56 protein-coding genes (2 of these 56 running past the window's edge) are annotated in these 53,101 nt (G+C 69.8%); 27 read left to right on the plus strand and 29 right to left on the minus strand.

Going from position 1 to position 53,101, the window contains the following annotated elements; all coding sequences use genetic code 11:
- Positions 1-352 carry the end of an N-acetyl-gamma-glutamyl-phosphate reductase gene (gene argC / locus AC1RGU_RS24315; RefSeq protein ID WP_095950437.1) on the plus strand. It extends 572 nt beyond the left edge of the window, so 352 of the gene's 924 nt are visible here — the last part of the coding sequence; the start codon falls outside the window, past its left edge; its stop codon occupies positions 350-352.
- 60 nt (positions 353-412) lie between these two features.
- Here the strand turns inward: argC and scpC are convergent, their stop codons facing one another.
- The 3 genes from scpC to AC1RGU_RS24330 form a co-directional block, all read right to left on the minus strand.
- The gene (gene scpC / locus AC1RGU_RS24320; protein ID WP_492698444.1) at positions 413-1,912 is read right to left on the minus strand and encodes a succinyl-CoA:acetate CoA-transferase ScpC; all 1,500 of its coding nucleotides are present in this window, start codon (positions 1,910-1,912) and stop codon (positions 413-415) included.
- A gap of 68 nt (positions 1,913-1,980) precedes the next feature.
- Positions 1,981-2,931: a bestrophin family protein gene (locus AC1RGU_RS24325; protein ID WP_492698446.1), complete on the minus strand. Its 951-nt coding sequence runs from the start codon at positions 2,929-2,931 to the stop codon at positions 1,981-1,983.
- A 133-nt stretch (positions 2,932-3,064) separates the two neighbouring features.
- Positions 3,065-3,787, minus strand: a complete 723-nt coding sequence (locus AC1RGU_RS24330) for a hypothetical protein (protein WP_492698447.1) — start codon at positions 3,785-3,787, stop codon at positions 3,065-3,067.
- A 114-nt stretch (positions 3,788-3,901) separates the two neighbouring features.
- On the opposite strand from AC1RGU_RS24330, the gene yiaA reads away from it, so the two are divergent.
- Positions 3,902-4,342, plus strand: a complete 441-nt coding sequence (gene yiaA, locus AC1RGU_RS24335) for an inner membrane protein YiaA (RefSeq protein ID WP_095747315.1) — start codon at positions 3,902-3,904, stop codon at positions 4,340-4,342.
- A 12-nt stretch (positions 4,343-4,354) separates the two neighbouring features.
- On the opposite strand, the gene AC1RGU_RS24340 is transcribed toward yiaA, so the two are convergent.
- From AC1RGU_RS24340 to recA, 3 genes are read right to left on the minus strand one after another with little or no spacing between them, the layout of a single operon-like run.
- Positions 4,355-4,798: an SRPBCC family protein gene (locus tag AC1RGU_RS24340; RefSeq protein ID WP_492682119.1), complete on the minus strand. Its 444-nt coding sequence runs from the start codon at positions 4,796-4,798 to the stop codon at positions 4,355-4,357.
- On the minus strand, positions 4,767-5,240 hold the full coding sequence (gene recX / locus AC1RGU_RS24345; protein WP_492698449.1) for a recombination regulator RecX: 474 nt from the start codon (positions 5,238-5,240) through the stop codon (positions 4,767-4,769). The genes AC1RGU_RS24340 and recX overlap by 32 nt, the downstream gene beginning before the upstream one ends.
- 59 nt (positions 5,241-5,299) lie before the next feature.
- Positions 5,300-6,409: a recombinase RecA gene (gene recA, locus AC1RGU_RS24350; protein WP_062482792.1), complete on the minus strand. Its 1,110-nt coding sequence runs from the start codon at positions 6,407-6,409 to the stop codon at positions 5,300-5,302.
- A 146-nt stretch (positions 6,410-6,555) separates the two neighbouring features.
- Between recA and AC1RGU_RS24355 the strand changes: the two genes are divergently transcribed.
- Both AC1RGU_RS24355 and AC1RGU_RS24360 read left to right on the plus strand, forming a co-directional pair.
- Positions 6,556-7,041 (plus strand): MarR family winged helix-turn-helix transcriptional regulator, encoded by a 486-nt coding sequence (locus tag AC1RGU_RS24355; RefSeq protein WP_062482795.1) that lies wholly within the window; start codon positions 6,556-6,558, stop codon positions 7,039-7,041.
- A gap of 62 nt (positions 7,042-7,103) precedes the next feature.
- Entirely contained in the window at positions 7,104-7,778 is a 675-nt protein-coding gene (locus tag AC1RGU_RS24360) for a response regulator transcription factor (RefSeq protein ID WP_056575150.1), read from the plus strand.
- A gap of 26 nt (positions 7,779-7,804) precedes the next feature.
- Here the strand turns inward: AC1RGU_RS24360 and AC1RGU_RS24365 are convergent, their stop codons facing one another.
- Entirely contained in the window at positions 7,805-8,770 is a 966-nt protein-coding gene (locus tag AC1RGU_RS24365) for a hypothetical protein (protein ID WP_492698451.1), read from the minus strand.
- A gap of 143 nt (positions 8,771-8,913) precedes the next feature.
- Here AC1RGU_RS24365 and AC1RGU_RS24370 point away from each other — a divergent pair, with 143 nt between their 5' ends.
- The gene (locus AC1RGU_RS24370) at positions 8,914-10,356 is read left to right on the plus strand and encodes a sensor histidine kinase (protein ID WP_062480377.1); all 1,443 of its coding nucleotides are present in this window, start codon (positions 8,914-8,916) and stop codon (positions 10,354-10,356) included.
- Positions 10,353-11,078 (plus strand): HEAT repeat domain-containing protein, encoded by a 726-nt coding sequence (locus AC1RGU_RS24375; RefSeq protein ID WP_492698453.1) that lies wholly within the window; start codon positions 10,353-10,355, stop codon positions 11,076-11,078. The genes AC1RGU_RS24370 and AC1RGU_RS24375 overlap by 4 nt, the downstream gene beginning before the upstream one ends.
- Positions 11,079-11,084: 6 nt before the next feature.
- On the opposite strand, the gene AC1RGU_RS24380 is transcribed toward AC1RGU_RS24375, so the two are convergent.
- Genes AC1RGU_RS24380 through AC1RGU_RS24390 form a run of 3 tightly spaced genes read right to left on the minus strand, consistent with a single transcriptional unit; the run spans position 11,085 to position 12,840 of the window.
- The gene (locus AC1RGU_RS24380) at positions 11,085-11,285 is read right to left on the minus strand and encodes a sporulation protein (protein ID WP_159274165.1); all 201 of its coding nucleotides are present in this window, start codon (positions 11,283-11,285) and stop codon (positions 11,085-11,087) included.
- 8 nt (positions 11,286-11,293) lie between these two features.
- Positions 11,294-12,109, minus strand: coding sequence for a biotin--[acetyl-CoA-carboxylase] ligase (locus AC1RGU_RS24385; RefSeq protein WP_492698455.1), 816 nt, complete (start codon positions 12,107-12,109; stop codon positions 11,294-11,296).
- Between the two features lie 2 nt (positions 12,110-12,111).
- On the minus strand, positions 12,112-12,840 hold the full coding sequence (locus AC1RGU_RS24390; RefSeq protein ID WP_370870000.1) for an SET domain-containing protein: 729 nt from the start codon (positions 12,838-12,840) through the stop codon (positions 12,112-12,114).
- 84 nt (positions 12,841-12,924) lie between these two features.
- Between AC1RGU_RS24390 and AC1RGU_RS24395 the strand changes: the two genes are divergently transcribed.
- Positions 12,925-15,894 (plus strand): DNA topoisomerase III, encoded by a 2,970-nt coding sequence (locus tag AC1RGU_RS24395; RefSeq protein WP_492698457.1) that lies wholly within the window; start codon positions 12,925-12,927, stop codon positions 15,892-15,894.
- A 6-nt stretch (positions 15,895-15,900) separates the two neighbouring features.
- Positions 15,901-16,878: a tripartite tricarboxylate transporter substrate binding protein gene (locus AC1RGU_RS24400; protein WP_492698459.1), complete on the plus strand. Its 978-nt coding sequence runs from the start codon at positions 15,901-15,903 to the stop codon at positions 16,876-16,878.
- A gap of 4 nt (positions 16,879-16,882) precedes the next feature.
- On the opposite strand, the gene AC1RGU_RS24405 is transcribed toward AC1RGU_RS24400, so the two are convergent.
- Positions 16,883-17,818, minus strand: coding sequence for a LysR substrate-binding domain-containing protein (locus AC1RGU_RS24405; protein WP_492698461.1), 936 nt, complete (start codon positions 17,816-17,818; stop codon positions 16,883-16,885).
- 109 nt (positions 17,819-17,927) lie between these two features.
- Here AC1RGU_RS24405 and AC1RGU_RS24410 point away from each other — a divergent pair, with 109 nt between their 5' ends.
- From AC1RGU_RS24410 to AC1RGU_RS24420, 3 genes are all read left to right on the plus strand, one after another.
- On the plus strand, positions 17,928-18,890 hold the full coding sequence (locus AC1RGU_RS24410) for a tripartite tricarboxylate transporter substrate binding protein BugE (protein WP_062480391.1): 963 nt from the start codon (positions 17,928-17,930) through the stop codon (positions 18,888-18,890).
- 12 nt (positions 18,891-18,902) lie between these two features.
- Positions 18,903-19,784 (plus strand): N-formylglutamate amidohydrolase, encoded by an 882-nt coding sequence (locus tag AC1RGU_RS24415; protein WP_492698463.1) that lies wholly within the window; start codon positions 18,903-18,905, stop codon positions 19,782-19,784.
- 95 nt (positions 19,785-19,879) lie between these two features.
- On the plus strand, positions 19,880-20,059 hold the full coding sequence (locus tag AC1RGU_RS24420; protein ID WP_062480395.1) for a hypothetical protein: 180 nt from the start codon (positions 19,880-19,882) through the stop codon (positions 20,057-20,059).
- A 9-nt stretch (positions 20,060-20,068) separates the two neighbouring features.
- Here AC1RGU_RS24420 and AC1RGU_RS24425 read toward each other — a convergent pair whose 3' ends face one another.
- Positions 20,069-20,701: a TetR/AcrR family transcriptional regulator gene (locus tag AC1RGU_RS24425; protein WP_492698465.1), complete on the minus strand. Its 633-nt coding sequence runs from the start codon at positions 20,699-20,701 to the stop codon at positions 20,069-20,071.
- Between the two features lie 72 nt (positions 20,702-20,773).
- Here AC1RGU_RS24425 and AC1RGU_RS24430 point away from each other — a divergent pair, with 72 nt between their 5' ends.
- Genes AC1RGU_RS24430 through AC1RGU_RS24440 form a run of 3 tightly spaced genes read left to right on the plus strand, consistent with a single transcriptional unit; the run spans position 20,774 to position 24,829 of the window.
- Positions 20,774-21,610, plus strand: a complete 837-nt coding sequence (locus AC1RGU_RS24430; protein WP_492698466.1) for a thioesterase family protein — start codon at positions 20,774-20,776, stop codon at positions 21,608-21,610.
- Between the two features lie 37 nt (positions 21,611-21,647).
- Entirely contained in the window at positions 21,648-23,288 is a 1,641-nt protein-coding gene (locus tag AC1RGU_RS24435; RefSeq protein WP_492698468.1) for an acyl-CoA dehydrogenase family protein, read from the plus strand.
- Positions 23,289-23,305: 17 nt separating this feature from the next.
- On the plus strand, positions 23,306-24,829 hold the full coding sequence (locus AC1RGU_RS24440; RefSeq protein WP_492698469.1) for a class I adenylate-forming enzyme family protein: 1,524 nt from the start codon (positions 23,306-23,308) through the stop codon (positions 24,827-24,829).
- Positions 24,830-24,854: 25 nt separating this feature from the next.
- Here the strand turns inward: AC1RGU_RS24440 and AC1RGU_RS24445 are convergent, their stop codons facing one another.
- Entirely contained in the window at positions 24,855-25,742 is an 888-nt protein-coding gene (locus tag AC1RGU_RS24445; RefSeq protein ID WP_492698471.1) for a gamma-glutamyl-gamma-aminobutyrate hydrolase family protein, read from the minus strand.
- 105 nt (positions 25,743-25,847) lie between these two features.
- On the opposite strand from AC1RGU_RS24445, the gene AC1RGU_RS24450 reads away from it, so the two are divergent.
- Complete coding sequence (locus AC1RGU_RS24450; RefSeq protein ID WP_492698472.1) at positions 25,848-26,900, plus strand: sugar phosphate isomerase/epimerase family protein; 1,053 nt, start codon at positions 25,848-25,850, stop codon at positions 26,898-26,900.
- Here AC1RGU_RS24450 and AC1RGU_RS24455 read toward each other — a convergent pair.
- On the minus strand, positions 26,897-28,195 hold the full coding sequence (locus AC1RGU_RS24455) for an aspartate aminotransferase family protein (RefSeq protein ID WP_492698474.1): 1,299 nt from the start codon (positions 28,193-28,195) through the stop codon (positions 26,897-26,899). The two genes, AC1RGU_RS24450 and AC1RGU_RS24455, sit on opposite strands and share 4 nt — an antisense overlap.
- Before the next feature lie 119 nt (positions 28,196-28,314).
- Between AC1RGU_RS24455 and AC1RGU_RS24460 the strand changes: the two genes are divergently transcribed.
- Positions 28,315-28,791: an Lrp/AsnC family transcriptional regulator gene (locus AC1RGU_RS24460; protein ID WP_159274176.1), complete on the plus strand. Its 477-nt coding sequence runs from the start codon at positions 28,315-28,317 to the stop codon at positions 28,789-28,791.
- Between the two features lie 9 nt (positions 28,792-28,800).
- Here the strand turns inward: AC1RGU_RS24460 and pdxR are convergent, their stop codons facing one another.
- Positions 28,801-30,267 carry a MocR-like pyridoxine biosynthesis transcription factor PdxR gene (gene pdxR / locus AC1RGU_RS24465; protein ID WP_492698476.1) on the minus strand — a complete coding sequence of 489 codons (1,467 nt, stop codon included), beginning with the start codon at positions 30,265-30,267 and terminating at the stop codon, positions 28,801-28,803.
- Between the two features lie 87 nt (positions 30,268-30,354).
- Here pdxR and AC1RGU_RS24470 point away from each other — a divergent pair, with 87 nt between their 5' ends.
- From AC1RGU_RS24470 to AC1RGU_RS24490, 5 genes are all read left to right on the plus strand, one after another.
- Positions 30,355-31,605: an MFS transporter gene (locus AC1RGU_RS24470; RefSeq protein WP_492698478.1), complete on the plus strand. Its 1,251-nt coding sequence runs from the start codon at positions 30,355-30,357 to the stop codon at positions 31,603-31,605.
- Positions 31,606-32,158: 553 nt separating this feature from the next.
- Positions 32,159-32,428 carry a translation initiation factor IF-1 gene (gene infA, locus AC1RGU_RS24475; protein ID WP_062482563.1) on the plus strand — a complete coding sequence of 90 codons (270 nt, stop codon included), beginning with the start codon at positions 32,159-32,161 and terminating at the stop codon, positions 32,426-32,428.
- A gap of 124 nt (positions 32,429-32,552) precedes the next feature.
- The gene (dbpA, locus tag AC1RGU_RS24480; RefSeq protein ID WP_139706904.1) at positions 32,553-33,995 is read left to right on the plus strand and encodes an ATP-dependent RNA helicase DbpA; all 1,443 of its coding nucleotides are present in this window, start codon (positions 32,553-32,555) and stop codon (positions 33,993-33,995) included.
- A 94-nt stretch (positions 33,996-34,089) separates the two neighbouring features.
- On the plus strand, positions 34,090-34,260 hold the full coding sequence (locus AC1RGU_RS24485) for a hypothetical protein (protein ID WP_167395080.1): 171 nt from the start codon (positions 34,090-34,092) through the stop codon (positions 34,258-34,260).
- Positions 34,261-34,351: 91 nt separating this feature from the next.
- Complete coding sequence (locus AC1RGU_RS24490) at positions 34,352-34,675, plus strand: hypothetical protein (protein WP_492698480.1); 324 nt, start codon at positions 34,352-34,354, stop codon at positions 34,673-34,675.
- A 13-nt stretch (positions 34,676-34,688) separates the two neighbouring features.
- Here the strand turns inward: AC1RGU_RS24490 and AC1RGU_RS24495 are convergent, their stop codons facing one another.
- Positions 34,689-35,576 (minus strand): LysR family transcriptional regulator, encoded by an 888-nt coding sequence (locus AC1RGU_RS24495; RefSeq protein ID WP_487847674.1) that lies wholly within the window; start codon positions 35,574-35,576, stop codon positions 34,689-34,691.
- A gap of 89 nt (positions 35,577-35,665) precedes the next feature.
- Between AC1RGU_RS24495 and AC1RGU_RS24500 the strand changes: the two genes are divergently transcribed.
- Positions 35,666-36,556, plus strand: a complete 891-nt coding sequence (locus AC1RGU_RS24500) for an EamA family transporter (protein WP_492698482.1) — start codon at positions 35,666-35,668, stop codon at positions 36,554-36,556.
- A gap of 4 nt (positions 36,557-36,560) precedes the next feature.
- On the opposite strand, the gene AC1RGU_RS24505 is transcribed toward AC1RGU_RS24500, so the two are convergent.
- From AC1RGU_RS24505 to AC1RGU_RS24555, 11 genes are all read right to left on the minus strand, one after another.
- Entirely contained in the window at positions 36,561-37,487 is a 927-nt protein-coding gene (locus tag AC1RGU_RS24505) for a fatty acid desaturase family protein (protein WP_492698484.1), read from the minus strand.
- A gap of 79 nt (positions 37,488-37,566) precedes the next feature.
- Positions 37,567-38,283, minus strand: a complete 717-nt coding sequence (locus AC1RGU_RS24510) for a GntR family transcriptional regulator (RefSeq protein ID WP_435533337.1) — start codon at positions 38,281-38,283, stop codon at positions 37,567-37,569.
- The gene (locus AC1RGU_RS24515) at positions 38,280-39,554 is read right to left on the minus strand and encodes an FAD-dependent oxidoreductase (RefSeq protein ID WP_492698486.1); all 1,275 of its coding nucleotides are present in this window, start codon (positions 39,552-39,554) and stop codon (positions 38,280-38,282) included. The genes AC1RGU_RS24510 and AC1RGU_RS24515 overlap by 4 nt, the downstream gene beginning before the upstream one ends.
- Positions 39,551-39,799 (minus strand): (2Fe-2S)-binding protein, encoded by a 249-nt coding sequence (locus tag AC1RGU_RS24520; protein WP_492698488.1) that lies wholly within the window; start codon positions 39,797-39,799, stop codon positions 39,551-39,553. Before AC1RGU_RS24520 ends, AC1RGU_RS24515 begins: the two co-directional genes overlap by 4 nt.
- Positions 39,796-40,899, minus strand: a complete 1,104-nt coding sequence (locus AC1RGU_RS24525; protein WP_492698490.1) for an NAD(P)/FAD-dependent oxidoreductase — start codon at positions 40,897-40,899, stop codon at positions 39,796-39,798. The genes AC1RGU_RS24520 and AC1RGU_RS24525 overlap by 4 nt, the downstream gene beginning before the upstream one ends.
- Before the next feature lie 11 nt (positions 40,900-40,910).
- On the minus strand, positions 40,911-41,846 hold the full coding sequence (locus tag AC1RGU_RS24530) for a 4-hydroxyproline epimerase (protein ID WP_492698492.1): 936 nt from the start codon (positions 41,844-41,846) through the stop codon (positions 40,911-40,913).
- Between the two features lie 15 nt (positions 41,847-41,861).
- Positions 41,862-43,004, minus strand: a complete 1,143-nt coding sequence (locus AC1RGU_RS24535; protein ID WP_492698494.1) for a branched-chain amino acid ABC transporter substrate-binding protein — start codon at positions 43,002-43,004, stop codon at positions 41,862-41,864.
- A 447-nt stretch (positions 43,005-43,451) separates the two neighbouring features.
- The gene (locus AC1RGU_RS24540; protein ID WP_492698496.1) at positions 43,452-44,426 is read right to left on the minus strand and encodes a tripartite tricarboxylate transporter substrate-binding protein; all 975 of its coding nucleotides are present in this window, start codon (positions 44,424-44,426) and stop codon (positions 43,452-43,454) included.
- A 39-nt stretch (positions 44,427-44,465) separates the two neighbouring features.
- Entirely contained in the window at positions 44,466-45,671 is a 1,206-nt protein-coding gene (locus AC1RGU_RS24545) for a M20 aminoacylase family protein (protein ID WP_492698498.1), read from the minus strand.
- A 96-nt stretch (positions 45,672-45,767) separates the two neighbouring features.
- On the minus strand, positions 45,768-46,622 hold the full coding sequence (locus tag AC1RGU_RS24550; RefSeq protein ID WP_492698500.1) for a pirin family protein: 855 nt from the start codon (positions 46,620-46,622) through the stop codon (positions 45,768-45,770).
- Entirely contained in the window at positions 46,619-47,203 is a 585-nt protein-coding gene (locus AC1RGU_RS24555) for an NADPH-dependent FMN reductase (protein WP_492698502.1), read from the minus strand. Before AC1RGU_RS24555 ends, AC1RGU_RS24550 begins: the two co-directional genes overlap by 4 nt.
- Positions 47,204-47,342: 139 nt before the next feature.
- On the opposite strand from AC1RGU_RS24555, the gene AC1RGU_RS24560 reads away from it, so the two are divergent.
- Genes AC1RGU_RS24560 through AC1RGU_RS24570 form a run of 3 tightly spaced genes read left to right on the plus strand, consistent with a single transcriptional unit; the run spans position 47,343 to position 49,641 of the window.
- Complete coding sequence (locus tag AC1RGU_RS24560; protein WP_492698504.1) at positions 47,343-48,272, plus strand: LysR family transcriptional regulator; 930 nt, start codon at positions 47,343-47,345, stop codon at positions 48,270-48,272.
- 38 nt (positions 48,273-48,310) lie between these two features.
- On the plus strand, positions 48,311-48,787 hold the full coding sequence (locus AC1RGU_RS24565) for an FKBP-type peptidyl-prolyl cis-trans isomerase (protein WP_062473516.1): 477 nt from the start codon (positions 48,311-48,313) through the stop codon (positions 48,785-48,787).
- Positions 48,788-48,801: 14 nt separating this feature from the next.
- Positions 48,802-49,641, plus strand: coding sequence for a DUF6216 family protein (locus tag AC1RGU_RS24570; RefSeq protein ID WP_492698506.1), 840 nt, complete (start codon positions 48,802-48,804; stop codon positions 49,639-49,641).
- Here the strand turns inward: AC1RGU_RS24570 and AC1RGU_RS24575 are convergent.
- Positions 49,638-51,212 carry a CYTH and CHAD domain-containing protein gene (locus AC1RGU_RS24575; protein ID WP_492698508.1) on the minus strand — a complete coding sequence of 525 codons (1,575 nt, stop codon included), beginning with the start codon at positions 51,210-51,212 and terminating at the stop codon, positions 49,638-49,640. The two genes, AC1RGU_RS24570 and AC1RGU_RS24575, sit on opposite strands and share 4 nt — an antisense overlap.
- 165 nt (positions 51,213-51,377) lie before the next feature.
- On the opposite strand from AC1RGU_RS24575, the gene AC1RGU_RS24580 reads away from it, so the two are divergent.
- Positions 51,378-51,794, plus strand: coding sequence for a VOC family protein (locus tag AC1RGU_RS24580; RefSeq protein WP_095747343.1), 417 nt, complete (start codon positions 51,378-51,380; stop codon positions 51,792-51,794).
- A gap of 148 nt (positions 51,795-51,942) precedes the next feature.
- Positions 51,943-53,016: a pirin family protein gene (locus AC1RGU_RS24585; protein ID WP_492698509.1), complete on the plus strand. Its 1,074-nt coding sequence runs from the start codon at positions 51,943-51,945 to the stop codon at positions 53,014-53,016.
- A gap of 24 nt (positions 53,017-53,040) precedes the next feature.
- Here the strand turns inward: AC1RGU_RS24585 and AC1RGU_RS24590 are convergent, their stop codons facing one another.
- Positions 53,041-53,101, minus strand: partial view of a YciI family protein gene (locus AC1RGU_RS24590; RefSeq protein WP_062473524.1) — the end only. It continues 230 nt past the right edge of the window; 61 of the gene's 291 nt are visible here — the last part of the coding sequence; its start codon lies beyond the right edge, outside the window; the stop codon is at positions 53,041-53,043.

Raw genomic sequence — 53,101 nt, forward strand, 5'->3', positions numbered from 1 at the left:
CCGCCGCCCGGTCTTCATTCCGTCGGTGGGCAACTTCAAGCAGGGCATGCTGGTCCAGCTGCCGCTGCACCTCGACCTGCTGCCCGGCAAGCCGAAGGCCGGCGACCTGCAGGACGCCCTGGCCGCGCACTATGCCAAGAGCAACACGCCCGAGCAGTTCGTGAAGGTGCTGCCGCCGACCGACGACGGCAAGCTCGACGCGCTGGCGCTCAACGACACCAACCAGCTGGAGATCCGCGTGTTCCCGAACGAGGACCACCGCCACGCCGTGGTGATCGCGCGCCTGGACAACCTGGGCAAGGGCGCCAGCGGCGCCGCGGTGCAGAACCTCAAGCTGATGCTGGCGCTCTGAGCCACTTCCAGCGCTGACAAGAAAAGAAAGGCCGGCCCGCAAGGACCGGCCTTTCTGCTTTCAGTCGACCCGCATCGTGCCCGTGTCGCGGTAGCGCACGTGCCACGAAAAGGCCTCTTCGAGCCGGTGCGGCGTGTGGCCGCCGCAGGTCGCCACGGCGCGCGTGTAGTAATCCTGCAGCATCGCGCGGTACGGCTCGGCCGCGCAGTTGGCGATGATCGCCGCCGCCCGTTCGCGCGGCGCCAGCCCGCGCAGGTCGGCCAGGCCCACCTCGGTGACCAGGATGTCGACGTCCTGCGGCGCATGGTCCACGTGCGACACCATCGGCACGATGCTCGACACCGCGCCCTGCTTGGCGACCGACTTGGTCGCGAAGATCGACAGGTAGGCGTTGCGCGCGAAGTCGCCCGAGCCACCGATGCCGTTCATCATGTGCGTGCCCAGCACGTGGGTCGAGTTGACGTTGCCGTAGATGTCGGCCTCCAGCGCCGTGTTCAGCGCGATGATGCCCAGGCGCCGGATGATCTCCGGGTGGTTGCTCACCTCCTGCGGTCGCAGCACCAGCCGGTCCTTGTAGCGCGCCAGGTCGCCGAACACCTGCCGCGCCTTCGCGGGCGACAGCGTGATCGACGAGCCCGAGGCGAAGTCCAGCTTGCCGGCGTCGAAGAGGTCGAAGGTCGAGTCCTGCAGCACCTCCGAGTACATCGTGAGGTGCTCGAACGGCCCCGCGCCCAGCCCCGACATCACTGCGTTGGCGACCGTGCCGATGCCCGCCTGCAGCGGCAGCAGCCGCTCGGTCAGCCGACCCTGCGCCACCTCGCGCTCGAAGAAGGCCACCAGGTGCGCCGCGATGGCCGCGGTCTCGGCGTCGGCCGGCAGCACGGTGGAGGTGCTGTCGGCCTTGTCGGTGATGACGATGCCCAGGATCTTCTCGGGCGGGATCTCGATGGCGCTGGTGCCGATGCGGTCGTGCGGCGCCACCAGCGGCATCGGCTCGCGCTGCGGGCGGTGCTTGGGAATGAAGATGTCGTGCAGGCCTTCGAGCGCGGTCGATTGCGAGGTGTTGATCTCGACGATCACCTTGTCGGCCAGGATCGCGAAGCTCGCGCTGTTGCCGATCGAGGTGCTCGGCACGAGCGCGCCGGTCTCGGTGATGGCCACGGCTTCGATGATCGCGATGTCGATCGGCGGGATCTGCCGCGTGCGCAGCATCTCGACCGTTTCCGACAGGTGGTGGTCGATGAACATCACCTCGCCGCGGTTGATCGCCTGGCGCAGCACGGTGTCGACCTGGAACGGCATGCGCCGGCTGATGGCGCCGGCCTCGGTCAGCTGGCGGTCCACGTCGCCGCCGAGCGAGGCGCCGGTCATCAGCGTGATCTTCATCGGCGCGCGGCGCGCGCGGGCCGCGAGCGCCAGCGGCACGGCCTTGGCATCGCCGGCGCGCGTGAACCCGCTCATGCCGACCACCATGCCGTCGCGGATCCATTCGGCGGCGGCCTCGGCGGTGGTGATCCTGCTGCGCAGGGCGGGCAGGCGGATGCGGTCTTCGTGCGGCATGGGGGACAAAACGTCTTTCTTTCGTCAGGCAGGGAAAAGAAAAGCCGGCACCGCGCGCGCGGCGGGTGTCAGCGCAGGAAGTAGTCGACCGGCACCAGCGGCGCCGGCGCCGGGGCGCCCACCGACTGGCACAGGTCGATCTCGAGCGTGCGGCACAGGGCCTCGAGCGGCAGGTCGTTGGACTCGGTGCCGAAGGGCTCCTCGATCTCGTCGCCGAGCGCGTCCAGGCCGAAGAAGGTGTAGGCCACGATCAGCACCACCACCGGCGTCATGAATCCGACCGAGTCCACCAGCCCGAAGGGCAGCAGGTAGCAGTAGAGGTACGCCGTGCGGTGCAGCAGCAGCGTGTACGAAAAGGGAATGGGCGTGCTGAGGATGCGCTCGCACGACGCAGCCGCCGCGCTCAGCGCCGACAGCGTGCCATCAACGCCCGCCGCCAATGCCGGGTCGATGCGCCGCGCGCACAGCGCTTCGCGCAGGTCGGCGCCCATGTGCATCAGCAGCGCATGCGGCCGGTTGGCGACCTGCGTCAGGCCCTGCCATTCCGCTTCGCGCAGGAAGGGCCGGGTGTCGGCGGCGGCATCGGTGCCGCGCAGCTGGTGGCGCAGCGCATGGGCGAAGGCTGCGGCGCGCAAGGTCATGCGCACGCGCAGGTCGTCCAGGCGGCGGACAGTGTCGGCGCCGGCGTTCACCGGCGCGTCGCCGTCGATGAGGCTCTGGCACTGGCGCGCCAGGTTGCGCGAACGCAGGATCACCTCGCCCCAGAGCTTGCGCGCTTCCCAGAAGCGGTCGTAGGCCGCGGTGTTGCGAAAGCCCAGGAAGATCGCCAGCGGCAGGCCGAGCAGCGCGAAGGGCACGGTGCCGAGCGGGATCTTGATGGAACCGAAGCGCCCGTGCAGCACCGTGACGACGATGGCCACGATCACGTTGAGCGTGAGCGCCGCGGCGATGCGCGGCAGGACGGAGCCCCGCCAGGACAGAAACAGCTTGAGCCCGGACGGGCGTTTCCGGACGATCATGAAAGCAGGGGGCAGGGGAGACAGGCAGGCATGGAGGCCGCGCACGCCGCAAGGCCCGCGCGGGCGCTGATTGTCGCCGAGGCGTCAGCGCGAGGGCGGCTGCACGCCTCAAGACCAACGAAGACGGTCGGGCTCAGCGCACGAGCCACAACCCCACGCCCAGTAACACCGCCTGCGCGGCCAGCGCGATGTAGAAGAGCTTGCGCGAGGGCGTCGCCATCTCCTGCAGCACCTCGTGGATGCGGCGCGTGAGCAGGGCGCGCAGGGCAGGGTCTTCGCCCGTCGCCGGCGTCGTCGCCCCGTGCGCGGCACGCTCCTGCTGCCACTCGGCCAGCATGTCGCTCAGGGGCAGGCGGGCCAGCACGAAGCCGACCACGGCGCGCACGGCCCGGCCTTCGCCGAGCACCGGCGCGAGCTGCTGGCACAGGGCGTCGGGCGAGAGCCAGTCGGCCACGCGCTGCAGGCCGCCGTGGGTGCGCGGCATGGCTTCGATGCGGCCCGCGATCGCGTCGCCCAGCCGCTGCGACACGGCCTCGCCGCGCGCCGCGACCAGGTGCTGCATCGCGCGGGCGCGGCCCCGCTGCACGCCGAGCAGGAAGTACACGCCGACAAACAGCGACAGCAGCACCGCCACCAGCAACGGCGGCGACATGATCAGCGCCAGGATGGCGCCCGCGCCCCCAGCGCGCGCCGCCGGGTTGCCCGAGCCCTGCAGCTGGCTCAGGTAGTAGAAGAACACGCCACCGCCAAGGAACAGGCCGATCAGCGCGCCCTTGATGGCCGAGCCGGCGAAGGCGAAGCCGGCCTTGGCGCCGGTGCGAACGAGAGACTGAGGGCCAGCGGGTTGTGACGACATGAACGGTTCCTCCGGTTTTTTTGGAAAGCCGCCTCCTGGGAGGCCGGTCGCTGGCGATCATGCCACCGCCTTCCCGCACCATAATCGCGCCACACAACAACGAGGAGGATCGCCATGGGAACCGTCAGATTTCAGAAACCGACCGCTGCATTCGTCGCCGCCTCCTGGGCCGCGCTGATCATCGGTGCCATCGTGTACCTGCTCGGGCTGTGGAATGCCGCGATGCAGCTCAACGAGAAGGGCTACTACTTCACCATCCTCATGTACGGCCTGTTCTCCGCCGTGTCGCTGCAAAAGACAGTGCGCGACCGGCTCGAGGGCATCTCGGTCACCGGCATCTACTTCGGCCTGTGCTGGGTCTCGCTGCTGCTGTCGGTGGGCCTGCTGGCCGTGGGCCTGTTCAACGCCTCGCTGGCTGCGAGCGAGAAGGGCTTCTACGCCATGGCCTTCCTGCTGAGCCTGTTCGGCGCGGTGGCGGTGCAGAAGAACGTGCGCGACATCGCCGCGTACAAGGCCGAGAACCCGCTGGCCGACGACGTCACGGCCACTGAGTAAGCCAGGCCGGGCTCAGCCCGCCTCGAGCAGGCGGCGCAGGGCCTGCAGGTCGCGCGCGATCCAGTCGGCATCGCGTGCAAAGGCCGCATCGTCCATGTGCGGCTGGCGCAGCAGCGTGAACTGCAGCTCGCACACGCCGGGCGCCACGCCGATCACGCGAAACGGCAGGTAGACCTCGGGCACGCCTTCGGGCGCCACCCAGTGGTCGAGCACGCCCAGGTCGTTGGGCGGCGCAAAGCGCATGCGGGCCTCGCCGCTTTCGGGCGTGCGCACGATCCAGTGGTCGCCGTGCGGCACCAGCGCGCTCTTCGCGAGGCCGCTGGCCCAGTCGGGCAGCCGCTTCGGGTCGGAGGCGAGCGCATAGGCGTCGCGCCATTCGCAGTGCACGCGCTGCGTGATGACGCGGGACAGGGCCGCGTCGCCTTCATTCGCCGTTGGGGTCGTCGCTTGGGTCATCGAAGTCGCTCCTGAGCACCTTGGACACGACGGCGCCCGAGAAACCGCGCGCCATCAGGAATCGCATCTGTTTCGCGCGCTCCTTCGCATCGGCGGGTGGCGCGTCGAAGCGGCGGCGCCACAGGACCGTGGCGCGCTCGACTTCGGTCTCCTGCAAGCCGGCCACCGCCTGCGCGATGGCTTCGGGCGCGATGCCCTTGGCCTGCAGCTCCTGCTTCACGCGCAACGCGCCCGAGCGGGCAGCACGCTGGTGCAGCACCGAGGCGACGACGCGCGGCTCGCTGATGAAGTCCTTGGCGGCCAGCTCGTCGAGCGCCTTCGCCAGCGTGCCGGGCTCTTCCTCGTGCTTGGCCAGCTTGCGCTCCAGCTCCGCGCGCGAATGCTCGCGCTGGCTCAGGAGGCGCAGGGCGCGGCCTTTGAGGGAGGGGGCACTGAAGGCCATTCGGGGGTGGTGGGTCGCTCAGGCGGCCCACGCAACACGCGAAGGCCGCTTCGTCTCACTTACTCCGCCGCCTTGTCGGCCTTCGATGCCTTGGCGGGCTTCTCGGCCTTCTCGGGTTCGCTGCCGGCGTCGGCCGCGAGCAGCGGAATGCCCAGCGACTCGCGCACCTTGTTCTCGATCTCGCGCGACAGGTCGGGGTTCTCGCGCAGGAACTCGCGGGCGTTGTCGCGGCCCTGGCCGATCTTCTCGCCGTTGTAGGCGTACCAGGCGCCCGACTTGTCGATGATCTTGGCATTCACGCCCATGTCGATGATCTCGCCCTCGCGGCTGATGCCTTCGCCGAACAGGATGTCGAACTCGGCCGTCTTGAACGGCGGGCTGACCTTGTTCTTCACCACCTTCACCTTGGTTTCGTTGCCGATGGCTTCGTCGCCCTTCTTGATGGTGCCGATGCGGCGGATGTCCAGGCGCACCGAGGCGTAGAACTTCAGCGCATTGCCGCCGGTGGTGGTTTCGGGCGAGCCGAACATCACGCCGATCTTCATGCGGATCTGGTTGATGAAGATGACCATGCAGTTGGTCTTCTTGATCGTGGCCGTGAGCTTGCGCAGCGCCTGGCTCATCAGGCGGGCCTGCAGGCCGGGCAGCGAGTCGCCCATTTCGCCTTCGATTTCGGCCTTGGGCGTGAGCGCGGCGACCGAGTCGACCACGATCAGGTCGACGGCGCCCGAGCGCACCAGCGAATCGACGATTTCGAGCGCCTGCTCGCCGGTGTCGGGCTGGCTGATCAGCAGGTCGGACAGGTTCACGCCGAGCTTCTGGGCGTACTGCACGTCGAGCGCGTGCTCGGCGTCGACGAAGGCGCAGGTGCCGGCCTGCTTCTGCATGGAGGCGATCACCTGCAGCGTGAGCGTGGTCTTGCCCGAGGATTCCGGGCCGTAGATTTCAACGACGCGGCCGCGCGGCAGGCCGCCGACGCCCAGGGCGATGTCCAGGCCCAGCGAGCCGGTGGACACCACCTGGATGTCTTCGAGCGCCTCGCCTTCGCCCAGGCGCATGATCGTGCCCTTGCCGAACTGCTTTTCGATCTGGGCCAGCGCGGCCTGCAGGGCCTTGGCCTTTTCACTGTTGGCGACCGAGATGCTTGCGCCCTTGACGACTGCGTCCATGTGGAAATCTCCTTGAATATCAACGGTTTGTGTCGGGGTTCATCCATCTGCTTTTAACCACAGGCTGGATGCTTGAACAGTAGTGTAGGGGCTCGTGGCGTTTCGCAAACCCACTTTAAAGTCAGTTTGCCTTACCATCTGAAGCCATGGCCGACCCCGCCTTTCCCACCGATCCCGACGCCTGGCGCCAGACCCACCTGGGCCGCCTGCTGGGCCATGCGATGCGCCGCTTCGACGAGCGCGTGCTGGCGCTGATGGCGCACGACATCGACGTGCCGCTGGCGCTGTCGAACCTCGCGGCGCGCGCGCAGGTGAGCGCGGCGCACATTCACATCACGCGGCACCTGGCGCGCGAGGGCTCGCGCCTGACCGAGCTGGCCGAGCGCGCCGGCATGACCAAGCAGGCCATGGGCACGCTGGTCGACCAGTGCGAGGCCTGGGGGCTGGTCACGCGCGGGCCCGACCCGCTCGATGCGCGCGCGCGGCGCGTGCTGTTCACGGCCGACGGGCTGGCCTGGCTGGACGCCTTCCGCCGCGCCGTGACGCAGACCGAGCGCGAGTTCCGCGCCAGCGTGGGCGACGAGATCGCCACCGTGGTAACCATCGGACTCGAAGCCTATACAGCGGGCTAGACTCGCGTTGAGACAAATGTGAACTGCGCCGGCATGGCGCCTGAATCCGCCGGAGGTGGCTCATGCGAATACTGATTGCCGAAGACGACCAGGTGCTGGCCGATGCCCTGCTGCGCAGCCTGCGCACCTCGGGCGCGGCGGTCGATCACGTGGCCAACGGCTCGCAGGCCGACACCGCGCTCATGACCCACAGCGAGTTCGACCTGCTGATCCTCGACCTCGGGCTGCCCAGCCTGCACGGCATCGAGATCCTCAAGCGCCTGCGCGCGCGCGGCTCGCAGCTGCCGGTGCTGGTGCTCACGGCGGCCGACAGCGTGGAAGAGCGCGTGAAGGGCCTGGACCACGGCGCCGACGACTACATGGCCAAGCCCTTCAGCCTGCAGGAGCTCGAGGCGCGCGTGCGCGCCCTCACGCGGCGCGGCATGGGCGCCACCAGCAACGCGATCCGCCACGGCCCGCTGGTCTACGACCAGGCCGGCCGCGTGGCGACCATCGACGGCAAGATGATCGAGCTGTCGGCGCGCGAACTGGGCCTGCTCGAGGTGCTGCTGCAGCGCGCCGGCCGGCTGGTCAGCAAGGACCAGCTGGTGGACCGGCTGTGCGAATGGGGCGAAGAGGTGAGCATCAACGCCATCGAGGTCTACATCCACCGCCTGCGCAAGAAGATCGAGAAGGGACCGGTGCGCATCGCGACGGTGCGCGGGCTGGGCTACTGCCTCGAGAAGATTCCCGGTTGAGCGTGCCCTGCCCGCGCGAAATGCCGTCAGGGCTGCTTGCGCAGATTGACGAGCAGCGTGGCGCCGGTGTTCGAACGGATCAGGAACATGAGGCTGCGGAAGTAGCCGTTGCTGTCGTACACGCCCGCCGGCACCAGCCCGATGATGGCCGGCCCGGCATAGCTGCCGGTGGCGGCGGGGGTGAGCTTGCAGTCGTTGGTGCTGGCCGTGGCGGCATTCACGGCCTTCAGCGTGAGGCTGTACATGTTCTTGGCCGAGCCGGGCTGCGCCAGGGCGACAGTACCCGAGAGCGTGCACTGGCCGATCTGCACGCCGCTCGTGCTGCCAGTGAACACGCCCTGGCCGTCGACCTGCACCGTCACGCCCAGGCTCGGGCTGCTGTCGGTGTTGGACCACGTGCCGGTCATGCTCGCCTGCGACACCGCCAGCGCGTTCTCGATGGTGTAGGCCAGCGGGCCGATATCGGACGGCCTGCCATTGTCGTAGGCGTAGGTGCCATTCACCGACTTCTTCGGCGTGAAGGTGCCCGAGCCGGTCACCGGATACGCGTTGGGCGGGACATACAACTCGGTGTCCGGGTTGAACGACCAGTCGAGCCCCGTGACCTTCAGCGCCCCCCACATCGTGGTCCCGAGGAAGCTGCCTGCCAACGAACCGTTGGTGCCGACGAAGGCAATGCCTCGCACGCCGGCATAAATGCCTTCGCTGTCGTTGCCCACCGCGGCGGTGGAGCCGGGCTGCGGCGCACTCAGCGAGGGCGACGGCTCGGAGCCCGGCACAGCGGCGCGGTTCTCGGCCGGTGCGGGCGCGGGCGCCGGGGAAGGCGCGGGTGCGGGGGCGGGCGCAGGAACCGGTGCGATCGGCAGCATCGGCATGCCACCGCCGCCTCCACCACCTCCACCGCCGCATGCGGTGACGCCCACGCTGGCGGCCAACACGGTCGCGGCCATCCAGAGCGGCTTGGGGCAGCCGCCCACGGTCTTTTGCTTCATGATTTCTTCCCTGATGTTTTTGAATTGCAGAAACTGCACGTCAAGGCTACAACCAGTCACACCTTGTCAATGAAACGTCACACCTGCGAATCGCAGTACTAGTTCACGCTCGCCCGCGTTCTTTCGTCTTGCCAGGAACTCCCTTGAAGCTCTTCCAGCGCGCCCAGCGCTCCCTGTTCGGCGAGATCCTCGACTGGATGCTCACGCCGCTGCTGCTGCTCGTGCCGGTGAGCATCGGCGTGACCTGGCTGGTGGCGCAGGGCATCGCCAACGCGCCCTTCGACCGCGCACTGGAGCACAACGTGAAGGTGCTGGCCGAGCTGGTCACGGTGAAGCAGGGGCAGACGCACTTCGTGCTGTCGCAGTCGGCGCGCGAGATCCTGCGTGCCGACGACGCCGGCCACATCTACTACCAGCTGCTCGACGGCCACGGCACGCTGCTGCACGGCGAGCGCGACCTGCCGCAGCCCAACGTGGACGACCCGCCCGGCACCAACGTGGTCCTGCTGCACAACAGCACCGTGCACGGCCAGCCGGTGCGCGTGGCCTCGCTGTGGATTCCCAGCGGCAGCGAAGAGGTGCCGCCGTCGCTGCTGCAGCTGGCCGAGACGCGCGAGAAGCAGGCGGTGCTCGCCACCGAGATCATCAAGGGCGTGCTGCTGCCGCAGTTCGCGATCCTGCCGCTGGCGGTGCTGCTGATCTGGCTGGCGCTGGTGCGCGGCATCAAGCCGCTGTCGGTGGTCGAGGCGCGCATCCGCGAGCGCCGCCCGGGCGACCTGAGCCCGCTCGACGAGTCCTCGGTGCCGCTCGAGGTGGTGCCGCTGGTGTCGTCGGTGAACGAGCTGCTCGACAAGCTCAACGACTCCATCTTCACGCAGAAGCGCTTCCTGGCCGATGCCGCCCACCAGCTGAAGACCCCGCTCGCGGGCCTGCGCATGCAGGCCGACCTGGCGCAGCGCGAGGGCGCCAACGCCGACGAGCTCAAGCAGTCGCTCAAGCAGATCGGCCGCGCCAGCGTGCGCGCCACGCACACCGTGAACCAGCTGCTGTCGCTGGCGCGCGCCGAGGGCACCAGCGCCATGACGCACTGCCAGCCCTGCGACCTCGCGCGGCTGACCATCGAGGTGGTGCGCGAGGCCGTGCCGCGCGCGATCGAAAAGCGCATCGACCTCGGCTACGACGGCGTCCAGGCCGGCGCGCCCGGTGTGATGGTCGACGGCAACCCGACGCTGCTGAAAGAGCTGGTGCGCAACCTGGTCGACAACGCGCTCAACTACACGCCCTCGACGCCCGAGCGCCCCGGCGTGGTCACGGCCCGCGTGCTGGCCGACCCCTTCGGCCACGTGCAGCTGGTGCAGGTGGAAGACAACGGCCCCGGCATCGCCGAGGCCGACCGCGAGCTGGTGTTCGAGCCCTTCTACCGCGTGCTCGGCAACGAGGCCGACGGCTCCGGGCTGGGCCTGCCGATCGTGCGCGAGATCGCCAACCAGCACCGCGCGCGGGTCAAGCTCGAAGACGCGCACCCCGGCAAGCATCCGCCGGGCGCGCTTTTCACCGTGCGCTTCGAGGAGGCTCCGTCGGAATGAATCCGCTCGACACGCTGCGCCAACGCTTCCTGGAAATCCGCCTCGACACCGACGTGTCGGACATGTTCGACTTCGGCGCTGATCTGCTGGAACAGGATTCAGCCGAGGCGCTGGCCTTCCACTACACGCTGCTGCACGACACCGGCATGGACAGCGAGCTCTACGACTGGCTCTGCCGCAAGTTCGGCGAGCGCGGCGACGAAGCCGAAGACCACCTGCTCGCGCAGTTCGACCGCGAGCCCGACCCGGCCATGCAGGCCACGGTGCTGCAGCTGCTCGGCGGCTTCAAGTACCGCAAGGGCCGACGGCTGAAAGAGACGGCGGTCCTCGCGCGCGCCGCGCTCGCGTCGCCGCACGACGAGCTGCGCTGCAAGGGGCTGTGGGTGATCGGCTGGCTCGGCGGTACGACCGACATCGCCAAGGTCGTGCCGCTGCTCGCGCACGACGCCGTCGCCGCAAACCGCCGATGGGCCGCGAGCGCGCTGATGCAGATCGTGTTCAACCGCCGCAGCGCTGCGCCCCAGGCGCTCGAGCCCTTGCGCCAGGCGCTCGACACCGAGACCGATCCGGCCGTGCTGGGCGGCATCCTGGTCGCGGTGCAGGAAATCGCGGGCAAGAAGTTCGGCCTGAGCTCGAGTTCACACGAGCCGCCGTCCGAAGAAAAACTGCAGGCCGCGCTGGCCAAGGCGCGGCGCATGTTCGCGCGCGCGGCTGCCGCCTGATTCGGGTCAGGGCGCAGGCGTGCCCGAAGGCTTGGCTTCCTTGCGGATCTGCACCCACTCGGGGTGGATCTGCCGCGCCATGCGCTGCGGCTCGCGCTCGTCGAGCGCCGCGGGCGCGAGCCCGAAGCCGGCCAGGTCGCCGCGCGTCCACAGCCAGTAGCCCGCGTTGGCGGCGAGCAGGGCGATGAGGACCAGGCGCAGCTTCATGCCCTCGCTCAGAAAGACATGCCGCGCGGGCGCACGCTCACTTCGTCGCTCGAGATCAGTTGCAGGCCGGCGTCGGTGCGCACCTGCAGCTCGCCGCCCCAGGCCACGCCTTCGCACAGGCCCGCGGTGCCGTCGCTGAGCGTCACCTCGCGCCCGCGCAGCACGTCGCGCGCCGCAAAGCGTTCGGCAAAGGGCGCGAAGCCGTTCGCCTCGAAGGCGAGCACGCTGCGCACCAGCGGCTCGGCCAGCGACAGCAGCACCTCGGGCGCGGACGCGTCGGGCTGCCACTGGCGCAGCCAGGCCGGCGGCGTGCGCATGCCGTCGCCCTCGCGCGGGCCGATGTTGATGCCGATGCCGACCACGAGGTAGCGCGCGGCATCGGGCCGGGCGGTCTGCGGCATCGCCGTTTCGATGAGGATGCCGACCAGCTTGCGGTCGTTCACCCAGATGTCGTTGGGCCACTTGAGGCCGACCTGGTGCGCGCCCGTCGGGTCGAGGCTTTCGGCCACGCTCACGCCCACGGCGAGCGACAGGCCCGACCAGTCGGCCGGCGCCAGCGGCATGCCGAGCGAAAAGGTGAGGGAGGCGGGCGCCTCGGGCTGCTGCGCGCTCTGCCAGGGGCGGCCGAGACGACCGCGCCCGGCCGTCTGGCGCTCGGCCACGAGCAGCACGGGGTCGGTGCGGCCGGCGCGCGCGCGGCGCATCAGCTCGGTGTTGGTGGAATCGATTTCGGCCACGGCCTCGACCGCGAAGCCGGGCAGCAGCGGCGCGACCGTCGCGGCGATCCGGTCTTCGAACCAGGCGCTGGCCGGCGTCGTGCCCATCGTCAGTCTCCGGCGGCGGCCGGGGCGTCGCCCTTGGACTTCTTCTTGCCGTCGGCCTTTTTCTTGTCGGCCTTCTTGTCGGCTTTTTTCTTCTCGGCTTTCTTTTCAGCCTTCTTCGCTTCCTTGGCCTCGGCCTTCTTCTTCTCGGCTTTTTTCTTGGCCTTCTTCTTTTTCTTCTTGTCTTTTTCTTCGTCCTCGTCCTTGGGCGTCAGCAGCGTGCCGCGGCACATCTCGGAGCCGCACCAGCACGGGAACTCGGACAGCAGCTTCTCGGTGTACGGCTCGTCGATGATCAGGCCGTAGTCGTAGTTCAGTTCCTCACCGGCGGCGATGTTTCTCAGGGCCTTGATATAAACGCGCCCATCGACTTCGTCGGCCTCGCAGTTCGGCTCGCACGAGTGATTGATCCAGCGCGCGTCGTTGCCCTTCACGTTGCCGTCGATCACGCGGCCGTCGTCGATGTGGAAGTAGAAGGTGTGGTTCGGCTGGGTCGGGTCGTGCGGATGGCGGCGCAGCGCCTCTTTCCAGCTGATGACCTCGCCCTTGTATTCGATCAGCGTTTCACCTTCGGCCAGGTCCTGCAGGGCGAACACGCCGTTGCCATGGACGTCCGAGCGGCGCATCTGGATGCGCCGGCCACCCGAGCGCGTGGCGGCGGACCGGGCCTCGGGCTCGGTCACGGGGGCGGCTTCCTTGTCGCGGCCGGCGGAAAGTGGGGATTTGGAAGGCATCGCCGAAGTCTGTTAGGTTGAATATGCACACATGCGTGTGCGCGCGTGCGCACGCGGAAGCCGCAGAGTATAGAGAGCCCTCAGATGACAAAGACTTTGGTAATCGCAGAAAAGCCGTCGGTGGCCCAGGACATCGTCCGGGCCCTCACGCCGGTGGCCGGCAAGTTCGACAAACATGACGAGCATTTCGAGAACGACACCTACGTCGTGACCAGCGCCGTGGGCCACCTGGTCGAGATCCAGGCCCCGGAGGAATTCGACGTCAAGCGCGGCAAGTGGAGCTTCGCCAACCTGCCGGTGATCCCGCCGCACTTCGACCTCAAGCCGGTCGACAAGACCAAGACGCGCCTGAACGCCGTGGTCAAGCAGGCCAAGCGCAAGGACGTGACGCAGCTCATCAACGCCTGCGACGCGGGCCGCGAGGGCGAACTGATCTTCCGCCTCATCGAGCAGTACGCCGGCGGCAAGAGCCCGCTGGGCAAGCCGGTGAAGCGGCTGTGGCTGCAGTCGATGACGCCGCAGGCGATCCGCGACGGCTTCGACGCGCTGCGCACCGAAAAGCAGATGCAGGGCCTGGCCGACGCCGCGCGCTCGCGCTCCGAGGCCGACTGGCTGGTGGGCATCAACGGCACGCGCGCCATGACCGCATTCAATTCGCGCGACGGCGGCTTCTTCCTCACGACCGTGGGCCGCGTGCAGACGCCCACGCTGTCGGTGGTGGTGGAGCGCGAGGAGCAGATCCGCAAGTTCGTCTCGCGCGAGTACTGGGAAATCCACGGCAGCTTCGCGGCCGAGGCCGGCCAGTACCCCGGCAAGTGGTTCAACCCCGACTGGAAGAAAGCCAACGCGCCGCTGTTGGCCAACGGCGAGCCCGATGCCGAGCAGCGCGCCGACCGCGTGTGGAGCGAGCAGGAAGCCCGCGCCATCGCCGACGCCTCGCGCGGCAAGCCCGCCACCGTCACCGAAGAGAGCAAGCCCACCACGCAGGCCTCGCCCGCGCTGTTCGACCTGACCTCGCTGCAGCGCGAGGCCAACGGCCGCTTCGGCTTCAGCGCCAAGACCACGCTCGCGCTGGCCCAGAGCCTGTACGAACGCCACAAGGCGCTGACCTACCCGCGTACCGATTCGCGCGCGCTGCCGGAAGACTATCTGCCCGTCGTCAAGCAGACCATGGAGATGCTCGCCGGCAGCGGCATGAAGCACCTGGCGCCGTTCGCGCAGCAGGCGGTCGACGGCAACTACGTCAAGCCCAACAAGCGCATCTTCGACAACGCCAAGGTGTCGGATCACTTCGCCATCATTCCGACGCTGCAGGCCCCGAGCGGGCTGAGCGAGGCCGAGCAGAAGCTGTACGACTTCGTGGTGCGCCGCTTCCTGTCGGTGTTCTTCCCGAGTGCCGAGCACCAGGTGACCACGCGCATCAGCACGGTGGAGCAGGGCGGCAAGAAGTACCCGTTCCGCACCGACGGCAAGGTGCTGGTCAAGCCGGGCTGGCTCGCCATCTACGGCAAGGAAGCCCAGGACGACGAGAAGGAAGACGACAAGGACGGCAAGCGCCTCGTGCCGGTGAAGCCGGGCGAGATCGTGCAGAACGAGTCGGCCGACCTCAAGGGCCTGAAGACGCGCCCGCCCGCACGCTATTCGGAAGCCACGCTGCTGGGCGCCATGGAAGGCGCCGGCAAGACGATCGACGACGACGAGCTGCGCGAGGCCATGCAGGAAAAGGGCCTGGGCACGCCAGCCACGCGCGCAGCCACCATCGAAGGGCTGATCGCCGAGAAGTACATGCTGCGCGAAGGCCGCGAGCTCATCCCGACCGCCAAGGCCTTCCAGCTCATGACGCTGCTGCGCGGGCTGGGCGTGGAAGAACTCTCCAAGGCCGAGCTCACGGGCGAGTGGGAGTACAAGCTGGCGCAGATGGAGAAGGGCGCGCTGAGCCGCGACGCCTTCATGCGCGAGATCGCCGAGATGACGGAGCACATCGTCAAGAAAGCCAAGGAGTACGACCGCGACACCGTGCCCGGCGACTACGCCACGCTCGCCACGCCCTGCCCGAACTGCGGCGGCGTGGTGAAGGAGAACTACCGCCGCTACGGCTGCACCGGCAAGAGCGGCACGGGCGAGGACGCCTGCGGCTTCTCGTTCGGCAAGTCGCCGGCCGGGCGCACCTTCGAGGTGGCCGAGGCCGAGCAGCTGCTGGCCAACAAGCACATCGGCCCGCTCGAGGGCTTCCGCTCCAAGGCGGGCTGGCCCTTCACGGCCGAGATCATCCTCAAGTACGACGGGGAAGAAGCGAAGAACTGGAAGCTCGAGTTCGACTTCGGCGACGACAAGAACGAAGACAGCGGCGAGATCGTCGACTTCAGCCAGCAGGACACCGTGGGCCCGTGCCCGGTCTGCGGCGCGCCGGTGTTCGATCACGGCAGCAACTACGTCTGCGAGAAGTCGGTGCCGACGAACGAGCAGCCGACCCCCAGCTGCACCTTCAAGACCGGCAAGATCATCCTGCAGCAACCGGTGGAGCGCGACCAGATGGAGAAGCTGCTGGCCACCGGCAAGACCGACCTGCTCGACAAGTTCGTGTCGATGCGCACGCGCCGCGCCTTCAAGGCCTTCCTCACGTGGAACGCCGAAGAAGGCAAGGTGACCTTCGAATTCGCACCGCGCGAAGGCGGCAGCAAGTTCCCGCCGCGCAAGACCTTCGGCAAGCCGGCCGCGAAGACCGCGGCGGCCAAGAAGGTCGCGGCGAAGAAGACGCCCGCCGCCAAGAAGGCCCCGGCCGAGAAGAAGGCGGCCAAGCCGCGCAAGCCGGGCGCGGGCCTCAAGCCCAGCGACTCGCTGGCCGCGGTGATCGGCGCCGAACCGGTGGCGCGCACCGAGGTCATCAAGAAGCTGTGGGACTACATCAAGGCCAACGGCCTGCAGGACGCGACCAACAAGCGCGCGATCAACGCCGACGCCAAGCTCAAGCCGGTGTTCGGCAAGGACCAGGTGACGATGTTCGAACTCGCGGGCATCGTGGGCAAGCACCTCTCGGCGCCCGACGTGGCCTGACGACGCATGCAGCGCCGACACCTCGCCGCCCTGTGTGCCGCCGCGCTGCTGGGCGGCGCGGGCCTGGCCCAGGCCGCCGCGTGGCCTGACAAGCCCGTCAAGCTGGTCGTGCCCTTCCCACCCGGGCAGGCCACCGACATCTTTGCCCGCGCGCTCGCCGAACAGCTCGGCAAGCGGCTGGGCCAGCCCGTGATCGTCGACAACAAGGCGGGCGCGGGCAGCAACATCGGCACCGAGTTCGTGGTGCGCGCGCCGCCCGACGGCTACACGCTCGTGGTGGCGGGCAGCGCGATGGCGGTGAACCAGACGCTCTACGCCAAGCCGGGCTTCGACCCGCGCAAGGACGTCGTCGGCATCTCGCTGATCGCGAAGGTGCCGCTGGTGTTCCTGGCCACGCCCGAAAGCGGCATCCGCACGCTGGCCGAGCTCACGGCGCGCGCCAAGGCCGAGCCCGGCAAGCTGAGCTACGCGAGCGCCGGCATCGGCGGCACGCAGCACCTGTCGGGCGAGATGTACAAGTCGGCGGCGCATGTGTTCATCACGCACATTCCGTACCGGGGCAGCGGGCCGGCGCAGGCGGACTTCCTGGGCAACCAGGTGCCGCTGATGGTCGACTCGGTGACGGCCGCGCTGCCGCACATCAAGGCGGGCAAGGCGGTTGCGCTGGCGGTGACGTCGGCCACGCGCTCGTCGCAACTGCCCGACGTGCCCACCGTGCGCGAGAGCGGCGTCGCGGGCACCAAGAACTTCGAGGCCGTGGGCTGGCTCGGCCTGATGGCGCCGCGCGGCACGCCGTCCGAGGTCGTGGCGCGGCTGAACCACGAAGTGACCGACATCCTCAAGAGCGAGCAGATGGCGCGCTTCATCCGCGACCGGGGTTCCGAGCCGGCACCGACGAGCGGCGCCGAGTTCGACCGCTTCGTGGCGAGCGAGATCGGGCTCTGGGGTGCGGCGGTGAAGGCGTCGGGCGCCAAGCCCGAGTAACTTTTCAGGCCAACGCGGCTGGCGGCTGCGCCGTCGCTTCCCCGCTGCGGTCGACCTCGGCCAGCAGCCAGTGGCGGAAATGGTCCAGCGTGGCCAGCTGGCCCCGCCCTTCGGGGTAGCAGAACCAGTAGCCCTCGCTGCCCCGGTAGCCGCCGTTGGGCAGCGGCTCTTCCACCAGCCCCGACGTGATTTCGTCCTGCACCAGGCAGCGCGGCACCAGCGCCACGCCCATGCCGGCCATGACGGCGCGGATCATGGTCTGGAACTGGTCGAACTGCAGCCCGGCCAACGGGTCGAGCCCGCGCACGCCGTGCGCCTCGCTCCAGTGCAGCCACGACTGCGGCACGCTCACATGGCGCAGCAGGGTGCAGCGCGCCACGTCCTGCGGCGTGCGGATGGCGGCCTCGGCCTGCGCGGCGCGCGGGGCGATCAGCGCCACGTCCTGCCCCGCGAGGTAGTGCGAGCGCGCGCCGGGCCAGTGGCCGTCGCCGAACAAAATGGCGCAGTCGAGCTCGGGCCGCTCGAAGTCGTAGCCATGCACGAAGGGCACGAAATGCAGCGTGATCTGCGGGTGGCGCTGCTGGAAGTCGGGCAGGCGCGGAATCAGCCACTTGGCGCCGAAGGTGGGCAGGGTCGACAGGTGCAGCGCACCGCCGCCGTCGCCGCTGGTGATGAGCTCCAGCGTCGCCGCCTCCAGCTGCGCCAGCAGGGCGCGCACCGCCTTTTCGTAGCGCTCGCCGGCGGGCGTGAGCGCCAGGCGCTTGCGGCTGCGCTCGAACAGCGGCGCGCCGATCCAGCGCTCGAGCTCCTGCACCTGCTTGCTCACCGCGCCCTGCGTGAGGTGCAGCGCCTCGGCCGCGCGCGACACGCCGCCGAAGCGCACCACGGTGGAGAAGGCGCGCAGCAGGTTCAGGGGCGGGTTGAGGCGTCGCAGCGGCATGGGGGAGCCCATCAAGTCATTCCAGATTGGAATGATATCGGGTATATCCTTTGCTTCAGGTGAGCTGCAGCTTTGCACATTCACTCATCGTTCCATTGGAAGAACCCTCATGCAACGTCGTCATTTCCTCTCCACCCTGGCTGCCGTTTCTTTCGCCCCAGGAATATCCTTTGCCCAAGGCAAGCCGATCCGCCTGGTCGTGCCCTTCCCGCCCGGTGGCGCCACCGACATCACGGCCCGCGTGCTCTCCGAGCCCCTGGCCAAGATCCTCCAGCAGCCCGTGGTGATCGACAACCGCGCCGGCGCGGGCGGCTCGATCGGCATGGCCGAGCTGGCGCGCGCCACGCCCGACGGCCTGAGCTTCGGCGTGGCCACGCTGTCCACGCACGGCGTGAACCCGGCCGTGTACCAGAAGCTGCCCTACGACCCGATCAAGGGCTTTGCCGCCGTGACCGAGCTGGTGAAGGCGCCGGGCGTGATCGTCATCAACCCGGCCGTGCTGCCGGTGGGCAGCTTCGCGGAACTCGTGAAGTACCTGAAGGCCAACCCGGGCAAGGTGTCGTACGCCTCGCCGGGCAACGGCACCATCGGCCACATGTGGGGCGAGCTGTTCAAGAGCAGCACCGGAACCTCGATGGTGCACATCCCCTACCGCGGTGCGGGCCCGGCCATCAACGACGTGCTCGCGGGCCAGGTGCCGGTGTACTTCGACCAGGTGGCCTCGTCGCTGCCGCACGTGAAGGCCGGCAAGCTGAAGGCGCTGGCCGTGTCCTGGAGCGGCCGCCTCGACGTGCTGCCCGAAGTGCCGACGTATGGCGAGCTGGGCTACGCGGCCAGCAACGACCCCTCGTGGTTCGGCATGATCGCGCCCGCCGGCACGCCGCCCGAGCTGGTGCTGCGCATGCAGCAGGCCGTGGCCACGGCGCTGAAGGACCCCGCGGTGCGCGAGCGCCTGGCATTGCAGGGGCTGTACGCCTCGGGCACCACGCCGGCCGAGTTCACGAAGCAGATCGCGAGCGAGATCGAGAAGATGAAGAAGGTGGCCGCCTTCGCGCGCATCCGATTGGACTGACCGACACCGCCTATGCATCCAGTCCTGAAACTGATTCAAACCCGCGCCCAGGTGACGAGCGTCGCCGGGCACACCCCGCTGGTGCTGGACTCCCCGCACAGCGGCACCGTCTACCCCGAGGACTTCCGGCCCGTGTGCGAGCTCGCCACGCTGCGTCGGGCCGAGGACACCCACGTCGAGAAGCTCTACGCCTTCGCGAGCGACATGGGCGCCGCCTGGATCGAGGCGCACTTTCCGCGCAGCTACCTCGACGCCAACCGCGACATGACCGAGGTCGACACCACCATGCTCGACGGCCCGTGGACCGACCCGGTGTCCACCGACCCGCGCGTGCTGTCGAAAGTGCGCCTGGGCAAGGGCCTGATCTGGAAGCTCACCGACGAAGGCCTGCCGATCTACGACCGGCCGCTCACGGTGGCCGAGGTGCGCCAGCGCATCGACCAGTGCTGGCGCCCGTACCACGCGGCGGTGGCGCAGGCCATCGACGACGCGCATGCGCGGCACGGCTACAGCATCCACATCAACTGCCACTCGATGCCCGCCATCGCGGGCAGCCACGCCACCGACTTCCCGGGGCTGGCGCACGCCGACTTCGTGATCGGCGACCGCGACGGCAGCACGGCCGACCCGGCGCTGTCGCAGCGGCTGTGCGAACACCTGCGCGCACGCGGCTACAGCGTGGACTACAACCACCCGTACAAGGGCGTGGAGCTGGTGCGCCGGCACGGCGACCCGGCGGCGAACCGGCACAGCATCCAGGTCGAGATCAACCGCAAGCTCTACATGGACGAGGCCACGCTGGCGCTCGACGAGGCCGGCGCCACGCGGCTGCAGGCCGACCTGCGTTCGATGGTCGAGATGCTGCTGGCGACCGACCCGCGCGTGGCAGGCTGAACGACGCAGCCCCTGCAGGGGCTGGTGTCTTTGTTACAGGGCGGCCGGGGGCCCCGGCCTATAGTGGGACGTCCTTAGTTTTCTGGAGTCCTGCCGTGAAGTCGATCCTTGCCGCCCTCGCCGTCCTTGCGACCGGTCTGCTGGTCTCGGGCTGCGCCGGCACCGCGCCGTCGCCGTCTTCGTCCTCCTCCACGTCTTCATCGGGCAGCGGCGTGACGGTGTTCGGCACCATCGACGCCGGCGTCAGCGGCACGACGAACAAGTCGTCGCGCTGAGCGAGAGCCTCAGGCGACCGTCGCCAGGTAGCCCCGCAGCGCATCGCGCAACTGGCGTGACAGCGTCTGCAGGTCGGGCCGCCCGCCCGTGCCGATGTGGGTGTGCGCGACCAGGCCGTAGATGATGGTCTGGCACACGCGCGCCGCTTCCTTCTTCTGCGGGCCGTCGGCCTTCACATCGCCCGCCGCGTCCAGCACGCCCACCCATTCGGCCACGAAGCGGTCGTACATCTTGCGGTAGGCCTCGGGGCTGGAGAGGTGCCGCTCCAGCAGGTAGTGCGCGCCCCAGGCCACGGGCTGCGTGCGGTGCGCGTCGAGCTGCGCATCGATCACCGCGTCGACGATCTCGCGCCACGGCCGGCCTTCGTTCGCGGCCACGACCGCGCGCATGTCCAGCAGCAGCGCCTTGGAGCGCAGGTGCAGGCACACGCGCGCCAGGTCTTCCTTGTTCTCGAAGTACTCGTAGAAGCTGCCCAGGCCCGTGCCCGCCACGGCCACGATCTCGCGGATCGTGGTGGCGGCGTAGCCCTTCTCGACCAAAAGCCGAACAAAGGCTTCCTGCAGCGCCTGCGAGGTGTGGCGCGCGCGGGACTGGCGCGGCTTCCTCCTCGGGGCGACGGCGGGTGCGCGGGCGCCGGTCATGGCCGCCGAACCCGAACACCTCGCGGGCGGGTTGTTCCTAGAATTTTTGATCCCATCGAAAGGCATTCTGCAATGACCTCGCCCGACCGCGCCCCCGAGACAACGCCCCCCGCCGTCTACACCGGCGAGGGCGATGCGTGGCTGCCCGACGCGCTCTCGCGCGGCCCGTGGGACCCGCGCGCGCAGCATGGCGGCGCGCCCGCCGCGTTGCTCGCCCACATCGCCGAACGCGCCGCGCCCGGCCCCGGCTGGCAGCTGGCGCGGCTCACGCTGGAGCTGGTGAAGCCGGTGCCGGTGGCGCCGCTGGTCACGCGCACGCAGTCGCAGGCCTCGCGCGCCACGGTGCGCGTGGGCATCGACCTGCTCGCGGGCGACACGGTGGTGGCCCGTGCGCACGCGCTGCTGCTGAAGACCTCGCCGCTGACCTTGCCGGCGAACCTGCCCGCGGGCGACGCGCCGCGCGAGTTGCTGCCGCGGCCCGAAGACTGCACCGAGCGCCTGCGCATTCCCGGCCTGCCCGACGGCCTCTCGTTCCACCAGACCGCGGTCGAATCGCGCCTCGCGCAAGGCGACATCGCGCAGCCCGGCGCGGGCGCCGCGTGGTTCCGGCTGGCGGTGCCGCTGGTGCGCGGCGTGGCCACCTCGCCCGCGATGCGCGCGGCGGCGGCGGCCGACTTCGGCAACGGCCTGAGCTGGGTGCTGTCGCCCGCCGACTTCCTGTTCTCGAACGCCGACCTGAGCCTGAACCTGTTCCGCGTGCCCGAGGGCGAGTGGATCGGCCTGCGCGCCAGCACCGAGATGCACGCCGGCGGCGCGGGCCTCACCGTGTCCCACCTGTACGACACGCGTGGCCTCATCGGCCTCGCGACCCAGACGCTGGTGGTGCGCGAACGCGCCGCCGCCACCTGAACACGCCCCTCTTTCACCGCTTCACGGAGACAACGCCATGACCATTCCCGGCATCCACCCCGACAACCAGGTCCCCGAGCTCAAGGACTACAACGTCTACACCAGCGACCCCGCCCTGCGCGGCGCGGTGGGGCGCGGCGGCGCCGCCTGGCGCGACGACGAGCTGGTGCGCCAGGGCGCCGAGTACGGCGCCGAGGCCACGCTGCGCGCCGCCGAGGACGCCAACCGCCACGAGCCCGAGCTGCACACCCACTCGCGCACCGGCACGCGCATCGACAGCGTGCAGTTCCATCCCGCGTGGCACACCATGATGTCGATCGCGCGGCGCAACGGCATCGCCAACCTGCCGTTCTTCGACGAGCGACCCTCGGCCTGGGTGGGCTACGGCGCCTCGCTGTACATGCACAGCCAGATCGAGTCGGGCTCCACCTGCCCGACCACCATGACCAAGGCCTGCATCCCCGTGATGCGCCGCAACGCCGCGCTGTACGCCGACCTGCGCGACAAGCTCGCCGCCCACGTGCACGACCCACGCGACATCCCGCTCGAGGGCAAGACCTCGATGACCGTCGGCATGGGCATGACCGAGAAGCAGGGCGGCAGCGACGTGCGCACCAACACCACGCGCGCCGTGCCGGCCGGCAGCGGCCCGTGGGGCGAAGAGTTCCTCATCACCGGCCACAAGTGGTTCTTCTCGGCGCCGATGTGCGACGGCCACCTGGTGCTGGCCAAGACCGACGAGCACGGCTCCTCGTGCTTCTTCGTGCCGCGCTGGCGGCCCGACGGCAGCAAGAACGCGATCCACATCCAGCGCCTGAAGGACAAGGTCGGCAACCGCTCCAACTCCAGCAGCGAGGTCGAGTTCAAGGAGGCCTGGGGCGTGCTCGTGGGCGACGAGGGCCGCGGCATCCCGACCATCATCGAGATGGCCACCGTGACGCGCCTGGACTGCGCGCTCGCCAGCGCCGGCTTCATGCGCCAGGGCTTCGCGCAAGCGCTGCACTACACGCGCAACCGTTTTGCCTTCGGCAAGGCGCTGGTCGACCAGCCGGTGATGACCGAGCTGCTGGGCGACATGGCGCTCGAAACCGAGAGCGCCACGCTGCTGGCGATGGAGCTGGCCGCGCGCTTCGGCTCGCCCGCGCCGCTGGACACCGCCTGGCGCCGCCTGCTCACGCCCGCCGCCAAGTTCTGGAACTGCAAGCGCGCGGTGGCGCTCACCGGCGAGGCGATGGAGGTGTTCGGCGGCAACGGCTACGTGGAAGACGGCCCGATGGGCCGGCTGTTCCGCGAGGCGCCGGTCAACTCGATCTGGGAAGGCTCGGGCAACGTGATGTGCCTCGATGTGCTGCGCGCCGTGTCGCGCAACCCCGACGACGCGCACCTCGTGCTCGACCACCTGCAGGAAGTGACCGCCGGCGAAGCGCGCCTGCAGGCCGAGGTGCAGGCGCTGCGCCAGATGGTGCAGCTGGCGCCGCAGGACCTGGAACGCCAGGCGCGCCGCTTCACGCAGCGGCTGGTGCGCGCGGCGCAGGCCGGCCTGATGCTGCAGCACGCGAGCCCGCTCGCGGCGGCCGCGTTCGTGTCGAGCCGCTTCGATCCCGACTGGGGCCCCGTGACCGGCATCAGCGCCGGCACCAGCGACCCCGCGGCGCTGGTGCGCGCCGCCTGGCACTGAGCACGGAGCCGACCCGGATGGATTTCGTTTCCCTGCTGGACCAGCACGCCCGCACCCAGCCCACCCACGAATGCCTGCGCGCCGCAGGCCGCGCCTGGACCTACGCCGAGTTCGCCGACCTCTCGCGCCGCGCCGCCACCGTGCTGCGCGACCAGGGCGTGGGCCCTGGCGACAAGGTCGCGCTGCTGTGCTTCAACACGGTCGGCTTCGTCGCCGCGATGTTCGGCGCCTGGCGCCTCGGCGCGGCCGTGGTGCCGGTCAACCACAAGCTGCAGGCGCCGGAGATCGACTACGTGCTGGCGCACGCCGGCGTGCGCCTGTGCGTGGCCGACGGCACGCTCGCCACGCAGGTCGCCGCGCGCATCGCGCACCGCTGCGACTGGCTCGCGACCGACAGCGCCGCCGACGGCCTGCCGATGTTCGACGACATGACGGCGCAGGCCGCACCGCTGGGCGGTGACGACACAAGCGCCCCGGCGCCCGGCACCGACACGCTGGCCCAGGTGCTCTACACCTCGGGCACCACCGGCAAGCCCAAGGGCTGCCTGCACAGCCATCGCAACGTGTTCATGGCGGCGGTGTGCACGGCGGCGGGCATGTCGCTGTCGCGCAACGAGCGCACGCTGGTCGCGATGCCGGTGTGGCATTCGTCGCCGCTCAACAACTGGCTGCTGGGCACGCTGCTGATGGGCGGCACCGTGGTGCTGCTGCGCGAGTACGCGCCCAAGGCCTTTCTCGACACGCTGGCCGAAGAACGCATCACCTTCACCTTCGGCGCGCCCATCGCCTTCCTGGCGCCGCTGTCGGTGGTGCCCGACGTGCAACGCTACGACTTCAGCGCGATGCGCCTGTGGGCCTACGGCGGCGGCCCGCTCGGCGCCGACATGGCGCGCAAGCTGGCCGACAGCTACCGCAGCGACCGCTTCGTGCAGGTCTACGGCATGACCGAATCGGGCCCGCTGGGCACCGTGCTCTACCCGGAAGACGCGATCGCCAAGGCCGGCTCGATCGGCCGTGCGGGCGTGCCCGGCGTGGCGATCGAGGTGCGCCACCCCGACGGCCGGCGCTGCGGCGCGGGCGAGGTCGGCGAGATCCACCTGCGTTCGCCGGCCGTGATGCAGGGCTACCTCGACAACCCGCAGGCGAGCGCCGAGGCCTTCGACGCGCAGGGCTGGTACCGCACGGGCGACCTGGCGCGGGTGGACGAGGACGGCTTCCTGTTCATCGTCGACCGGCTGCGCGACATGATCATCACGGGCGGCGAGAACGTCTATTCGAAGGAAGTGGAAGACGCGCTGGGCGCCCACCCCGACGTGCAGGACGTGGCCGTCATCGGCCGCCCGCACCCCGAGTGGGGCGAGACCGTGACGGCGGTGCTGGTGGCGCGCGGCGGGCGCGCGCTCGAGGCGCGCGAGCTGGTGCGATTTCTCGAGGACCGGCTGGCGCGCTACAAGATCCCGCGCATCTTCGAAGTGCGCGAGAGCCTGCCGCGCACGGCGACGGGCAAGCTGCTGAAGCACCTGCTGCGCGACGCGGCCTGAGCACGCGCCCCGAACCGCAGCGCCGTCAGCGCCGCAACAACGCCTGCCGCAGCAACCGCGCCGCCCGGTTGCGAATCCGCCCCTGCATCTCGCGCATGCTGGTGCGCGGCGCCACGCGGGCGGTGGCGCAGGCCCACAGGAAGTCGTGCAGGATCGGCGTGTCGTCCACGGTCTCGGTGCTGCCGTACTTGTGAAACTCGGGGTGCCACTGGGTCGCCGCGATGTAGCCGCGCCCCTTCTCGGGCCGGCGGCGGATGGCTTCGGGCACGCGGTCGGGCAGGCTCCAGGCCTCGACCTCGAAGCCGGGCGCGAGCCCCTTGATGCCCTGGTGGTGGATGCTGTTGACGCGCGCCGTGCGCACCTCGGGGAACAGCTTCGACAGGCGCGTGCCTTCGACGATCTCGATTTGGTGGAAGTTCTGGTCGTAGGTCACCGGGTCGCGGTGGCGCACCGTCTCGGGGTGGCCGTGCTGTTCCTCGATGTCCTGGTAGAGCGTGCCGCCGAAGGCCACGTTGATCAGCTGCAGGCCGCGGCACACGCCGAAGATCGGCTTGCCGGCCTGCTCGAAGGCTTCCACCAGCGCCAGGTCGTACAGGTCGCGGATCTGGTCGCCGATCCAGGCGTCTTTCAAAGGCTCCTCGCCGTAGCTGCCGGGCCAGACGTCGGCGCCGCCGTGCATCACCACGCCGTCGAGCCATTCGGCGTAGTGCGAGAGCTTGGTGTCGCCGCGCGCCGTCGCGCCCGTGGGGCAGGGCACCATCACCACCATCGCGCCGGCCGACATGAGCCAGTGGGCGATCGATTGTTCGACGTACTGCAGCGTCTTGTTCGTGAAAAGCGAGCGGGCCGGGTCGGCGTGCGAGAAGCAGGCGGACAAGCCGATCTTGAGCCGGGCGGCGACAGGCTGAGACATGTCGATGGGTTCCCTGTGGACAAAGTTCATTGTGCGCCCATCGAACTTCGGTCGTGTGTCAGCCGAACCCCCGAAGTATGCTGTGCGGCGCATCAGGAGACACGCATGAAGACGATCAAGGGGCCGGGCATTTTCCTGGCCCAGTTCGCGGGCGACTCGGCCCCGTTCCACTCGCTCGACGCCATCGCCGGATGGGCCGCGGGCCTTGGCTACAAGGGCGTGCAGATCCCCAGCTGGGACACGCGCCTCATCGACCTCAAGCGTGCCGCCGAGAGCAAGACCTACTGCGACGAGATCAAGGGCACGCTCGCGGGCCACGGCCTGGAGATCACCGAGCTCTCGACCCACCTGCAGGGCCAGCTGGTCGCGGTGCACCCGGCCTACGACGCGGGCTTCGATGGCTTTGCGGCGCCCGAGGTGCGCGGCAACCCCGTCGCGCGCCAGCAGTGGGCGGTGCAGCAGCTGCACCATGCGGCCAAGGCCTCGGCCAATCTCGGGCTCACGGCGCACGCGACCTTCTCGGGCGCGCTGGCCTGGCCGTACCTGTATTCGTGGCCGCCGCGCCCGGCCGGCCTCATCGAGGAGGCCTTCGACGAGCTGGCGCGCCGCTGGCGCCCGATCCTCGATGCCTTCGACGCCGTGGGCGTCGACGTGGGCTACGAGATCCATCCCGGCGAAGACCTGCACGACGGCGTGAGCTACGAGATGTTTCTGGAGCGCGTGAACAACCACCCGCGCGCCTGCCTGCTGTACGACCCGAGCCACTTCGTGCTGCAGCAGCTCGACTACCTGGCCTACATCGACCACTACCACGAGCGCATCAAGCTCTTCCACGTGAAGGACGCCGAGTTCAACCCGACCGGCAAGCAGGGCGTGTACGGCGGCTTCCAGAGCTGGATCAACCGCGCCGGGCGCTTCCGCTCGCTGGGCGACGGGCAGGTCGACTTCAAGGCCATCTTCTCGAAGATGGCGCAGTACGACTTCCCGGGCTGGGCGGTGCTCGAATGGGAGTGCTGCATCAAGCACCCGGAAGACGGCGCGCGCGAAGGCGCCACCTTCATCCGCGACCACATCATCCGCGTGGCCGATCGCGCCTTCGACGACTTCGCGGCCGGCGGGGCGGACGTGGCGGCGAACCGGCGGATGCTCGGGATCTAACTCACCGCCCGGATCGCGTCGTCGAGGATTTCGAGGCCGCGATCGATTTCCTCCGGCTTCACGTTCAACGGCGGCGCGATGCGCCACACGGCCGCCATGCCGCCGACGGCCACGATGTTCATGCTCAGGCCGCGCGCCATGCAGGCGTCGGTGATGGCCCGGCCGCGCTCGGCGTCGGGTTCGCGGGTCTCGCGGTCCTTCACCAGTTCCACGCCCTGCAGCAGGCCGTGGCCGCGCACGTCGCCGATCACCTCATGCCGCGCCTTCAGCGTGGCCAGGCCCCGGCTCAGGCGCTCGCCCATGGCGGCGGCGCGCTGGTTGAGCCCTTCTTCCTCGAGCACGTCGAGCACCGCCAGCCCGACCTCGGCCGGCAGCGGGTCGGACACGTGCGAGGTGACGTGCACAAAGCCCTTCTCGTGGCAGTCCTGCTCGATCGCCTCGCTGGTGACCGTGGCGCCGATCGCCAGGCCGCCGCCCAGCGTCTTCGAGACGGTGAGGAAGTCGGGCACCACGCCAATTTGCTCGAACGCGAAGTTGCTGCCCAGGCGGCCGAAGGCGGTCTGCGCTTCGTCCAGGATCAGCAGCATGCCGCGCTCGCGGCACTTGGTCTGCAGCTTCGGGAAGTAGCCGACGGGCGGCACGATCACGCCGCCCGAGCTCAGCACCGGCTCGGCAATGAAGGCCGCGAGCGAGCCGCTGGACTGCGCATCGACCATGTCGAAGCCGACATCGAGGCAGGTGGTGTCGCAGGCGTCGCGGCAATGGCGGATGGGGCAGCGGTAGCAGTTCGGCGCGGGGATCGACATGGTGCCGGGCTTGCGCGGCCCGTAGTCGACGTGGTGCCGGCCGGCGAAGGTGAGCGCAGCCATGCCGCCGTTCACGCCGTGCCAGCCGCCGTTCAGGCCCACGATCTCGTAGCGGCCGGTGGTCACGCGGGCCATGCGCGCGGCGGCCTCGTTGGCCTCGCCGCCGGTGGACAAAAACAGCGATTTCGACAGCGACGGCGGCAGCATCGCCGCCAGCCGCCCGGCCAGCGCCGGCACGGCCGGCCCGACGAAGCCGCTGTACAGGTGCAGCGCGCCCTCGCAGGCCTTCTCGATGGCCGCGACGATGCGCGGGTGGTTGTGGCCGATGGTGGCGCACATCTGGCCCGAGGTGAAGTCGAGGATCTCGCGCCCCTGCGCGTCCCACAGCGTGGCGCCGCGCGCCTTGACGATGACATGCGGGCTCAGCCCCATGCCGTAGCGCACGAGGTGCTTGCTGACCACGGGGTCGTAGGTTGCGCCTTCGGCCATCGGATGCTCCTTGTTCGTCGGGGAGCCCCAGCGTAGCCATCGGCCGCGAAATCCGGTGTCGTTGTGCAGGCCCGAAAACGAAGCCGATTGCGCGCACCTTGCGCCACACTGGCGGCACCATGAAAACCGGCACCCTCGATCGCATCGACCAGTGCATCCTGGCCGAACTGCAGGCCGACGCGGGCCTGCAGAACCAGACGCTGGCCGAGCGCGTGAACCTCTCGCCCTCGGCCTGCCTCAAGCGCGTGCAGCGGCTGCGGCGCGCGGGCGTGATCCGCGAGGAGGTGGCGATCCTCGATGCCGCGCGCGTGGGCTTTCCGGTGCTGGTGATCTCGCGCGTGTCGCTGCGCAGCACCACGCGCGAGGCGATCGGGGCCTTCGAGCGCAAGGTGCATGCGCTGCCGCAGGTGCTGCAGTGCCACTGCGTGGCCGGCGAGACCGACTTCGTGCTGGTGATCTGCGCGCGCTCGCTGCCCGACTACCAAGCCTTCGCGCAGGAGCAGCTGGGCGACGCGCTGGAACTGGAGAATTACTCGAGCGACATCGTGCTGTCGACCACCAAGTTCACGACGCGGCTGCCGCTGGACAGCGCCTGATCCCACGCGCTACAGCAGGCGCACCAGCCGCCGGATCGCGCCGTCGATCTGCGACTCGGCGATCAACCCGAAACCGAAGGCCAGCCCGTTGGGCGCATCGGGCGCCTGCGGGTCGAGCGCGAAGCGCGACAGCGGCGGCAAGGTGATGCCGGCCGCCGCGGCGCGTTCGACCACCACATGGTCGCGCGCGCCGCCGTGCAGCCAGGCCGACAGGTGCAGGCCGGCATCGGACGGAATCGCCTCCAGCCGGCCCGCGCCGTGGCGCGCCAGCGCGTCGAGCAGGGCGCTGCGCCGTGCGCCGTACAGCTTGCGCATGCGCCGGATGTGGCGCGCCAGGTGCCCCTCGGCAATGAAGGCCGCGAGCGCCTCCTGCCCGAGCACCGGGCCGTGCCAGTCGGCCAGCTCGCGCGCCCGCACCAGTGCCGCGCGGGCCCAGGGCGGCGCCACCACGAAGCCCAGGCGCAGCGCGGGAAACAGACTCTTGGAAAAGGTGCCGACGTAGAACACCGAGCCGGCGCGGTCGAGCGTCTGCAGCGCGTCGAGCGGACGGCCGGCAAAGCGGAACTCGCTGTCGTAGTCGTCCTCGATGAGCACGGCATTGCGCGCCCGCGCAAAGGCCAGCAGGGCGGCCCGGCGCGGCGGCGACATCGCCACGCCGGTGGGGAACTGGTGCGAGGGCGTCACGCAGACCACGCGCGCCTCGGGCGGGATGCGGTCCACGCACAGGCCTTCGTTGTCGGTCGGCACCGTGACCACCTTCGCGCCGGCCGCCAGCATCGCCTCGCGCAGCGAGGGATAGAACAGTTGCTCGACCGCCACCACCGTGCGCCCCGGCACCACCAGGATGCGCGCGAGCAACCCGAAGGCCTGCTGCGCGCCGGCCGTGACCACGATGTCGTCGGCCGTGCAGCCGACCGCGCGCGTGAACGACACGTGCGCCGCAATCGCCTCGCGCAGGGCGCCCTGGCCCTGGGGGTCGGCGTAGTCGGCGGTCTGGCGCGCCACGCGGCGCAGCGCGCGGTCGGACAGGCGGCGCCAGATGTCGAACGGAAAGGCGCCGACATCGGGCAGGCCGACACGAAAGTCGTCGCGCGCGGCCCGCGGCTGCAGCGTGGGGGCGAGGTCGGCCCCGGGCACGTTCAGCGGCACCAGCCGCGGATCGCGCCGGGGCGCGGCGCCCGCCTCCTCGGGCGCGGGCCGGCCACGCCGCAACGCAGGCAGCGTGTCGGCCACGTAGGTGCCGGAGCCCGGGCGCGCCAGCAGGTAGCCCTCGCTCAGCAGCAGGTCGTAGGCCGCCAGCATGGTGTTGCGCGACACGCCCAGCCGCTGCGCCAGCGCGCGCGTGGCGGGCAGGCGCGCGCCGGGCTGCAGCCGGCCGTCGAGGATGGCGTCGCGCAGCTGGCGGTGCAGCGCGCGCAGCAGGTCGCGCGAACCGGCGGCCGGCAGGCGCAGGGCAAGCTCGAAAAGTGGCTCCATGATCTTTGCCAATTGTGGTTCTTTTGAAGAGCCGCCTGCAATCCTATTCTGGAGGCCTTGGAACACCCACCCATGGAGTCCTTCACCATGCACACCGCTCCTGAAACCCCGCAGCAACCGCCGGCCGAACGCCTGCCCCTGGGCCTGGCCTGGCTCGCGCTGGGCGCCTTCGCCATCGGCACCGAAAGCTTCATGGTCGCCGGCCTGCTGCCGGTGCTGGCGGCCGACCTGCAGGTCAGCGCCGCGCGGGCCGGCCAGCTGGTGCTGCTGTTCGCGCTGAGCTATGCGATCGGCTCGCCGCTGATGGCCGCGCTGCTCGCGCGCTTCGGGCGCCGCCCGCTGCTCATCGCCAGCCTCGCGACCTTCGCGGGCCTCACGGCGGCGGCCTCGATGGCGCACGGCATCGCGCAGCTGGCCCTGGCGCGCGTCGCGCTCGGGCTGGTGGCGGGCGTGTTCCTGCCGACGGCCAGCGCGGTGGCGGCGGCGATGGTGTCGCCCGCGCTGCGCGGCCGGGCGCTGGCCATCGTGACCGGCGGCGGCACCGTGGCGGTGGCGCTCGGCGTGCCGCTGGGCGCCTGGATCGCGGGCTGGGGCGGCTGGCGCACGGCCTACCTGCTGATCGCCGCGGTGGCGGCGCTGGCCACCTGGGGCCTGTTCGTGGGGCTGCCGCGCACGCTGGTGCAGGCGAAGGCCGACGCGGCCCCGCGCACCTCGGCCTTCGCCGTGGCGCGCGAACCCGGCGTGGCGCCGGCGCTGCTGGCCACGGTGCTGTGGGCCACGGGCGGCTTCAGCTTCTACACCTACATCGCGCTGTTCCTCGGCCACACGCTGGGCTTCGGGGCCGAGGGCGTGGGCGCGGTGTTCTTCGCGATCGGCGTGGCCGCGGCGCTGGGCACCGCGACCGGCGGCTGGGCCACCGACCGTTTCGGCGCCGACCGCATGGCGCGGGGCTTCGCGCTGGCGCTGGTGGTGATCATGGGCGGGCTCTCGTTCGCCGCGCAGATGCTGCCGCGCGGGCTGGCGCTGCCGCTGATCGTGGGCCTCTCGGCGCTGTGGGGCTTCGCCGGCTGGGGCTTCGGCCCGGCGCAGGCGGTGCGGCTGATCCGGCTGGCGCCCGAGCGCGCACCGATGACGCTGTCGCTCAACGCCTCGGCGGTCTACCTGGGCATCGCGGCGGGCTCGGGGCTGGGCGGCGTGACCATCGCGTGGTTCGGCGTGAGCGCGGTGGGCTGGGTGGGCGCCGCCGCCCAGCTGGCGGGGCTGATGCTGCTGTGGCGCGCGGCGCGGCGGGCCCGGTCGGCCGCGCCTGCGGCGTCGACGGCACCGGCCTGTGCCTGAACCGGTCGCAGGGCGCTATATTTTCAATAGCTACCTTTGCAGGATGGATGGCCCTTCGGGGCCTTTTTCATGCGGGCGTTGTTTTTAAGACAAGCAACTGTCATGCCCTGCAAGCTATAATGTCGGGTTCGTTTCGATACCACGACGAAGAATTTCGTCACCCCCGCCGGCCGATCTGCGTTGCCATCCGAATCCGGGTTCCAGGATTCATCAGGCTTCTCGTTTCCAGCCCTCGGGCCACGCCGGCTTTCACAGTGTGTTGGAGCGCCAGACCGGGCGCCCATGAATGCCACCACTGCCTTCGTTCCTGTTGAAGCGAATCGCGCGTGCGGCGCGTCCGTTCTCACTAATTTTTCGGCATTGCGCGCCCCGCACCGGCACGCAGCGCCCCAGGCTTCATGGACACTTTCGCAACAGCATCGCGGTGGGCAGGTTTCTGCTTCCCGCACCGCAACGACAGATTCCTGGACGCCGGCTGACCCGCCGGCCGACTGAAACCAACACGCCCATCTTCATCTCCAACACACATCGAACGATTCAGAGGTAATCACACATGCCCAAGGAAGAACTGATCGAAATGAACGGCGCAGTGACCGAAGTCCTGCCCGACTCGCGCTACCGCGTCACGCTCGACAACGGCCACCAGCTGATCGCCTACAGCGGCGGCAAGATGCGCAAGCACCACATCCGCATCCTGGCCGGCGACAAGGTCTCGCTCGAGCTGTCGCCCTACGACCTGACCAAGGGCCGCATCACGTTCCGCCACCTGGAACGCCGCGGCCCCCCGCCGACCAACTCGGGCAACAACACGCCCCGCCGCTGAGCGACGCCCGGCCGGCCTTGCAGAGCGCCCTCCCGGAGGGGGCCCTGCAAGGCCTTTGTCTTTTCCGGGCCGTCACTTTTTCCCTTTTGCGTTTTCCTGTCTGTCTGTCTCCGGCTGCCGAACGATGAACTCCACCACCTCCCCAGCCGGCGGCCTCCAGGCCGAACCCCACGGCTTTGCCACGCTGGCGCTGTCGCCCCAGATGCTGGCCAACCTCACCCAGCTCGGCTACACGCAGATGACGGCCATCCAGGCCGCCGCGCTGCCGCCCGCCTTGCTGGGCAAGGACCTGATCGCCCAGGCCAAGACCGGTAGCGGCAAGACCGCCGCCTTCGCACTGGCACTGCTGTCCAACCTGAACCCGCGCCGCTTCGCCATCCAGGCGATGGTGCTGTGCCCCACGCGCGAGCTGGCCGACCAGGTCACGACCGAGATCCGCCGCCTGGCGCGCGCCGAAGAAAACATCAAGGTCGTCACGCTGTGCGGCGGCGTCGCGCTGCGCGGGCAGATCGCCAGCCTGGAGCACGGCGCGCACATCGTGGTGGGCACGCCGGGCCGCATCATGGACCACCTGGAGCGCGAGAACCTCGACCTCTCGGCGCTCAACACGCTGGTGCTCGACGAGGCCGACCGCATGCTCGACATGGGCTTCTTCGACGACATCGTGAAGGTGGCGCGCCAGTGCCCCAAGGAACGCCAGACGCTGCTGTTCTCGGCCACCTACCCCGAAGGCATCGCCAAGCTCGCGCAGCAGTTCATGAAGAACCCCGAGCAGATCACGGTGCAGGCCCAGCATGAAGGCAGCAAGATCCGCCAGCGCTGGTACCAGGTGAAGGACAGCGAGCGGCTGCACGCCGTGAGCCTGCTGCTGGACCATTTCCGTCCCGTGAGCACGCTGGCCTTCTGCAACACCAAGCAGCAGTGCCGCGACCTCGTCGACGTGCTGCAGGCGCAGGGCTTCAGCGCGATGGCGCTGTTCGGCGAGCTGGAGCAGCGCGAGCGCGACCAGGTGCTGGTGCAGTTCGCCAACCGCAGCTGCTCGGTGCTGGTGGCCACCGACGTGGCGGCGCGCGGCCTGGACATCGCGCAGCTCGAAGCGGTGATCAACGTCGACGTGACGCCCGACTCCGAAATCCACATCCACCGCGTGGGCCGCACCGGCCGCGTGGGCCAGCAGGGCGGCTCGGAAGGCCTGGCGCTGAACCTGGCCAGCATGAACGAGATGGGCTTCGTCGGGAAGATCGAACAGCTGCAGGGCCGCGAGTCCGAATGGCACCAGCTTACCGAGCTCACGCCCGCCAAGGGCGCACCGCTCACGCCGCCCATGGCCACGCTGCAGATCGTGGGCGGGCGCAAGGAAAAGATCCGCGCCGGCGACGTGCTGGGCGCGCTGACCGGCGACTGCGGCTACACCAAGGACCAGGTCGGCAAGATCAACGTCAACGAGTTTTCGACCTATGTCGCGGTGGACCGCGGCATTGCCGAAGAAGCCGCCCGCAAGCTCGGCAACGGCCGCGTGAAGGGCAAGAGCGTCAAGGTGCGCCTGCTGACACCGCAGTCGACCTGACATCCCTCCCATGCTCCTGTTTGGGCGCTTGGCAGACGAAATCTGCCGATGTGGCCTAATCGGGGGTCGAACATCTTTTTTATCCGAGCTTTCCATGCCCAAGAAAATCCGTACCGAAGCCGACCGTCTTGCCAGCCCGAAGCCGACGCCCATGCCCGGCTACACCGTGCCGCGCAACGGTGGCGGCCAGAAGATCAGCCTCGAGCGCGGCACCGCCACGCGCAGCAAGAAGAACCCGGGCAAGCGCCCGAGCAAGGGCGGCTGATCCAGCCCCCGCGGCTCTTTCTTCGGAGCCACGACGAACGCGCCCCCGGGCGCGTTTTGTCATTGGGGCCTGCCCTGCATCACGCGCCGCCATGTCCGACGACAACCAGATCTACATCCCGCCCTCGTTCTTCGCGGTCTACAGCGACACGCGTCAGCGCCTGCGCGAACCGATCGACGTGGTGCGCGCGCGCTACGAGATCTGCGAAGACCTCGCCGGCCACCTCGTGGGCCATGCGCAGATCCAGCACCACACCGAGGTGCCGGTCGAAAGCGAGATCCTGCGGCGCATCCACGCGGGGCTGGCCACGCCGGAATCGGGCGTGTCGGTGCCCGAGGCCGGCTGGATCGTGCAGCGGCTGGCCGAGCTGCTGGGGTGGGAAGCGCCCGAGATCGCCGAGCCGGCGGGCGACTAGCCCCCCGCGCGCCTCACCGCGCCGCGAACCGCTCCAGCAGGAAGTCGACAAAGGCGCGCGTCTTCGCCGCCAGGTGACGCGACGGGTACACGGCGTACACCGGCGTGCGGTCGGCCTCCCAGTCGGCGAGCACGGCTTCGAGCCGGCCCGCTGCCAGCTCCTGCTCGACATAGATGCGCGGCACCAGGCTCAGGCCGAAGCCCGCGAGCAGCGCGTCGCGCACGGCGATGCTGGAGCTGACCTTGTAGCGCCCGTCGATCGGCACCGCCACGCTGCGCCCGGCGCGGCGGAAGGTCCACTTGTTCGCGTGGCCCGACAGCGTGAACTGCACGCACTCGTGGGCCTTCAGGTCTTCGGGCGCGGCGGGCCGGCCGTGGGCCGCGAAGTAGCCGGGCGCACCGCACAGCACGTGGGTCATGGTCATGAGTTCGCGCGCGACCAGGCTCGAATCTTCCAGCCGGTCGCTGCCGCGGATCGCGAGGTCGTAACCTTCGCCGATCAGGTCGATGCGGGTGTCCTGCAGGTTCAGCTCGAGCCGCAGGTTCGGGTGGCGCGCCAGGAAGGCGGGGATGTGCGGCGAGATGCAGGTCAGCGCGAAGGTCAGCGGCGCGCTCACGCGCAGCACGCCGCCCGGGCTCGCGCCCACGGGCGCCAGCGCGGCGTCGGCCTCGTCCAGGTCGTCGAGGATGCGCGCGAGCCGCTCCACGTAGGCCGCGCCGGCCTCGGTGAGGCTCATGCTGCGCGTGGTGCGGTTGATCAGCCGCACCTTCAGGTGCGCCTCCAGCTCGGCGATGTTCTTGCTGACGGCCGCGGCCGACAGCCCCAGCTGCCGCGCGGCGCCGGCAAAGCTGCCCGCCGCGGCGGTGGTGCGAAAGACCTTGAGGGCGGTGAGATGGTCCATGGGCCGGCGCTCGATTGACGACTGTCAGTAAATAATCAATTCATTATTCGAGCATTCACAACCACAGGTCAACGCCCTAGATTCGAGCCATGACCTCCCGCACCACCGACCTCCTGCTCACCGCGATCGCCCCCGCGGTCTGGGGCAGCACCTACATCGTGACCACCGAGCTGCTGCCGGCGAACTACCCGCTGACGGTGGCGCTGCTGCGCGCGCTGCCGGCGGGCCTGCTGCTGATGCTGATCGTGCGCCAGCTGCCGCCCCGGGCGTGGTGGGGGCGCATCCTGTTGCTGGGGGCGCTGAACTTCTCGATGCTGTGGGGGATGCTGTTCCTGGCAGCCTACCGGCTGCCGGGCGGCGTGGCGGCCACCATCACCTCGGTGCAGCCGCTGTTCGTGGTGTTCCTCGCCGGCCTGCTGCTGGGCGCGCCGGTGCGCGCGCTGTCGGTGGCGGCGGCCGTGATCGGCATGGGCGGGGTGGCGCTGCTGGTGCTCACGCCGAACGCCGCGCTCGACGCGCTGGGCATCGCCGCGGCGCTCGCGGCGGCCGTGTCGATGGCCTTCGGCACGGTGCTCAGCCGCCGCTGGCAGCCGCCGGTGTCGGCGCTGACTTTCACGGCCTGGCAGCTGACCGCCGGCGGCCTGCTGCTGCTGCCGGTGGCGCTGTGGCTGGAACCGCCGCTGCCCGCGCTCACGGCGATGAACTGGGTCGGCTTCGCTTGGCTCGGCCTGGTCGGCGCCGCGCTGACCTACATCGTGTGGTTCCGTGGCGTGGCGCGGCTGGAGCCCTCGGCGATCGCGCCGCTGGCCTTCCTGAGCCCGGTGACGGCCGTGATCCTGGGCTGGGCCTTGCTGGGCCAGAGCCTCTCGGGCTGGCAGATGGCGGGCATCGGCATCGTGATCGCGAGCATCTGGCTGAGCCAGCAGGCGCAGCGCGGTGCGCAGCCGGTGGCGGCGGTGCAGCCCGCACCCAGCCGCTGAAGGCTTACGCCACTGGCGCTGCCTGGCGCAGCAGCTGCAGGTAGCCGGGCTGTATTTCCATGCGCGCGGTCGCGCCCTGGCGCTGCAGCAGGCGGTGCGCCTTCGGCAGCGCCCAGCAGGGCAGGTTGGTGAACATGTGGTGCTCGCAGTGGTAGTTGACCCAGTAGGGCGCCACGAAGATGCGTTCGAGCCAGCCTGCGTGCGTGGTGCGCGCCTGGCGCAGCGGGTCGGCCTCGTTCTGCGCCACCAGCGCATGCTCGGCGATGTTGCGCACGCGGCTCACGAGCGGCAGCCAGGTCGCCATCGGCAGCAGCCACATCAGCACCCAGGCCCACCAGACCCCGGCCAGCGTGAAGGCCAGCAGGCCCAGGCCGTTGCCGATGAGGAAACGCTGGTCCTTCGCCAGCTCGCGCCCGAACACGCGCAGCGCCGATTCGCCCGGCTCACGCTGGCGCAGGGCGTCGGCGATGTGGCCGAAGCGCTGCTTGTAGAAGGTCTGCCCGCTGAGGTCGCGCACGACCTTGCGCCACATCGAGTCGCGCGAGATCGGGAAGGGCGCCGACAGCACGAGGTCGGGATCTTCGGTCTGCTGCACGAAGCGGTGGTGTTGCAGGTGATAGGGCCGGTAGTCGCGCAGCGTGGGCGAGCACAGCCAGTAGCCCACCCAGTCGTTGACCTTGCGGTGGCGGTGCAGCCCCGCGTGCGCGGCGTCGTGCATGAGGATGAACAAACCCAGCTGGCGCGTGCCGACGATCGGCACCATGAGCGGAATGGTCCACGGCCACACGATGCCCACGAGCATCGCGGCGCCGATCACGCCCCAGCAGTGCGCCACCAGCCACAGGCCCCGCCAGGACGAGCGCGCGGTGAGCGATTGCCACTCGTCGGGGGTGAAGAAGTCTTCGGGTCGAGCGCGGGGTGCAGCGGCCATCGGGCCAGTATGCGGCGAAGGCGCCGGCAGATCACGCGTAGTTCCCCGGTGTGGGCGCCTGGGAGCGAGGCCCTTCGGCCTACTTGTCGATGATTTTCCGGGCGAAGACTTCGAGGTAGTCCATGAGCCGCTCGGCGCCCGCGATGGCCGCGGCCTCGTCGCCGGTGGCGATGCCCTGCGCCAGTTCGAGGTGCGCGTTGGCGCCCTCGACGATCTCGCCCTCGTGCTGGTACGCGTACCAGAAGCGCCGGCACTGCACGATCAGCGGCACCACCGCCTTCACCGCCGAGTCGTTGTGGCTCGCCTGGTGCGTGACGAGATCGAGCGCGCGGTCGGCCTGCATGTAGTCGTTCAGGTCGCCGCGGCCTGCGGCTTCGACCATGGCCTCGGCGCAGCGCACGATCGCCTGGCGCTGCGGCGCGGTGGCGCGGCGCGCGGCGCAGGCGGCAATCAGCTGCTCGAGCACGCGGCGGGTCTGGATCACGTCCAGGTGGTCGGCCAGGTCGATGGTCGACACCAGCAGGCCGCGGCGCGGCTGCTGCACGATGAGGCCGATCGACACCATGCGCATCAGCGCCTCGCGCACCGGCGTGCGGCCCAGGCCCGTGCGCTCGGCCAGCTCGGCCTCGACGATCTGGCTGCCGGGCTCCAGCTGCATGGTGGACAGCAGCGCCTCGATGGCGTCGTAGGCCAGGTCGGCCGCGCGGCGCTTGGGCGGGGGTCGGGGAGCGGTCTTCGGGGCGGCCATGGTGGGGATGTGGATGTGCTCGTGCGTGTGCGGATGCGGGGCCGTCATTGTCGGGCGTCGCCGGGCGCTGCGAGCCCGGCCAGTGTCTCGATGCGGACCGGCACCAGCGGCGGGCGCGGCGCGGGCGGCGTCCAGCCGAACAGGAACTGCGCCGCGTCGCCGCACACGCGCCCCTGGCAGGCGCCCATGCCGCAGCGGCGGTGCAGCTTGGCATCGGTCCAGCCGGTGCAGGCCGAGAGCGCGGCAAAGGGCACGTCTTCGCAGCGGCACACGAGCGTGTCGGGGCGGGGCAGGGCCTTGAGGTCGTCGGCCAGCGCGAAGCGGCGGTGCAGCTGGGCGGCGAAAGCGTCCCAGCGGGCGCGTTCGCGGTCGTGCGCGCGGGCCTGGGCGGCCTCGCCGACGGCCGCGTGGCCGGCGATGGTGCCCTGCACCAGCGCGCGCTCGCTGCCGCCGAAGCCGGTGCATTCGCCGGCCGCGTAGATGCCCGCGACGTTCGTGGCCTGCAGTGCGTCGACCGTGAGCCCCGGCCCCACCAGCGCGCAGCCGAGCAGCTGGCCCAGCTGCGTGTTGGGCGTGAGGCCGAAGCCGCAGGCGATGCGGTCGCAGGCCATCTCGACCTCGCGGCTGCCTTGGCGCAGCCGCACCGATTCGACCTGCGTCGTGCCCTGCGCGGAGACGATGCGCGACGCGGTGCGGTAGTTCGCATCGGCCAGCGTGAGCGCCTGCACGGCCTTGCCGGGCCACCGCACGAGGCTGGCACCGAAGGCCGCGACCGAGGCGAACGAGGCCTGCTCGGCAATGCGCAGCACCTGCGCGCCCGCTGCCTTGGCGGTGGCTGCGGCGGCCAGCAGCAAGGGCCCGCTGCCGGCGATGACGATGCGCTCGCCCTCGACCGGCAGGCCGGCCTTGATCAGCGCCTGCAGGCCGCCCGCGCCCGTCACACCGGGCAGCGTCCAACCGGGGAAGGGCAGCAGCAGCTCGCGGGCGCCGGTGCACAGGATGAGCTTTGTCCATCGCATGCGCGTCGCGCCCTCGGCGTCTTCGAGCAGCAGTTCATGCGAGGCAGGCGCAGCAACCACACGCGCGCCGCTGCGCACACGCAGGTTCGCGTGGCGTGCGAGCGCCTCGCGCCAGCGGCGTGCCTCCGGGGGCAGCGACGCGCCGGGGCCGTCACGCCAGATCTGACCGCCGGGCGCGGGGTTGTCGTCGATCACCACGACCGACGCTCCGCTGGACGCCGCCGCCACGGCCGCGGCCATGCCTGCGGGGCCCGCGCCGACGACCAGCACATCGCACGCGTCGAGCGCCACGCCGCTCATGCCGTCGTCTCCACGCGCATGCCTTCAGTGCACACGGTCTGGCAGGCGAGGCGTCGCCGCCCGTCGATCTGCACGCGGCATTCCTGGCACACGCCCATGCCGCAGAACGGCGCGCGCGGCTGGCCCGTGACCGAGGTGCGCGCCGCGCCCATGCCGCCGGCAACGCGCAGCGCGGCGGCGACCGAGCTACCCGCCTTCACGCGCACGGGCTGTCCGTCGATGTGCAGCAAGGTTTGAGCGCTCATGCCCGCTCCCGCAGGCCGCGCGGCGCATACGGCGCGGCGTCGAAATCGGGCGCCGTGCCGGTCATCAGCGCTGCGAGCACGTGCGCGCTGCCCGGCGCCGTGGTCACGCCCAGCCCTTCGTGGCCGACCGCGAGCCAGAGCTTCTCGCGCCACGGGTGCCTGCCCAGCAGCGGCAGGCCGTCGGGCGAGGCGGCGCGCAGGCCGGTCCACGCGCGCACGGCGTTCAGGCCGGCGAGCCCCGGCAGGTAGTCGAGCGTGCGCTGCAGCATGCGCGCGAGCATCGGCGCCTCCACGGCCAGGTCGGTCGTGTCGAACTGGCGCGACGAGCCGACCAGCAGCTGCCCCGTGGGCCGCGGCTGCACGTTGAAGGCGACCGAGTCGCCGTCGCTGTGGTGCGCGCTGGTCACGTAGCCAAGCTCGACGAGCTGGTGGCGCACCGTGCCCGGGTAGCGGTCGGTAATGAGCAGGTGGCCCTTCTTCGGGCGGATCGGCAGCTCGGGGCACAGCGTCGTCGCCTCGATGCCGTTGGCGAGCACGACCTGCGGCGCGGTGCGGCGGCTGCCATCGGACAGGCGCAGCGTGCCGTCGTCTTCGATGGCCTCGACCTTCGCGTGCTCGACCTGCACCAACGCGGCGTGCTGCGCGAGCAGCCAGCGTGCCGCGTTCGGCGCATAGAGGATGCCGTCGCCCGGCACTTCGAGCGCGCCCGACAGGCCGGGGCGCAACGCGGGCTCGGCGCGTGCGAGTTCGGCCGCATTCAGCAGTCGGCTCTCGATGCCGAGCGCGCCCAGCCGCAGCTGCTTGCGTTCGGCCTCGGCCATTTCCTCGTCGTTCGCCGCGATCCAGAGCGTGCCGCAGGGGCTGTAGGCGCAGTCAGCGCCCAGGCGCGGCGCGAGAGCGCGCCATTGCGCGACCGAGTGGCGGCTGAGCTCGAGTTCGGCCGCGTTGTCGTCCATCACTACGAGGTGGCCCATGCCCGCGCCGGTGGCACCGCCCAGGCGCGCGTCGAGCACGTGCACGCGGCGCCCGGCCTGCGCCAGCGCATGGGCACACGCCGCGCCGACGATGCCGGCGCCGATGACGATGACGTCCGCGTCCATGCGCCCCGGGGTCAGAGGCGGATGCCCCAGCCGAAGGGGTCGTTGTCGTCGATGAGCAGCGTGGCCTCGGCGCTGATGTGCGCGCGGCCGCGCAGCGTGGGAATGACCTGGTCGCCGTCCATCGCGTAGCTCGCCTCGAAGACGCTGCCGATCACGCTGGCCTGCCGCCACACCGCGCCCGGCGCGAGCTTGCCGTCGGCGGCGAGGCAGGCGATCTTGGCGCTGGTGCCGGTGCCGCAGGGCGAGCGGTCGTAGGCGTTGCCGGGGCACAGCACGAAGTTGCGGCTGTCCGCGCCTTGGTCATCGCTTGCGAAGAGTTCGATGTGATCGATCTCCGCGCCGTCCGCGCCTGTGATGCCCTGCGCTGCGAGCGCGCGGCGCAAGGCGGCGGTGTAGTCGGTCAGCGCCGCGAGGTTGTCGCTCGCCACGCGCTGGCCGTGTTCGCTCACCAGGAAGAACCAGTTGCCGCCCCAGGCCACGTCGCCGCGCACGACGCCATGGCCCGGCAGCTCGACCGCCACCTGATGCAGGTGCCGGTACGCCGGCACATTGCGCACGCTCACCGAGCCGTCGGCATGCAGCGTGGTCGTGACCGTGCCGACCGGCGTCTCGATGCGGTGCTCGCCCACGCCGATGCGCCCCATGTGCGCGAGGCTCGCGACCAGCCCGATGGTGCCGTGGCCGCACATGCCCAGGTAGCCGGCGTTGTTGAAGAAGATCACGCCTGCGGCGGCATCGGGCGACACCGGCTCGCACAGCAGCGCGCCGACGACGACGTCGCTGCCGCGCGGCTCGAGCACGGCCGCTGCGCGCCACTTGTCATGTTGATCGGCCAGCAGCGTGCGGCGCTCGGCCATGGAGCCCTTTCCCAGATCGGGAAAGCCGCCGATCACAAGGCGCGTGGGCTCGCCGCCCGTGTGCGAGTCGATGACCTGGATGCGTTGCATGGGTGTGGGGCTCGCTCAGTAACTGGCAATGGGCACCGGGGCCGCGTTCTTGAAGGTGAAGACGGTGATGGGCGCCTGCTTCATGTTGCCCTTGTCGTCGTACGCGTAGGTGGCGGCCACGCCCTTGTAGGTGGCCTTGTAGAGCTCGGCGCCGACCTTGTCGGGGTCGATGGCGTTGGCCTTCTTCATCGACTCGCCGATGAACAGCACCTGGTCATAGTACGAGGCGGCGTACGCGTCGGGGTCGACGTTGAAGCGCTTCTTGAACTTCTCCTTGAAGGCCGGGCCGCTTTGCGCCTTCTCGAGCATGGAGCCGCCCTGCGCGCAGAACACCAGGTCGTTCACCGCGTCGCCGCCGATCTTGCCGGTGGCCGGGCTGCACACGGTGTCGCCGCCCAGCAGCTTGCCGGGCACGGCCAGTTGCTTCATCTGGCGCGCCATGGGCGCGGCCTGCGGCGCGTAGCCGCCGAAGAAGATCGCCTCGGGCGCCTTGCCCTTCATGTTGGTCAGGATGGCGGTGAAGTCGACGGCCTTGTCGGTGGTGAACTCCTGGCCGACGATGGTGAGGCCCTGCTTCTTGGCCTCCTTGGTGAACTCTTCGGCGAGGCCCTGGCCGAAGGCGGTGCGGTCGTCGATCACGCCGACCTTCTTCACCTTCAGTTCCTTGGCCGCGTACACGGCCATGGCGCCGCCGATCTGGTTGTCGCTGGCGATGATGCGGTACAGGTTCTTGTAGCCGCCCTGCGTGACCTTCGGGTTGGTGCCCACGGTGGAGACCAGCGTGCCGCCGTCGCTGTAGATGCGCGAGGCCGGAATGGCCACGCCCGAGCAGTACGGGCCCATGACGAACTTGACGCCGTCGTCGACGAATTTCTGCGCCACGCTGACGCCGGTCTTGGCGTCGCACTGGTCGTCTTCGGAGATCAGCTCGAACTTCAGCGTCTTGCCGCCGACGCTGAGCTTCTTCGCGTTGAGCTCCTCGATGGCCAGGCGGATGCCGTTTTCATTGTCCTTGCCCGCGAAGGCGTTGGGACCCGACAGCGGACCGCTGTGGCCGATCTTGACCACCTGCTCCTGGGCCTGCGCGGGGCTGGCCACGGCCAGGGCGACCAGGCCCGCGAGACTGAGTGAGGAAACCATGCCTGCTTGTGACTTCATGCTTCTTCCTAGGGTTGGGAACAATGAAAAACGACAGGGCCGAGTGCATGGAGACCTGTCTCAGTTTAAATATATTAAGCACATATCTTGTAGATATCTGTGGGGCAAGCGCTCTTTCGGGCTGAGGGCTTCTGTGATATCTGTGAACAAACGGGCTGTTCAGGGCGCGATCCCGCCGACGGGGAGCCTTGCTCCGCGAATGTCCCCCGGCCTTCGGCCTCCTCCTTGATTTCGCTGCGCAAGGCACCCCATCGACGTGATCGGGTCAGTGCGGTGGTTGATCGGCGGAGAACCAGCAGCGTGCCCCGTGCCCGGGACACTGGGTGCTTCCCGCAGCGAAATCAAGGAGGAGGGGCGAAGCCCCGGGGGACATTCGCGGAGGGAAGTACCCGGTGGCCCGGGCACGCGCCCCGGACAGGAGCACCCACCCGGACAACAACAAGAAGGTCAGTCGACCTTGGCCCCGGAAGCCTTCACCACCGCCCCCATCGCATCCCAATCCGCACGCAGCAGCTTCTGGAAGGCCTCGGCACTCTGGCTGCGCGGCTCCACGCCCAGGCGCTTGAAGCGTTCCTGGATCACCGGATCGGCCAGCACCTTGTTGGCCGCCGCGTTGATGCGCTCGACCTCGGCCTTCGGCGTGCCCGCCGGCGCCAAGAGGCCAATCCACGAGTCGAAGGCGTAGCCCGGCAGGCCGCTCTCGCCCACCGTCGGCAGCTTCGGCAGAAAGGGGCTGCGCGACTGGCCCGTGGAGGCCAGCAGCTTCACGCGTGCGTCGTCCTGGAAGCCCATCACGCCGATGCTCGACGAGATGACCGCCTGCACCCGGCCCGCGAGCACCTCGTTCACGGCCTCGCCGGTCGACTTGGTCGGGATGTGCGTCATCTGCAGGCCCGCCTTCGCGAGGAACGACGCCATCGCGAGGTGCGTGGCGCTGCCGTTGCCGGCCGAGGCGTAGTTGTACTTGCCGGGGTTGGCCTTGACCTCCTTGATGAAGTCGGCCGTGTTGGACACGTTCATGCCGCTGGCCACCGCCAGCACGTAGCCCGCGTTGCCCACGTTGGCCACGCCGACGAAGTCCTTCAGCGGGTCGTAAGGCAGCTTGCTGTACAGGAAGCCCGCGATGTTGTGGCTGGCCGCCGCCAGCACCAGCGTGTTGCCGTCGGCCGGCGCCTTGGCCGCCACCGCCGCGCCCACCGTGCCGCCCGCGCCCGCGCGGTTCTCGACGATGGCGCTGCCGCCGAGCGCGACGCCCAGCTCGTTGTTGAAGGCGCGCGCCACCGTGTCCTGCACGGCGCCCGTGCCGAAGGGCACGATGATGTGGATCACGCGCTGCTGTGCGTGCGCGGCACCAAGGCCGCCCAGGGCCACGGCGGCTGCAAGCGCAGCCAGCGAACGTCGGGTGAACAGGGGAAAAGTCATCGAGGTGGCCGCTTTCATCGTCAACAAAAAAGTTGTTTTTCAGGTGCCCGACGGCAGCCAGCGCTGCACCAGCTTCACGAAATAGCTGGCACCGATCGGGATGATCTCGTCGTTGAAGTCGAACGAGGTGTTGTGGATGATGCAAGGGCCGGGCCCGTGGCCGTCGAGCCGGTGGTCGCCGTCGCCATTGCCCAGGAAGGCGTAGCAGCCGGGCCGCGCGAGCAGCATGTGCGCGAAGTCCTCGGCGCCCATCACGGCGGGAAAGTTGTCGGTGACCATGTCGTCGCCCACCACCTCGCGCATCACGCCGGCGGCAAAGCGCGCTTCGGCCGGATGGTTCACGGTCGGCGGCGAGGAGCGGTTGAAGTACACCTCGGCCGTGCAGCCATGCGCCGCCGCCACGCCGGCCGCCACTTCGCGCAGCCGCGCCTCGAGCTTGTCGATGGCCTCGATGGAGAAGGTGCGGATCGTGCCGCCCACCGTCGCCACATCGGGAATCACGTTCGGCGCATCCGAACCCTGCAGCTGCGTGACCGCCAGCAGTGCGCGCTCGGTGCTGGGAATGGTGCGCGCCACGATGGTCTGCAGTTGCTGCGCCAGCGTGACCACCGCGGCCACCGGATCGATGCCCGTGTGCGGCATCGAGGCGTGCGTGCCGCGCCCGCGCACGGTGATCTTGTAGGTGTTGCTCGATGCCATCAGCGCACCTTCGTTGAGCGCGAAGCGGCCGACATCGCCGACGGGAAAGTTGTGCAGCCCGAAGACCGCGTCGCACGGAAAGCGCTCGAACAGGCCCTCGTCGATCATCTTCTTGGCGCCCGCCTTGCCCATCTCCTCGGCGGGCTGGAAGATGAAATGCACGGTGCCGTCGAAATCATCGGGCCCTTGTTGCGACAGATGCCAGGCGGCGGCCAGCAGCATCGTCGTGTGGCCGTCGTGGCCACAGGCGTGCATGCGGCCGGGGTTCGTCGACTTGTGGGCGAACTCGTTGGCCTCGTGCAGCGGCAGCGCGTCCATGTCGGCGCGCAGGCCGATGGTGCGCGTGCCCGTGCCCTTGCGCAGCACGCCGACGAGGCCCGTGCCCGCGATGCCGCGGTGCACCTCGATGCCCCATTCGGTCAACAGGTTCGCGACCTTCTCGGAGGTGCGATGCTCCTCGAAACCGAGTTCGGGGTGCGCGTGGATGTCGCGCCGGATGTCGATGAAACGGGTGGCGTGGGTGGCGAAGGCGTCGACAAGATTCATGGCGGGCGGCTGCGGGATCGTTCGCGAAAAACAGAAGCGAACGATTCTGGCGCAGCCGCCCGCGCGGCGCATGCTGGCTTACGCGCGGTTCGTCGCTCAGCCGAGCCGGCCTTCCTCGCGCAGCGTCGCGCCGATGCGGCGGATCTCGGCCTCGGCCCGGTCGAGCGTCGCGCGGCTGGTGTGCACCGAGTAATGGCCCATCACCAGCTCGTGCGGGTGCGGGACCGCCGAGCCGAGCACGAAGGCCGTGTCGCCCTGCGCCACGACGTCGATGACCGCGTCGGACTCCTCGAACACCGCGAGCTCGCCCGTGCCGATGGGGCCGCCGGTGCCGTCGCCCGCGTCGAGCCCGCCCGCATTCACCGCCACCCAGCCCACCGTGTGGCCGGCAGGCGGCGTGTAGCGCCAGCGTTCGCCGTCCTTGAGCTGCACGGCCAGGTAGTTCATCGGCGAGGGCGCCGCAATGGGGCTCTGCGCCGCGCCGTAGCGCCCGAGCAGCACGCGCGCCGGGCCTTCCTGCGGCACCTGCGAGGGCGCGAGGTACATGCTTTGCGCGGGCGCGTTTTCCTCGGCGGCCGGCAGCGCCACCCAGAGCTGGAAGCCCTGCACGCGCGTCACGCCCGGTGCCGGTGCGCCGGTGTGCCACACGCCGTTGCCGGCGCGCATCCACTCGACGCCGCCGCCGCGCAGCACGCCCTGTTCGCCGGTCGTGTCCTCGTACAGCGTGTCGCCTTCGATCAGCCACGTCAGCGTGGCGATGCCCGAGTGCGGGTGCAGGCCGAAGCCCTTGTGGCCGCCGTCGACATCGAAGCCGAACAGGTCGAGGAACACGAAGGGCTTGAGGTATTCGCCCAGGTCGCCGGGGCTCATGAGCCGCGTGATCGGCCCGTGCCTGGCGCCGCGCGTGCGGTAAACGATGGCGCGGGTGTCTGTTGCCACGGCTGCGGTCATGCGGCCTCCCTGGCGGTCTTCAGTGCGCGGGTCCACCACGCCATGTCGTCGAGCAGGCCCGTGGCCGACTGCGCCAGGTGCGGGAAGTCGTCGAAGGACTTGCCCTGCTGCCAGATGCCCAGGAACTCGACCATGCCGATGTGCACGGCGTTGCGCACGGGTGCCATCTGCATCTCGACCGCGACCAGCCGCAGCTGCTCCACCGCCCGCGCCGCGCCCACGCCGCCGTAGCCCACGAAGCCGACCGGCTTGCGGATGAACTCCTTGTAGGCCCAGTCGATCGCGTTCTTCAGCACCGCGCTCGGGCCGTGGTTGTACTCGGGCGTGACGATGATGAGCCCGTCGAAGGTCGCCAGCTTGGCCTGCCAGCGCTGCGCGGCCTCGTTCTTCACCGGGCCCCAGGCGGGCGCGCCGGCTTCGTTGAAAAAGGGCAGCGGGTGCTCGCGCAGGTCGACCAGCTCGAAGGCCAGGTCGGTGCGCTGCTTCGCGATGTCGTGGATCCACTGCGCGGGCTTTTCGCCGAAGCGGCCTTCGCGGGTCGAGCCGATGACGATGCCGATGCGGGGTTGTTGTGCGCTCATGGGGTGCGTGCTCCTGAATGAAATGGGGGTGGTCGAAGGCCGCAAGGCCATGGACCCAAGGTTAGGCACGCACGCATTGATCGACTAGGCGGTAGAGTCGGATTGCACTCGTCCACCAACAGAAGGAATCGACTTCGCCATGCTCGACCTCAACGACATCGCCGTCTTCGTGCAGGTGGTGCGCCACGGCAGCTTTGCCGAGGCCGGCCGCCGGCTGGGCCTGCCGCCCAACACCGTGAGCCGGCGCATCCAGCAGCTGGAGGCGCAACTCGGCACCCGGCTGCTGCAGCGCTCGACGCGCAAGCTCACGCTCACCGGCGCCGGGCAGGCGTTTCACGAACAGTGCGCCGAGGCGGTCGACGGGCTGGTCGAGGCCGGGCAGGCGCTCATCACCGGCAGCCAGGAACCCAGCGGCCGCGTGCGCGTGGCGGCCACGGCCGATTTCTTCGACTTCTTCCCCATGGCCTGGGTGGCCGACTTCCTCGCCGCGTACCCGCTGGTGCGCGTCGAGTTCGTGCTCAGCGACGCCAAGGCCGACCTGATCGCCGAGCAGATCGACATCGCCTTCCGCGGCGGCGCGCTGGCCGACTCGGGGTACGTCGCCCGCCAGCTGCTCGGCCCGCGCACCGACGGCCTCGTCGCCAGCCCCGTCTACCTGGCCGCGCGCGGCACGCCCGCCACCCTGCCTGAGCTGGCCGACCATGACTGCGTGACCCCCGCCCACCCCAGCGGCCGCACCACCTGGCGCCTGACCGGGCCCGGCGGGAAGGAAGAAGAAGTGCAGGTGGGCGGCCGCTTCAGCGGCAACACCGCGCAGGCCTTGCGCAAGGCCGCCATCGCCGGCCTGGGCATCGCGCTGCTGCCGCCGGCCATGGGGCGGCTCGATGTGGAGGCCGGGCGGCTGGTGCCGGTGCTGCCGCAGTACCAGCGCACCGGGCATGGGCTCAGCGTGGTCTACCCGAGCCGCAAGCACCTGCCGCGGGCGGTGTCGGCGTTCATCGGAATGGTGACGCAGAAGCTGCGGGAGGAGGAGGCGTTGCCGGATGTGTGGCGGGCGCGGATGACCTGACTTCGGACGCGGATCGATTTCCACAGAAAATGCCCGCCATGAAAATCGAAAAAGACACCGTCGTCACCCTCAAGTACAAAGTCGCCGACGCCCAGGGCAAGCTCATCGAAGCCAGCCCCGAGCCGATGGCCTACCTGCATGGCGGTTACGAGAACACCCTGCCCAAGATCGAGCAGGCGCTCGACGGCCAGGAAAAGGGCTACCAGACCACGCTGAACCTCGCCCCCGAAGACGCCTTCGGCCTGCGCGACGAGGCACTGGTGCGCACCATTCCCAAGACCGAGTTCCCGCCCGGCGTGAAGGTCGGCGGCCAACTGCAGGGCCGGCTCGACGACGGTACCGAGCACGTCTTCACCGTGACCAAGATCAAGGGCCCGGTCGTGCTGCTCGACGGCAACCACCCGTGGGCAGGCAAGGCGCTGAAGTTCAGCCTGCAGGTGACGGACGTGCGCGCGGCGCTGCCGGTGGAGATCGAGCACCGGCATGTGCATGGGGCGCACGGGCACCATCACTGAGTAGCGCCCGGGCAATGGATTTCCCGAACGCTTCCAACATCTCCAGCGTTTTCAGCGTCATCGCGCCGTTGCTGATCGCGGGGGCGTTCCTCTGGGTCGTGCTGCGCACCGAATCGCGGCATGTGCTGCTGAGCCGCCTCTGGCAACTGGTCCACGGCAAGCAGGAAATCTCGGACCCGCAGGTTCGCGCGTTCGTCGACGAACAAACGAGCCTGATTTCATTCCGCATGTTTGCGGGCGTACCCGTCGCCAGTCTCAAGGAGGCGCATCAGCTGATCGAGTGGACCAAGCTGAATGGGGTACAGATGCGCACGCTGAGTGTGTGCGGCGAGCTCTTCGATACGGAGCTTCGCCAAGTGAGGGTTCACAAGCTGCCATCGCGCTTTTCTCAAGCATGGAGACTGAGCGGGCTCTTTATTGCCGTGGCGGTCAGCTTCTTCAGCGTGATCGGCCTCTTCTCGTCTCAATCCCTTTTCTCGCTCAAGAGCACAGATCGGTATTTCTGGGGGAGTCCTACAGAAGTGAAGCGGCCCTGGCCTCTTCTTGGCGCTCCTGCCCTCAAAGTGGCGGACTGCTCAAAAGCCGCAAGTGAAAACGCCTCACGGACGACTTTCAGCGAACAGGAAATCAGCATTCTTTGTGACGTTCTGAAGTCAGAGGGTACGTCCGAGTTCATGAAGAAGGCCTTGAATGAACAGCGCTGGTCTCTTGTCGTGCTCATTGCCTTCGCGCTGTGGATGTCCTGGCTCGGCCTGGTTGCATGGGCCGCTGGGTTCGCGGCTCACAGTCTGGCAAAGCGCAACATCGATCCAAGTCTCCCCGGCTCGCAGTTGAGCCTGGATCTGGGAACTTAGCCGCGCTTCTTCCAGAACCTCGGTGCGTCGCCGATCGTCTCCAGTGCCTCGCGACACGCCGTCGCCCCCGCCGCGCGGCGCGCGCTGAACCAGCCCACCGCGAACCACGCACGCGGGTCGCGCGATGCGACCTCGCGGTACAGCGCGAGCGCCACCGCCTCGTCGTTGAATTCGCCCAGCGCGTCCTGCGCGGGGCGCAGGGCCTTCAGGTAGCGCCCGGCCGCGTCCTTCTTCTTTTTGCCGCCGTCCGCCTCGGCGAAAAGCGGCGCCGCGAACTCCGCCAGGTAGCGCAGGCGCTTGAGCCGCTTGCGCGCGCGGTGCTGGTGTTCGGTGGCGAGCGATTCGAAGCGCCGGCCATCGCGCACCGCCTGTTTATGCAGGCGCTGGAGCCGCTCGCGCAGCAGCTGAAGGGCGTCGTCGGCGGCGAGCGGCGTCGGGTCTGTCGACTCGGTTGCGGTGGCGGTGAAGCCGATCAACGACACCAGCACGTCCTGGAACGCGGCGGCGCGCACGATGTCGCCGGGTGTCAGTGCCGGCGCGGCAGCAGCCGCATCGCCCGCCAGCGGATCAACCTCGGGCGCCCCCGCTTCACGCAGCCGCGGCTGCGCGAGCTTCACGACCTGTTCGCGGTCGCGCAGATCGCCGAGCGCGCGGAAGGCGTCGACCAGCGGCGGCTCCCAGGTGGCGGCGCCGAAGCGGCTGGTGTCGGCATCGAGCCCCGCCAGTTCGCGCAGCGCGGTGCGCAGGCGTCGGATGCCGATGCGCAACTGGTGGATCTGCTCTTCGTCGGTGCTGCCCGCGGCGATCTCGCTGGCGTTGGGCAGCATCTGGTCCAGGCACGACGCGACCACGGCCTGCTGGAGGGTGCGGCCGTCGAGGCCGTGGGCCGGGAAGCGCGGCGCTTCGGCCTTGATAGCGGGCACGGTCTCTTGCTCGGCCAGCAGGCGCATGCCGCGCTCGGCCTTCGAGACGGTGCTGAACCACAGGCCGTGCTGCTGCGACCAGCGCCGCGCGAGCGCCACGAGCCCCTGCACGTCGCCGCTCTTGAGTTCGAGCTCCAGCTCGCACACGGGCGAGGCGCGCTGCGCGGGCGTGCCCGCGTGCGCGACGACCTTGCCGACGTCCAGCGCCATCTCGACCACGGCGCCGGCCGGGCCGCTCACGCGCAGGTCGCGCGTGAGCCGCACGATGTCGGTCGACTGGCGCTCGACCAGCGGCACTGCGCCACCATCGGCGGCTTGCAGCAGTCGGGCCAGCCGCTCGCCGACAGGCGTGCCGGCATGGCGTGCGGGGTCGATGGCGGGCGTGGCGGCGCCGGTGCCCAGGTCGACGTTGTGCTCGAGCCGGTGCAGCGCGTTGTCGCCAGCGGCCTTGACGGTCTGCACCCAGCGCCGGCCCTCCTTGCGCAGCCGCAGCACCATGCCGTCGGCGACGAGGCGCTGGTCGGCGGTGTCGAAATAGCGGGCCTGCAGGCGCGTGCGCACGACGGCGCCGCGCCGCAATGCGGCTTCGACGGCCTTCAGGCGGCCGGCGGGAATGCAGAACTTGAACTCGATTTCCATGGTGTTCATGATGCCCGCTCTTTTTTCCCCTCAGCGAGGTGGTGCCGGCCGATTTCCGGTGCTTCGAAAAATCATGTGGACACCGTCCATTTTCTTTGATATCTTTTGTGGACGGCGTACACAAAGACGTCGGCAAACACCCCATTCACCCTTCATCAGCACAGGAAAGACACCATGGCCACCAAGCAGATCTTCGTGAACCTCCCCGTCCGGAACCTCGACAAGAGCAAGGCCTTCTTCGGCGCGCTGGGCTACACCTTCAACCCGCAGTTCACCGACGCGAACGCCGCCTGCATGGTCATCCACGAGGGCAGCATCCACGCGATGCTGCTGATGGAGGACTACTTCAAGACCTTCACGAACCAGGGCATCGCCGACGCCCGCAAGGAGAACGAAGTGCTGGTGTGCCTGTCGTGCGAGAGCCGCGCCGAGGTCGACGACCTGGTCGCCAAGGCGGTGGCCGCCGGCGGCACGACGCCGCGCGAGCCGAAGGACTACGGTTTCATGTACGGCCACGGCTTCCAGGACCTGGACGGCCACATCTGGGAACTGGTCTACATGGACCCGAACGCCGAGATGCCCTCGCAGTGAACGTGGGGGCCGGACGATGCCCATCGTTCCATATGCGCTCTTGATCGTTGCGCGGAAGGCACCTACCGAAAGGCGGCGGCGCCCCGATATTCCTGGTTCCGGCGCGGCCCGCATGGCGGCCGTGCCTGCCTCACCAAGGAATACCGACATGTCCGACAGCAACGACAACCACAGCGCGTCTCCCATCGTCCAGGTCCAGCCGCTCGGCTTCCCGTGGCAGACGCTGGACCCCTTCCTGTTCTGCGTCTACCACGACGACGCGTACCCGAAGGGCAACGGCCGCATGGGCCCCGAGGCCTCGCTGGCCGGCCGCCAGATCGGCCAGGACTTCAGCCGCAAGGACGGCTGGAGCATGTACCACGGCGAGACGGTGCCGGGCTTTCCCTCGCACCCGCACCGCGGCTTCGAGACGGTGACCATCGTGCGCAAGGGCCTGGTCGACCACTCCGACTCGCTGGGCGCCACCGCGCGTTTCGGCGGCGGCGACGTGCAGTGGCTCACGGCGGGCAAGGGCATCGTGCATTCGGAGATGTTCCCGCTGCTGGACGCCGGCGCGCCCAATCCGCTGGAGCTGTTCCAGATCTGGCTCAACCTGCCGGCGAAGAACAAGATGGCCGAGCCGCACTTCACGATGTTCTGGTCGGAGGCGATTCCGCGCTTCGCCTCGGACGACGCGCAGGGCGGCCGCACCGAGGTGGCGGTGATCGCCGGGCGCTTCGGCGGCGATGACGCGCAGGCCCAGGCGGCCATCGACCCGCTCGCGCCGCCGCCCGCTTCGTGGGCCGCGCAGGCCGGCGCCGACCTGGCGATCTGGACGCTGCGCATGACGCCCGGCGCGCGCTGGACGCTGCCGCCCGCCGCCGGCGAGGGCACGCGGCGCATGCTGTATTTCTTCAAGGGCGCCACCGCGCAGGTGGCGGGGCGGCGCGTGGACGGGCCGGCGGCCATCGAGCTGCGCGCCGACGCGGCCGTGGAACTGTGCAACGGCCCCGAGGGCGACGGCGAGTTCCTGCTGCTGCAGGGCCGCCCGATCGGCGAGCCGGTGGCGCAGTACGGCCCCTTCGTGATGAACACGCAGGCCGAGATCGCGCAGACGATGGCCGACTACCGCCGCACGCAGTTCGGCGGCTGGCCCTGGGCCGACCCGGCGCCGATGCATGGCGCCGAGGCTGCGCGCTTTGCGCGGCACCCGGACGGGCGCGAGGAAGTGCCGGGGGCCTGATCGGCTTGCGAGGCTGCGCGGTTCTCAGTAGCCGCGCAGCACCTCGACGCTCAGCGCGGTCATGCTCGGGATGAACTCGATCACG

This window comes from Variovorax sp. GW823-FHT02B07 (assembly GCF_058797695.1).

Excerpts from the sequence above, each read along its gene's own strand:
- AC1RGU_RS24560 (WP_492698504.1), top strand. The coding sequence starts at position 47,343 with ATGCTCGACCTCAACGACATCGCCGTCTTCGTGCAGGTGGTGCGCCAC.
- AC1RGU_RS24340 (WP_492682119.1), bottom strand. The coding sequence starts at position 4,798 with ATGACCCAAGCGACGACCCCAACGGCGAATGAAGGCGACGCGGCCCTG.
- AC1RGU_RS24525 (WP_492698490.1), bottom strand. The coding sequence starts at position 40,899 with ATGGACGCGGACGTCATCGTCATCGGCGCCGGCATCGTCGGCGCGGCG.
- AC1RGU_RS24385 (WP_492698455.1), bottom strand. The coding sequence starts at position 12,109 with ATGGGCACGACGCCGGCCAGCGCCTGGTTCGAAGACCGGATCGCCGCG.
- AC1RGU_RS24540 (WP_492698496.1), bottom strand. The coding sequence starts at position 44,426 with ATGACTTTTCCCCTGTTCACCCGACGTTCGCTGGCTGCGCTTGCAGCC.
- AC1RGU_RS24425 (WP_492698465.1), bottom strand. The coding sequence starts at position 20,701 with ATGACCGGCGCCCGCGCACCCGCCGTCGCCCCGAGGAGGAAGCCGCGC.
- AC1RGU_RS24495 (WP_487847674.1), bottom strand. The coding sequence starts at position 35,576 with ATGGACCATCTCACCGCCCTCAAGGTCTTTCGCACCACCGCCGCGGCG.
- AC1RGU_RS24585 (WP_492698509.1), top strand. The coding sequence starts at position 51,943 with ATGTCCGACAGCAACGACAACCACAGCGCGTCTCCCATCGTCCAGGTC.
- AC1RGU_RS24580 (WP_095747343.1), top strand. The coding sequence starts at position 51,378 with ATGGCCACCAAGCAGATCTTCGTGAACCTCCCCGTCCGGAACCTCGAC.
- recA (WP_062482792.1), bottom strand. The coding sequence starts at position 6,409 with ATGGACGCAGTCGTCAAGGGCGCAAGCATCTCGGTCGCCAACAGTGAA.
- AC1RGU_RS24460 (WP_159274176.1), top strand. The coding sequence starts at position 28,315 with ATGAAAACCGGCACCCTCGATCGCATCGACCAGTGCATCCTGGCCGAA.
- AC1RGU_RS24405 (WP_492698461.1), bottom strand. The coding sequence starts at position 17,818 with ATGCCGCTGCGACGCCTCAACCCGCCCCTGAACCTGCTGCGCGCCTTC.
- AC1RGU_RS24395 (WP_492698457.1), top strand. The coding sequence starts at position 12,925 with ATGACAAAGACTTTGGTAATCGCAGAAAAGCCGTCGGTGGCCCAGGAC.
- AC1RGU_RS24355 (WP_062482795.1), top strand. The coding sequence starts at position 6,556 with ATGGCCGACCCCGCCTTTCCCACCGATCCCGACGCCTGGCGCCAGACC.
- AC1RGU_RS24490 (WP_492698480.1), top strand. The coding sequence starts at position 34,352 with ATGTCCGACGACAACCAGATCTACATCCCGCCCTCGTTCTTCGCGGTC.
- infA (WP_062482563.1), top strand. The coding sequence starts at position 32,159 with ATGCCCAAGGAAGAACTGATCGAAATGAACGGCGCAGTGACCGAAGTC.
- recX (WP_492698449.1), bottom strand. The coding sequence starts at position 5,240 with ATGGCCTTCAGTGCCCCCTCCCTCAAAGGCCGCGCCCTGCGCCTCCTG.
- AC1RGU_RS24365 (WP_492698451.1), bottom strand. The coding sequence starts at position 8,770 with ATGAAGCAAAAGACCGTGGGCGGCTGCCCCAAGCCGCTCTGGATGGCC.
- AC1RGU_RS24550 (WP_492698500.1), bottom strand. The coding sequence starts at position 46,622 with ATGACCGCAGCCGTGGCAACAGACACCCGCGCCATCGTTTACCGCACG.
- AC1RGU_RS24435 (WP_492698468.1), top strand. The coding sequence starts at position 21,648 with ATGACCATTCCCGGCATCCACCCCGACAACCAGGTCCCCGAGCTCAAG.
- AC1RGU_RS24510 (WP_435533337.1), bottom strand. The coding sequence starts at position 38,283 with ATGACGGCCCCGCATCCGCACACGCACGAGCACATCCACATCCCCACC.
- AC1RGU_RS24360 (WP_056575150.1), top strand. The coding sequence starts at position 7,104 with ATGCGAATACTGATTGCCGAAGACGACCAGGTGCTGGCCGATGCCCTG.
- scpC (WP_492698444.1), bottom strand. The coding sequence starts at position 1,912 with ATGCCGCACGAAGACCGCATCCGCCTGCCCGCCCTGCGCAGCAGGATC.
- AC1RGU_RS24535 (WP_492698494.1), bottom strand. The coding sequence starts at position 43,004 with ATGAAGTCACAAGCAGGCATGGTTTCCTCACTCAGTCTCGCGGGCCTG.
- pdxR (WP_492698476.1), bottom strand. The coding sequence starts at position 30,267 with ATGGAGCCACTTTTCGAGCTTGCCCTGCGCCTGCCGGCCGCCGGTTCG.
- AC1RGU_RS24565 (WP_062473516.1), top strand. The coding sequence starts at position 48,311 with ATGAAAATCGAAAAAGACACCGTCGTCACCCTCAAGTACAAAGTCGCC.
- AC1RGU_RS24390 (WP_370870000.1), bottom strand. The coding sequence starts at position 12,840 with ATGCCTTCCAAATCCCCACTTTCCGCCGGCCGCGACAAGGAAGCCGCC.
- AC1RGU_RS24470 (WP_492698478.1), top strand. The coding sequence starts at position 30,355 with ATGCACACCGCTCCTGAAACCCCGCAGCAACCGCCGGCCGAACGCCTG.
- AC1RGU_RS24505 (WP_492698484.1), bottom strand. The coding sequence starts at position 37,487 with ATGGCCGCTGCACCCCGCGCTCGACCCGAAGACTTCTTCACCCCCGAC.
- AC1RGU_RS24500 (WP_492698482.1), top strand. The coding sequence starts at position 35,666 with ATGACCTCCCGCACCACCGACCTCCTGCTCACCGCGATCGCCCCCGCG.
- AC1RGU_RS24485 (WP_167395080.1), top strand. The coding sequence starts at position 34,090 with ATGCCCAAGAAAATCCGTACCGAAGCCGACCGTCTTGCCAGCCCGAAG.
- AC1RGU_RS24455 (WP_492698474.1), bottom strand. The coding sequence starts at position 28,195 with ATGGCCGAAGGCGCAACCTACGACCCCGTGGTCAGCAAGCACCTCGTG.
- AC1RGU_RS24515 (WP_492698486.1), bottom strand. The coding sequence starts at position 39,554 with ATGAGCGGCGTGGCGCTCGACGCGTGCGATGTGCTGGTCGTCGGCGCG.
- AC1RGU_RS24375 (WP_492698453.1), top strand. The coding sequence starts at position 10,353 with ATGAATCCGCTCGACACGCTGCGCCAACGCTTCCTGGAAATCCGCCTC.
- AC1RGU_RS24520 (WP_492698488.1), bottom strand. The coding sequence starts at position 39,799 with ATGAGCGCTCAAACCTTGCTGCACATCGACGGACAGCCCGTGCGCGTG.
- AC1RGU_RS24440 (WP_492698469.1), top strand. The coding sequence starts at position 23,306 with ATGGATTTCGTTTCCCTGCTGGACCAGCACGCCCGCACCCAGCCCACC.
- AC1RGU_RS24545 (WP_492698498.1), bottom strand. The coding sequence starts at position 45,671 with ATGAATCTTGTCGACGCCTTCGCCACCCACGCCACCCGTTTCATCGAC.
- AC1RGU_RS24575 (WP_492698508.1), bottom strand. The coding sequence starts at position 51,212 with ATGAACACCATGGAAATCGAGTTCAAGTTCTGCATTCCCGCCGGCCGC.
- AC1RGU_RS24380 (WP_159274165.1), bottom strand. The coding sequence starts at position 11,285 with ATGAAGCTGCGCCTGGTCCTCATCGCCCTGCTCGCCGCCAACGCGGGC.
- AC1RGU_RS24410 (WP_062480391.1), top strand. The coding sequence starts at position 17,928 with ATGCAACGTCGTCATTTCCTCTCCACCCTGGCTGCCGTTTCTTTCGCC.
- AC1RGU_RS24430 (WP_492698466.1), top strand. The coding sequence starts at position 20,774 with ATGACCTCGCCCGACCGCGCCCCCGAGACAACGCCCCCCGCCGTCTAC.
- AC1RGU_RS24400 (WP_492698459.1), top strand. The coding sequence starts at position 15,901 with ATGCAGCGCCGACACCTCGCCGCCCTGTGTGCCGCCGCGCTGCTGGGC.
- AC1RGU_RS24325 (WP_492698446.1), bottom strand. The coding sequence starts at position 2,931 with ATGATCGTCCGGAAACGCCCGTCCGGGCTCAAGCTGTTTCTGTCCTGG.
- AC1RGU_RS24570 (WP_492698506.1), top strand. The coding sequence starts at position 48,802 with ATGGATTTCCCGAACGCTTCCAACATCTCCAGCGTTTTCAGCGTCATC.
- yiaA (WP_095747315.1), top strand. The coding sequence starts at position 3,902 with ATGGGAACCGTCAGATTTCAGAAACCGACCGCTGCATTCGTCGCCGCC.
- AC1RGU_RS24415 (WP_492698463.1), top strand. The coding sequence starts at position 18,903 with ATGCATCCAGTCCTGAAACTGATTCAAACCCGCGCCCAGGTGACGAGC.
- dbpA (WP_139706904.1), top strand. The coding sequence starts at position 32,553 with ATGAACTCCACCACCTCCCCAGCCGGCGGCCTCCAGGCCGAACCCCAC.
- AC1RGU_RS24445 (WP_492698471.1), bottom strand. The coding sequence starts at position 25,742 with ATGTCTCAGCCTGTCGCCGCCCGGCTCAAGATCGGCTTGTCCGCCTGC.
- AC1RGU_RS24530 (WP_492698492.1), bottom strand. The coding sequence starts at position 41,846 with ATGCAACGCATCCAGGTCATCGACTCGCACACGGGCGGCGAGCCCACG.
- AC1RGU_RS24450 (WP_492698472.1), top strand. The coding sequence starts at position 25,848 with ATGAAGACGATCAAGGGGCCGGGCATTTTCCTGGCCCAGTTCGCGGGC.
- AC1RGU_RS24555 (WP_492698502.1), bottom strand. The coding sequence starts at position 47,203 with ATGAGCGCACAACAACCCCGCATCGGCATCGTCATCGGCTCGACCCGC.
- AC1RGU_RS24330 (WP_492698447.1), bottom strand. The coding sequence starts at position 3,787 with ATGTCGTCACAACCCGCTGGCCCTCAGTCTCTCGTTCGCACCGGCGCC.